Raw genomic sequence first — 57368 nt, forward strand, 5'->3', positions numbered from 1 at the left:
CCCCACGAATGCTGTAACTACTTCGAAAACGCCGGATATGCTTCCGTCAAAACCTGAAAGGCTCTAGATGGTGCGGCTCGCCGGGCCGAACTGATCGTTGCTGCCGGGCGAACGCGCCGCGCGGACACGAATACGATGAGTATGTTGATCAACCGGCTTGCCATTGCGCCGATGATGGACTGGGCATATAAGTCAATATAATCAGTTAGTTACGAGATGTCGTGTGCAAAAATCGCACACGAAAGTTCTGCTTCTCTTCTTTTTTCGTTCCCACGACGGAGCCGCCGACAGCCCTTTTCGGACGCCCTTCTGCCGACGATATTGATCGCTTCAATGCGGATGTTCGCCGGGATATCCGTGAACCTCATTGGCCGCCGCGGCGGCCAGTTTGCCTGGGGTTCTTGGAAGCTTATCGAACTTTCTGCCTCGCGCCACCACCCGAATTGCGGGCACTTGTGAAGGACGTTGGGACGAGCTAAGTCGGGTCCGGCAAGGGCGTGTGTTGCACTCCTAATTTCCGGCATGCTGGAAGATAACCGCGCTTCCATCCTTGCTAACCGCGAACACGTCGTAGCTGGCGTCAGGATCGCTGCCCATGCCCAGCGAGCCTTTCGGCATTCCGGGTACCGCAAGACCGGCGATCGCGGGTCGCTCCTTCAGCAGGCGCGCGATCGCATCAAGTGGCACGTGGCCTTCGACGTAGTAGCCCTCCACCAGCGCCGTATGGCAGCCCTGCAACTTGTCGGGGATGTCCAGCGATTTTTTCATTGGAGCAAGGTCATCGCTGTCATGCAGCGTTATCCCGTAGCCGGCTTGCCGCAGCGCCGCGGCCCACGCGCCACAGCAGCCGCACCAGGGATTCTTGTGCACGGCGACGGCAGGCTTCGTGGCAGCCCGGGCGCTGCCGGTAGCGACTGTTGCCAGCAACAGCAATAAGGTTCGTCTGTTCATCGCAACTACCTTTCTTACGGCCGGAGGTCGCAAGGTCGCCTCCGGCCCACATGCTACTTTATTTCAACGACGGTGATGCGCCCATTGACGCGGTCGGCCACGAACTCGATGGCCTGTCCCGGCTTGACCTTTTCGAGCATCGCGTCGTCGGCGACGACGAACACCATCGTCATGGCCGGCATATCAAGGTTTGCGAGCGGGTCGTGCTTGATCGTGATTTTCTTCTGCTTGGCGTCGACCTTGGTAACTTCGCCTTTGGTGTATTCGGCGGCGAAGGCATGGCCTGCTAGGCCCAGCATCAGGGCGGCGATTGTAACAACTGTCTTTTTCATGGGGAGTCTCCTTTACTTGGTGGCGACCTCGATGTCGCCTTTCATGCCGGCCTCGTAGTGGCCCGGGATCAGGCAGCCGAACGCAAAAGTCCCGGCCTTGGTGAAGGTCCAGACGATTTCCCCGCGCTTGCCCGGCGCAAGGCGGATCGCATTGGGATCGTCATGTTCCATCTCGGGGAACTTCTCCATGACTGCCTTGTGCTCGAGGATGGCCTCCATCTTGTCCATGACGAACTCGTGGTCGGTTTCGCCCTTGTTGTAGAACTTGAGGCGCAGTGTCTCCCCTTCCTTCGCGGTGAAGGATGCGGGCTGGAAGATCATCTTCCCGTCCGCCGTCTCCGACATGGAGATGTTGACGGTGCGTTTGGCCTTGCCGGCCTTGCCCGGCGCGCCGATCGCGAGCTCGTCATGCGAGTGGTTGCCGGTGCCGCCGGCAAGGGCGGGGGTGGCGGCGGCTATCATCAGAAGGCACAGGGCCGATTTCAGTTTCATGCAGTCTCTCCTGCTTTTCTTGGTCATGGTTTCATTCATCCCTTTGTCCCGTGCCCGACATGGCCGGCGGGCGGGACAACGGTCATTGCATCCTTGGCGGAAGCGGGCGCCGGGAGTGCGCCCGTCCATTCCCAGGCGACGGTGCCGGCGGGGTGCTCGTACCATCCCGGGTCTGCGTAATCGGTCGCTGACAGTCCCTCGCGGACCTTGACGACCGAGAACATGCCGCCCATCTCGATGGGACCGAACTGGCCCCAGCCCGTCATCATCGGGATGGTGTTGTCGGGGAGCGGCATTTCCATTTCGCCCATGTCGGCCATGCCGCGATTGCCCATGGCCATGTACTCGGGCTGAACACGCTTGATCTTCTCGGTGAGCTGGGTCTTGTCGACGCCGATAAACGTTGGGGCGTCGTGCCCCATGGCGTTCATCGTGTGATGCGACTTGTGGCAATGGACAGCCCAGTCGCCCGGATAGATGGCGTCGAACTCGTAGGCGCGCATGGCGCCGACAGGAATGTCGATCGACACTTCCGGCCAGCGCGCCTCCGGCCGCACCCACCCCCCATCCGTGCACGTCACTTCGAAGTCGTAGCCGTGCATGTGGATCGGGTGGTTGGTCATGGTGAGGTTGCCCACCCGCACCCTCACGCGGTCGCCCTTCGCCGCGACAAGATGGCTGATGCCCGGAAACACGCGGCTGTTCCAGCACCACATGTTGAAGTCGGTCATCTCCATAACGCGCGGCACATAGGAGCCGGGGTCGATGTCGTAGGCATTCAGCAAAAAAACGAAATCGCGGTCGACGCGGTGCAGGGCGGGGTCTTTCGGGTGGATGACGAAAAACCCCATCATCCCCATCGCCATCTGCGTCATTTCGTCAGCATGCGGGTGGTACATGAAGGTCCCGCTCTTCACGAGATCGAACTCGTAGACGAAGGTTTTGCCGGTCGGAATGCCGGGCTGGGTAAGGCCGGTCACCCCGTCCATGCCGCTTGGCAGGATCATGCCGTGCCAGTGGACGGTGGTGTGCTCGGGCAGCTTGTTGGTGACGAAGATGCGCACGCGATCCCCCTCGACGGCCTCGATGGTGGGTCCCGGCGACTGGCCGTTATAGCCCCACAGATAGGCAATCATGCCGGGCGCCATCTCGCGCTCGACGGGCTCCGCCACAAGGTGGAACTCCTTGACGTTGCCGTTCATCCGGTGCGGCAGTGTCCAGCCATTCAGCGTTACGACGGGCTGGTAGTCAGGCCCGCTCTTCGGGAAGAGCGGCGGCTGCATGTCAGGCGATTCCATAAGGGCGGCTTCGGGCAGCCCCATGGCGGAAGTCCTGGTCCAGGCGGCCGCGCCAGCCAGCAGCGCGCCGCCGCCCAGCAATTGTCGTCTTGTAACCATGGGATTGGTCCTTCTGGTTAGTGTCCAGCGCCGTCGCCGTCGGCGGCGGACGCGGTTACTGTTTCTGATGAAGCGGCGGCGCCGCCGCCGTGAACGGCGGTGCCGAGATTGACGTCGGCGATCCAGAAAGACTGACGGGCCTGCAGCGCCTGGATGTTGGCCTCGATGCGCGCGCGCGTATCGGCCAGCAGCTCGAAGGTATTGGTGATCATCCCGTTATAGGTGAGCACCGACTCCTCCTCGATCTTCTTGCGCAGGGGCACGACGCTGTTCCGGTAATGCCGCGCGATGTCGTAGGTTGAGCGGTAGGCATCAAAAGCGGAGCGCGCTTCCGACCGCACATTGACGGCTTTTTCAGCGAGCCGGTTTGCTGCCTGCATGTAGGCAAGCTCTGCCTTGCGCATACGCGGCTTGCCGGTGTCAAAGACCGGGATGACGAACTCGACCTCGATCCGGGGCGTGGCGACGTTCTTCGTCTCGCCGTCTTCTTCCTCCTCGCGCTCCACCTCAACGCCTGTCAGGAGCTCAAGGTCGGTCAGATAGCGGGTGGCCTCTGTCAACTTGTATTCACGGGCGAGCGCTTCCAGTTCCAGTCGCGCTATCTCAAGATCGACACGCTGCTGCAGCGCTTCGCGCTCGATCGGGCCCCTGCCATAAACGCCCTTCGGCAGGCCCGGAAGACGACCCGGGAGCTTGTAGGCGATATCCTGCCCCCAAAGGCCCATGAGCCGCGTCAGCTCCTCACGCGTCTGGCGCGCATCGAGCCGCGCCTGCGCCACCTGCCCGGCGAGCTCTGCGTTGAACACGAACTCCCGCGCCTGCCCTGTCTTGGAAAAAGCTCCTGTTTCGCCCAGCTTGCGGGCGAGCTCCGCTGCCGCATCCGCCGAGACCTGCGCCTGTCCCAGCAAGCCGACGGTCTCCTGCGCGGCGACCGCATTGACCCAGGCCCGCCGCGTATCGGCGGCCAGCCTCATGGTCTCTTCGGCCGCGCGCAGCTGAGCCTGCCGGAAACGGGCATCCGCGACGGCGACGCGCTTCTCCCGAGTCGTCAGCGCGAGAATATTGCTGACAACCGCGGCCTCCACCGTGCGCACCGCGTCGAGCGTCATGGCGCCGACCGACACGCGCGGATTGACGAGAAGGCGTTCCTGCCAGACGTCGGCCGCCGACAGGCCGATATCGGCATAGGCGGCCTGCAGGCCCTTGTTGTTGAGAAGCGCGACCTGAACCGCCATGTCGGGCCCGACCGGCCCTGACTTGACAAGGCGGCCGACCTGCTCGGCAAGGGCCTGAGCCTGCGCGTTGGACTGCACCCACACGGGGGTCTTGCCGGTGGCTGCACGGCTGCGCATGGCGACCGTGGTGAAACCCGATTGGGGGTCGCTGATGTCAACCGAGCCGGTGGTGGTGTCGCAGCCCGCCGTGAGCAGCGTCGCTGCGCAGGCTGAAAAAATGCGGAAAGGCAGCCTCACGATCCCGCTTCCTTGCCGGCCGGAGACAGATTGTCGTTGAGCCTGCGCCAGTTCTGTGGGTCGGTCGGCTCGCGATGAACGTAATTCACGACCGGATGATAGTGAGTATTTGTGATGCCGTAGGCGGGATCAGCCGGACTGAAGGCCGGGAGGGCGGCCTCGGGCGGCACGGCATTGCAACCCGCAAGGGCGAGCGACGCGCCGAGCGCCGCGCATACAGGAATGTTCATTGGGGAACCTGAAGCTGGAACGATGGGTCTGCGGCGGCGGCAAGAGCCGGAACGCCGGGCACACTCCGCCTGTGGGCGGACTCGTCAGCTGATGGTTCGGGGCGGTTTGATGACGGACGAAATCTGGCCGTCAGGCAGGGCGTGGGTAAAGTCGAACCGGAATCCGCCGGCTTCGGGCGCATGGATCAGTGGCGATGAGGCCGCCATCGCCTGGCTCATGACGCAATGCATCTCACAGCACAGATCTGTAGAGACCGGCTGGTGATGGTCGCTGCCGCCCTTATGCTCGTGCGCGCTTCCGGCGGAATGCTGCGCGGCATCATCATCAATGCCACTGACGTCGTGCCCGTGGCCGGCTGCAGCTGTCGCGACGCTCTCGCTTGCAGCCGCTGTGGCGGCGGCCGCCAGTCCCGGCTGCCAGATGGCAAGCAGAAGGAACATGCACGCGACGACAGCGCGCACAGCCTTTCTGCAGTGAATCATCGGGTATCCGATCATCGGGCATCTTTCGGCACGTGCAGGACGCAAAGTCAACACAAGACACAGCGCGCGCAAGTGCAGCGCACGATTTGGTAGGACAGGATTTGGGTTAAATGACGGCATCGTATGCCTGATCTTCTGCTTCTCATGATCGGCTCGCGACCCATAGATCCGCTGAGGTCATATGCGGATTTCTGATGGCAGAGGCGCATCTACGCTGAGTTAGTTCCCGCGTGTCACGCGAAGAACCTGTCCGCCGTCATCAGTTAGAAGCACTATCGAACCGTCACGCGCTACAGCCACATCGCGAATGCGGCCGGTGCCTTCCAGATAGCGAGCCTCGCCGGCGACGCGGCCAGCCGAGAGCGTAAGGCGTACAAGCGATCGACTGGACAGCCCACCGACGAGGATGCTTCCTCGCCATTCGGGGAACATGCTCCCATCGTAGAAGGCCATGCCGCTCGGCGCGATTACCGGATCCCAGTAGTAGATGGGCTGCTCCATGCCATCCCGGGCTGTGATCCCTTCGCCGATTGGCGCTCCGCTATAATTTTCCCCATAGGTAATGATGGGCCAGCCATAATTTTTTCCTGGCTCGGGACGGTTAAGTTCGTCGCCCCCACGCGGGCCGTGCTCGATCGTCCATAGCGCGCCATCGGGTCCAAGTGCCGCAGCCTGTACGTTCCTGTGTCCGAAGGACCAGATTTCCGGCAGGCCGCCTTCCAACTGGGGATTGCCAGGAGCCGCGCCTCCGTCCGGATTGATCCTGATGATCTTACCGAGATGCGTGCCGACGTCTTGGGCTAGCTGCCGCGGTCTGCGCTGTGATCTTTCACCGGTTGTAACAAACAAGGCACCGTCGCGGTCGAAGACGAGGCGCGATCCGAAATGGTTGTTCGATCGCCACGCCGGCTGCTGTTGAAAGACAACCCGCACGTCGCCCAGAGCCGCGCCATCGGCTGACAGAACACCGGTCGCGACGGCCGTCGCGTTACCCTCGGCGCCACGGGGCTGTGAGAAACTCCACCAAACCCGCCGAGACTCTTCGAAATCATCGCGAACGGCCACATCGAGGAGCCCGCCTTGGCCCCGCGCCACGACCTCAGGTACCCCCTGGATCGGCTCAGACACTGTCCCGTCGGACCGCACCAGGCGCATGCGTCCAGGGCGTTCCGTTACAAGCCATCCGCCATCCGGCAACTCCGCTATGCCCCAAGGGTTCTCAAGGCCTTCCGCGACCACAGTGCTTATCAACTGGATGCTGTCGTTGATTACCGGAGCGCGCGTTTGACCTGGGAACGCCGGCCGCTGATCTGCGGCGTTGGGCGGCGCCAGGTTGAAATCCTGCGCGCGGGCGTTCCCGGCCGCTGCGATGAAGATAGATGCAATCGCGGCACGAGAGGCGATAGACCAGCTTTGCCGGTGTCCGGATAGAGATTCCCGATTTATGCTTCGCATGAGATTATTCCTCTGCAGCTGTTGCTGGGCTGGGCGGTCATTTGGGAATCCTAAACGATCCGAGCCATTCGATAACACTTGCGATCGTCTGGCGTTCCCGATGGCAGTAGTGCTGCGCGATCGTCTCGACCCGGTGCTAACCGATTTGATCGTTTCATTTCGTCCGGCATTGCGGCGCCGTCTGGGAATTCGTTGAGAAGCCGTTGAAGACATTCCGGCGCGGTTGCAGCTAGCCCCGCTGTTGCCCAGGGCCGCCGTTTGGTCAGCTATGGTCGTTAATCAGCGGCGTAGTGCCTTTCGGTCGCCGATTTTTCCTCACCAACACAACCGTGCCGGCGTCGACCGTGATGAGGCCCAGCACCTGCACCGTGACCGGCCAAAATTCTCGTCGCATGGACGATTTAGCCCTCAAACCTCATCTTGTCGCCTGGCCTGGCCCTTGAGCGAATAGGGATAATTGGCCTTCGGAATGTGCAAAGTCACGCGATCTTCGATGCGCTTGCCACCGTGGCGATGATCGCCTCCTTGTAAGCGCAACAGCCGAGGCCCAGAAAGTTTTCGTTTCAGAAATGTCCACAGAAAGAGACAGCCCGGCGACGGCGGCCATACTGAACCAGCCGGTCCGTGGGCGCGTTTGCTTCAGCCAACCTGGCCAGCGCTTCTTCGACTTTTTGAGCCGACGCGTCTGTGCGCTTGATGTGCCGGACAACTTGCCGCCTTAGCTTCGCGAGCATTTCAGCGCGATATACGTCCCCGTATCTCGCAGTTTCAAGGTGGAGGGTCGCAAGCCTCATGGCGACGATTCCAATTAGTGGCAATAGAATTCGCGAATCCGACTTTCGTTCCGTTGTCCGACCTTTCGCTGTCTGGCTGATCCTACATATTGCTACACGGACGGACCGGCGGTTTCGGCTTGAACGGAAGAGGCTGGCGCCTGAGAGGAACGTCGGCAAGCGACGTTCGGATCGGCTTGACGGCACCAGTGGATTGAGTGGCGGCCACACGCCTAGTGAGCAGCGCCGCCGACATTTGGGCGAGCTTCGATTTTATACCCAAGGACTCCTCCCGAGAGACCTACTCCAGCAGGTCATTTCTACCACAGGTGGCGCCGCGCTCGCATTTAGATTTGCTAATTCAGGAACGATGGCAGCCGGGATCGACCCTCTTGGGCGGCACAGTCGCGACCAAAACGAATGAGCCGTTCGCGATCGAGAACCGCTATGTTGCACTTCCCCAGATGTCTTTGGAGCATATCGAGGGCTGCAGCCTTGGAGCGGCGAGGGGACTTGCCTACATCGCACATGTCGTCGATATGAAGGTCGATGAGTTCGCCGAAAGTTTTCAGGCGCGCTATACGGCACTTAGTCGGAGTCTCACCGCGATCGACTTGGCGCACGGTTTCGGTTGCCCAGCGCCATGCGTCGCCTCGGCGCAGGAAGGTCTCGCTGATCTAGCGACCTTTGCGACGGACTTGGACACGCCAGGAACCGGATGAGAGCTTTGTATAGGTGGCCATTTTTTCGTGTGCGCTCCGTGTGCACTGAGAGATCGAAACGTGGCGAAGAGGGTCGTATTCTGGCGTAAATTCGTGTGCACTCGGCAGGTTCTAACGATTTGATGTTAAAGAAAACATGCTGAAAAATCAAGACCATAGAGTAGCCATTGCACCCATGATGGACTGGACGGATCGGCATTGCCGGTTCTTCCACCGTCAGTTGACGCGTCGTGCGCTGCTCTACACCGAGATGGTGGTGGCCGACGCGATCATCCAGGGCGCCCGCGAGCGGCTGCTCGGCTTCGATGAGGCGGAGCACCCGGTGGCGCTGCAGCTCGGCGGCTCCGATGCCCAGAAGCTGGCCGAGGCGGCGCGCATCGGCGAGGCCTTCGGCTATGACGAGATCAACCTCAATGTCGGCTGCCCGTCGGATCGTGTCCAGTCCGGCACGTTCGGCGCCTGCCTGATGAAGACGCCTGTTCTGGTCGCCGACTGCGTCGCCGCGATGAAGGCTGCGGTGAAAATTCCTGTCACCGTCAAATGCCGCATCGGCGTCGACGAGCAGGACCCCGAGCCGGCGCTCGATACGCTGGCGGACGGCGTTTTGGCGGCCGGCGCCGACGCGCTGTGGGTGCATGCCCGCAAGGCGTGGCTGGAGGGGCTGAGCCCGAAGGAAAACCGTGACATCCCGCCGCTCGACTATGACAGGGTCTATCGGCTCAAGGCCAGAAAACCGAACGAATTCATCGGCATCAATGGCGGAATTCAATCATTGGACGCAGCACGTCTCCACCTCGACCATGTCGACGGCGTCATGCTAGGCCGCGCTGCCTACCACACGCCGGGTATCCTGACCGGAGCCGATGCCATGTTCTACGGCGGCGATGCGCCGGGCGCGTTCGACCATGCGGCGCTGATCGACGCGATGGCGACCTACGCTGCCCGCCATATCGAGAAGGGCGGACGGCTCGGCCATGTCACCCGCCACATGGTCGGCCTGTTTCACGGCCTGCCTGGCGCGCGCCGCTACCGGCAGATCCTGTCGACCGACGCGACGAGGCCGGGCGCTGGACCGGATGTGCTGAAGAAGGCCTTTGCCGCCGTCGATTTCAGCGGTGCTGCCGCGGAAGCAGCCTGACGGGTTTCAGTCCCTGAGGATCATCCGGTCGCCGCGCACGTCGAAGCCCGACAGCGAACCGATGAAGTTCATGCCGAGCAGGCTCTGGCCGAGCATGCCGGGCGCCGCGATCATCACCGGCATGTCCTTGCGCACGATGCCGCCGATCGCCACTTCGTCGGTCTTCACGGCGGCAGCGCGTGCCATGCCGTTGGCGGTCGAGACCGGTATGGTGAAGTTGAGGGCGGCAGGGTTGAAGCCCGCGGCCTGAGCGTCTTCCGCCGTCAGCACGATGCTGGTCGCGCCGGTGTCGACGACGGCGCGGATCGGCGCGCCATTGATCATGATGCGGGCTTCGAAATGGCCATTGTCGGCCTTGTCCAGCGTCACCGTCGCGTGACCGTCTTCCACGCCCAGCGCCAGGGGGCTGCCGGGAACGAGACCGGCGGTCACCCGGCTGGCGATATCCTGCAACTCGTAGCGGTACTGATACCCGGCGACCAGCGCCAGCGCGATGACGGCCCAGGTGCCGAGATTGCGGGCCATGTCACCCAGTGGCCGGCCTGAGCGAATGAGGCTGGCGCCGATCAGCGCAGCGATCGCGCCAAGCCAGATCAGCCGGCTGAAATCAGAGTTTTCGACACCGAAAGTGCTGCCAGCCGAATCGTTGATCATCAGCAGGATCAGTCCCGCGCCGATCACGACCATCACTATCCAGAACAGTCGGCTCATTGGCTTTGCCATCTCACGAGAGCACGTCGCGCTCGCGCGCCATGCGCGTGCGGCGCGTTTCCCGGCGCGGCCGCCGCTCGACCGTTTCCAGCCTTGCCGGCAATTCGGCCATGACGCTGCGGCGCGTTTCCGGGGTCATGCCGATCCAGGCGCCAATCTCCTCGCGCGTGCGGCCACAGCCGAAACAGAAGCCGGTTTTCATATCGATCGAACAAACCAGGATGCACGGGGATTCGATGGCCGTCATGATATTCTCTTGCGTTACTTCCACATGGTGCAACGCTAGGGCCAATGCAAGCCCTCGGGAATGCGTCGCCAGCAGCCACGTTCGCGTCAACGTTGGCGGTTGTGCCGGCCGGGCAAGCCAGCTATGCCGCTGACCAACCTCCAGCAACGATCGCCACCGACATGACCAGCGCACTACCTTTCGACGATTTTCGCAACCTGCTGGCAAACCTGCCGCCGGCCGATGCGCAGGCCGAGGCGCGCGTGCGTGCGCTGTTTGCCAAGGCCGACAAGCCCAGAGGATCGCTTGGCCGCGTCGAGGACATCGCCGCCTGGCTCTCAGCCTGGAGTGGGCGCGCCCCGCCGGCGGTGAACCGGCCTTTGGTCGCGATCTTTGCCGGCAACCATGGCGTCACCCGTCACGGCATTTCGCCGCGGCCGGTGGCGGCTACCGCCAATGCCGTCGAGCTTTGCGCGGCCGGGGGTGCTGCGATCAACCAGGTCTGCATCGCCAATGATCTCGGCCTCAAGGTTTTCGACCTCGCGCTCCATATCCCGACCGAGGACATCACCGAAGACGCCGCACTCGACGAGCGCGGCTGCGCCGCCACCATGGCCTTCGGCATGGAGGCGATTGCCGGCGGCAGCGACCTGCTTTGCCTCGGCGATCTCGGCGTCGGCAATTCCACCGTCGCCGCCGCCCTGTGCGCCGCCCTGTTCGGCGACGGCGGCGCCGACTGGGTTGGAGCGGGATCGGGCGCCGATGCCGCGATGCTGGCGCGCAAGGCCGCGGTGGTCGACACGGCACTTGCTTTCCATGCCGACGCCTTGCGCGATCCTCTCGAGGCCTTGCGCCGGGTTGGCGGCCGCGAGTTCGCGGCAATAGCCGGCGCCATCCTGGCTGCCCGCATGCAGAAGATCCCGGTGCTGCTCGACGGCTTTGCAGCGACCGCCGCGGCGGCGGTGCTGTATGCCGCGAACGAGGCTGCGCTCGACCATTGTCTTCTTGCTGGCCTGTCATCGGAGACAGGGCACGCAAAGGCCGCCGAACGGCTAGGCCTTCGGCCGCTGTTCGACCTTGGCGTCAGCCACGGCGAAGGGGTAGGGGCCGCACTTGCCGCCGGTCTGGTCAAGGCCGCCGCACTCACCAGCTCGGGCATGGCGGCGGCTGTTCGTGGCTAGTGCAGGATTTAGCGCCTGCGCGCGGCAACCGCCTTGGTGGGCAGGGCCGGCAGTTCCTCCATCACCCGGCTGAGCGGGAAGATGGCGATCGCCTCTGTGCCTTCGCGCAGCTTGGAATGAAGTTCGAACTCGCCGCCATGCATGGCCAGCAGGCCCTGCACGATCGGCAGGCCAAGTCCGGTTCCCTGTTCGGCGCTCTTGATGGCGATCGAGCCCTGGCCGAAGGCGGACAGCACCACCGGAATCTCTTCTTCCGGTATGCCCGGGCCGTTGTCCTTGACCGAGATGTATTGCCCGCCGCCGGCCGTCCAGCCGACGCGCACGCGGACCTCGCCGCCGGATGCGGTGAACTTGATGGCGTTGGACAGAAGGTTGAGCGTGATCTGCCTCACCGCGCGCTCGTCGGCGAACAGCCGCGGCAAGGTGGTTTCGAAATCCTGGACGACGCGGATGTCTTTGTTGCGCGCCTTCAGTTCCATCATGTGGCAGCAATCCTCGACGACGCTGGGCAGCATCACCGGCTCCTCGCTGATCTGGTAGCGACCCGCCTCGATGCGAGAGAGGTCGAGGATCTCGTTGATCAGGTCGAGCAGATGCTGGCCAGACTCGTGCACGTCATGAGCGTAGTCGCGGTAGGTCGGGTTGCTCATCGGTCCGAGCACCTCGTTGGCCATCACCTCGGAAAAGCCGAGAATGGCGTTGAGCGGGGTCCGGAGCTCATGGCTCATCGAGGCAAGAAAGCGCGACTTGGCCAGATTGGCATCCTCGGCCCGCCGCCGCGCTTCGTCCGACATCGATTTCGCCGTCTCGACCTCGGCGATCAACGCGTCCTTTTCGGACCGGAACGACAACAGCATCAGCGACGAACGGTTGAGATTGCGCGCGACATAGATGAAGAAGGGCAGGGCTGCGACCAGCAGAGCGGCCATGATCAGCTCGATCGGCATCCAGAACCGTGCGCCGGAATAGGCATAGACCGCCACCGGAACGGCAAAGGTCGCCAGCAGGGCGCCGCCCAGCGACGAGGCCATGACGGAAGTCGCCGCCATCGCAACCAGCAGCACCATCGCCTTGACTATCTGGAACTGGTCGATCTGGCAGGTTGCGCAACCGAGCCAGGCGAACCAGGCCCAGCCGAGGCCGCACAGCGAGTGGCCGATCAGGAAATCCCTTTGCGTTCGCGACGGGTCGAGTTCGGAAGCTTCGGTGCGTTCGACGCGCCGCGCCATGAATGAAACGACGGTGTAGCAGATGAGCATGAACAGCGCCCAGACGGCGATCTGCTTGTCCATTCCGGCAAGCAGGCCTACTGCCGCGATCGCCAGCACAAGCAGCGGAATGGCGATCACTCCACTCATCATCGAGCGAGCGTGCAGCTTCAGGAGTTCGCGGTCGAAGTCGAGATTGCCGGCCTGCTGCGAGAGACGGTCACGCGTCCTGCGCACCGCGCGCGCCACATCGCTGTTGCGATGCGGTTTCCTGCGGTCCACAATGAATTTGTCCGCTGTGTTCGAGCGTAGCAAAGGCATGATAACTTCGATTTATGCGCGCAGCGATTTCAATTCGTTAAGCTACGTTCGAATGATTAAGAGTCTGTTTGCCATATGAGCCGTTCGTGGTCGCCGAGGCCGCGTCGGCGCTATGCTCCGCCGCCGCCGCGAAGCCTGTGGCGCAGGCTGCTGGACTACGGACTGACGGTCATCCTCCTTGGCTTGCTGATCCTGCTTGCGGCGCGCCTCGACCGGTTCGAGACCCGCAAGGCCGAAGGTGCGGCCATCGTCAACGATGGCGATTCGATCACGCTCGGCAGCGAGCGCATCCGCATGCGCGGCATCGACGCCCCGGAATACCATCAGGTCTGCCGCAAGGATGGCGCCGACTACCCTTGCGGCAAGCTCGCGCGCCAGTCGCTGGTGCGGCTGATCGGCGGCCGGCCCGTCTCCTGCAGTGGCTGGCAGCGCGATCGCTACGGCCGGCTGCTTGGCGACTGCAAGGCCGGCAGCACGGATCTCAACCGCGCCCAGGTCGAGGCCGGTTGGGCGGTCGCCTTTGGCGATTTCGAGACCGAGGAGGCCGGCGCCCGCGCCGGCAGTCCGGCATCTGGGCCGGCAGCTTCGACGAACCGCAGGACTGGCGCGACACCCACGGCCACGATCTGGTCGAAAGCAAGCACGGCACGCTCGCCTCGATCGGCGACGCCATGCGTGAGTTTTTCCGCATCCGGTGATGGCGAACAGCTGTATGAACCCTATAGTTTGTCAGGACAAATCGGGAGGGATGGGATGAAACTGTTCGACGGCGGCCGCGCGCCCAATCCGCGGCGGGTCCGCGTTTTCCTCGCCGAGAAAGAGATCGAGGTTCCCTTGGTGCCCGTCGATATGGGCGCGCTTGGGCACAAACAGGAGCCGGTCAGCTCACGCAACCCGCTGCGGCGCCTGCCTGTGCTCGAACTCGACGACGGCACCATCATCACCGAATCCGTTGCCATCTGCCGCTATTTCGAGGAGCTGCATCCAGAGCCCGCTCTGTTCGGGCGCGGCGCGCTCGGCAAGGCCAGGGTCGAGATGTGGCAACGGCGCATGGAGTTCAATCTGCTCAGTTGCGTAGCGCAGGCTTTTCGCCACATCCACCCGGCGATGAAGGAATGGGAGATCCCGCAAATCCCCGAATGGGGCGAGGCCAACAAACCGAAAGCGATCGAATTCCTGAAACTGCTCGACGGCGAACTGGCACAACGGGAGTTCGCCGCCGGCGACGCTTACTCGATCGCCGACATCACCGGCCTGATCGCCATCGACTTCATGAAGCCGGCACGCATCAAGGTGCCGGAAGAGTACACCAACGTGCTGCGCTGGCATCAGGCGATCTCCAGCCGGCCAAGTGCTGCCGCCTGAGGATGAGCGCAGAACTGGACAGCTTCACGGCCAAGGTCCGCGCCTGCCGCATCTGCGTCGAGCACCCGCTCGGCCGGCCGCTGCCGCACGAGCCGCGCCCGGTGCTGCGGCCGTCGTCGAGCGCCCGCATCCTGCTTGCCAGCCAGGCGCCGGGCACCAAGGTGCACATCACAGGCATGCCCTTCACCGACGCCTCCGGCGACCGGCTGCGCAGTTGGCTCGGCGTCACCAGCGAGGAGTTCTACGACACGGAAAAATTCGCCATCGTGCCGATGGGCTTCTGCTTTCCCGGCCAGGACGCCAAGGGCGCGGACCTGCCGCCGCGCCGCGAATGCGCGCCGGCATGGCGCGCGCCGCTGATGGCGCTGATGCCGCGCGTCGATCTCGTCCTGACGATCGGCATCTACGCGCAATCCTGGCACATGGGCGCCACGCGCCGTTCCTCGCTGACCGAAACGGTGAAGGACTGGCGCGCCATATGGGATGGCCCGGGCGGCCCAAAAGTGCTGCCGCTGCCGCATCCGTCCTGGCGCAACTCCGGCTGGCTGAAGCGGAATCCATGGTTCGAAATGGATTTGCTGCCGTTCCTGAGGTCGGAAATCCGCTATCGCCTTGTTTAGCCATCTTGCAAGAAATCACTCGCTTTTGCGGCGGTTGGGAGAATTTCGTTCTTGTGAAAGCCCCGAATAAAAGGGAATATAGCCAAACTATTCCTCTGGGAGCATCCAATGGACCGCCTTGACAGAAAAATCCTTCGCCTCCTGCAGGAGGACGCGACGCTCGCGGTTGCCGATGTCGCCAAGAAAGTCGGCCTGTCGACGACGCCGTGCTGGCGGCGCATCCAGAAGCTCGAGGAAGAGGGCGTCATCAAGCGGCGCGTCGCCATCCTCGACCACGAGAAAGTCAATGTGCGCGTCACCGTCTTCGTGTCGATCCGCACCAATTCGCACAGCCACGAATGGCTGCGGCGCTTCTCCGAGGTCATCCAGGAATTTCCGGAAGTGGTCGAGTTCTACCGCATGAGCGGCGATGTCGACTATCTGCTGCGCGTCGTCGTGCCCGACATCGCCGCCTACGACGCCTTCTACAAGCGGCTGATCGCCAAGATCGAGATCCGCGACGTGTCGTCGTCCTTCGCCATGGAGCAGATCAAGTACACGACCGAAATCCCGCTCGACTACATGGTGTTGGACAAGGAATCGGGCGCCAACGCTGCTTGAGGCTCAATTCGTTACTTCTTATTTTTGTTGAGAAAACTCCAGGGCGAGTTGACCGGCAGCGTGACCGTGTCTGGCACGCTGTCAACGCTTGCCACCTCCGCCTTGCGCACGGTGTAGCCCGACTGGATGACACTGACGCCGTCGAGGATAAAAAGCTGGCTCTTCTCCATGCCCGGCTGCAGCGTGCCGGTGACGGAAACCGGCTGATAGGCTTCCGACATTTTGTAAGGATGCGCCGGCGTGACCAGCACGATCTGGTTCGGCGGCGGCGTCGGCATGTGGCTGCAGGCGCCGGTCCACGGCACCAGCAGGAACTGGTAGACGAGGTCACCCTCGCGATCGACCGGGAGTGCATAGCCAGCTAATTGAACGGTCTTGTCCTGCAAATTGACCGACAGCGTTTCGCCATGGTCGGGCAATTTTGCCGCAATCATCGGCAGGCCGGCGTCTTCGGCGATCGCTTGCGTCGCCGGACGCAGGTCCTTCCAGAATATGTGCGCGGTTTCAGGGGACGCGTTTACCGAAGCAATGGGCAGGAGCAGCACGATTGCCAGAGCCACGGTCGATGTTAGGCAAATGCGCATTGGCTGCTTCCCTTTGACATCAAGTAAAGCCGCCGTCGTCGGTAGCGTCAACGCTCCAGCCGCATCACATGTCTGCGAGAGCCCGCCATGCCGGTCTCGTGGAAGCCGCGGGCGACGAACATGTCGCGAAAGCCCATGAATCGGTAGCTCGGCGATGCCTCGTCGACCGGATAGGCCTCGATCGTGTCCGCACCTCTGGCAAAGGCGTGATCGATGGCCGCGTCGAGCAATGCCGAGGCAAAACCGTCGCCGCGCAGCGCCCTCGGCACGTAGAAGCAGACGATCGACCAGACGCCGGTCTCGCTGTCGTCCTGCTGTTGCGAGAGCTTGCGATAGGTCTCGCGCGGCGCGACCGAGCACCAGCCGACGGTCTTGCCTTCGAGTTCGGCGAGAATGCCGACCGGCGTGCCGGCCTCGATGAGCGCCATCATCGCCCGCTTCATCTCATCGTTCTGGACATGCTCGCGGCTGCGCAGATGGCGCCAGGCCGTGCACCAGCAATATTTCGGTCCGCCCGGCGCTTCGAACAGGTTCTCGAAATCCGCGCGCGTTTCCTTCGTCACCTCGATGAACCGCAGTTTGGCGAGATCAGGCTTGACTTCAGCCTTTCCTGGCAGCGATCCGCTCGAGCGTCTTGGCATTGCTCAATTCCCTCACTGCGTCCTTGCCGATCCAGCGCGCCGTTTTGTCGGTTGACTGCGCCAGCCGTTCAGCGACGGCAAAGGCAGCTCCGTGCATCTCCATCGATCGCTTGCCGATCGAACGAAGCGCCCAGTTCACAGCCTTCTTCACGAAGTTGCGGCCGTCGGTGGCATGCGCTTCGATGACCGGCAGGAAGCCGAGGAACGTCGCTGCTGGCTCTTGCTTCCGGTGGACGACTGACCAGGCCATCATGGCAAAGGCCGTGCGTCGAACGAACTCCCGTTCGTCGGCCGCGAACTCGTCGATCAGCTCCCTCCAGGACTCCGTGTCGACAAAGAGATCGGAGACGCCGTCGACGATATCCCACGAATCGAAAGACGCCGCCCATTGCCTCGCATCCGCGGCTGAGAACCGCTTCGGGTCGGCAGTGACGGAAGCGATGAACTGCGCCTCCATGATACCGGTCTGCCATAGTTCGAAGGCGCGTTCATGGTTGCGCTTGATTTTCCTGGCAATTTGCCGCTGCACGCCATGCGGAATGCCGAGCGCACGTTCGATCTTGATGCCGTAGCGCAGCATGCCACGGCGATTTTCCTCCGACCCGATCGAGCGCAGATGCGCGACGATTTCGTCGGCACTGGATTGGGGCGAAAGCTCGGCCACCGCGATATCCTACTTCTCCAGGCGCGCCAGCAGCGAGGACGTATCCCAGCGCCGGCCGCCCATCGCCTGCACATCCTTGTAGAACTGGTCGACAAGCGCCGTCACCGGCAGCTTGGCGCCATTTCGATCGGCCTCGGTGAGGCAGATGCCGAGATCCTTGCGCATCCAGTCCACGGCGAAGCCGAAATCATATTTGCCGGCATTCATGGTCTTGTGCCGGTTCTCCATCTGCCATGAGCCGGCGGCGCCCTTGGAGATCACCTCGATGACCTTCTCGATGTCGAGCCCGGCCTTCTTGCCGAAATGGATACCCTCGGCCAGGCCCTGCACCAGCCCGGCAATGGTGATCTGGTTGATCATCTTGGTGAGCTGGCCGGCACCTGCCGGCCCCATCAGCCCGACCATGCGGGCGAAGGCATCGATGACGGGCTTGGCCTTGTCGAAGGCTGCCTGCTCGCCGCCGACCATGACGGTCAGCACGCCGTTCTCGGCGCCGGCCTGGCCGCCGGAGACCGGCGCGTCGAGGAAAGAGAAGCCAAGTGCGCTCGCCTTCTCGGCCAGTTCGCGCGCGACCTCGGCCGACGCGGTGGTGTTGTCGATATAGACCGCGCCTTTCTTCATCGCCTTGAAGGCGCCGTCGGCACCAATCGTCACCGAACGCAAATCGTCGTCATTGCCGACGCAGGAGAAGACGAAATCCTTGCCCTCGGCCGCCTCAGTCGGCGTCGCGGCAAAACGGCCACCATGCTGGCTAACCCATTGCTCAGCCTTCGCCGTGGTGCGGTTGTAGACGGTGACGTCGTGGCCGCCCTTGTTCCTGAGGTGCCCGGCCATCGGGTAACCCATGACGCCAAGACCGAGAAATGCCACCGATGCCATAGGCCTACCTTCCAGCGGAAACGAGAATTTGCCGTGGAACGTCTAGGCCTTGCGGCGGATTCGTCAAGATGCCGACGCCGGCCGTGTCTTGGGCCTGAATCCAGAAACGCGTCAGCGCTTGAGGTGGATGGTGATACGGCGTTCGATCCATTCGATGCCATGACGCAATATCTCGACGATCACCAGATAGACGATGGCGACCCAGATATAGGCCTGGATATCGAAGGTGCGGGAATAGGCAAGCTTTGCCATGCCCATCAGATCGTAGACGGTGATGATGGCGACGATCGCGGACGCCTTGATCATCAGGATTAGCTCGTTGCCATAGGGCCGCAGGGCGACGATCAGCGCTTGCGGCAGGATGATCTTCCACAACGTCTGCAATTTGTGCAGGCCGAGCGAAGCAGCGCCCTCCCACTGGCCTTTCGGCACGCTTTCTATTGCACCGCGCAATATCTCTGCCTGGTACGCGGCTGTGTTGAGCGCGAAAGCAAATACGCCACAGTTGAACGCCTCACGGAAAAAGCCCCACAGCCCAACCATTTCGAGCTGTGGCTTGAACGAGCCGACCCCGTAGTAAACCAGAAAGGTCTGCACGAGCAGGGGCGTTCCACGGAAGAAATAGACATAACAATAGGCAAGACCGGACAGAATCCGGTTCTTCGACATGCGCGCATAGGCGACCGGAAGCGACAGGATGGCGCCCAGAGTGATCGAAATGCCAACCAGCGAAAGTGTGACACCCAAGCCTTGCAGGTAGCTGGGTGCATATTTGGCGAAAAGCTCACTATTCCAGGCAACGACGAGGTAGGAGACCAAACCGACGCCGAACGCTATCCACAAACAAACGAGCGCGTAGCCAATAATTCGTCGACGCGGCCAGCCCTGCGCTCGTGGCGGCGGCCGTTCGACTACGGTCGCTGTGGCGCTCATCGTTGTGCCTCCCGCCGGCCAAGCGAGCGCAAAATGGCGCTGGTAGCAAAGGACGACAGGACGGCCAAGCCAAGAAAGACCAAGGCCGCCACACCGTAAAACAGGAAGGAGTGTTTGGTGACCTTTGCCGCCACGTTAGCGGCACGAAGCGTTTCAGCCAGCCCAACGACAGATACCAGGGACGTGTCTTTAAGCAGGCTGAGCCAGCAATTTTCGAGACCCGGAAATGCGATGCGGATCAGCTGCGGCAAAATCACTTTGCGCATCGTTTGCCAATTCGAAAGGCCGATGGCATAGCCACCTTCATATTGGCCCTTAGGTATAGCGCGGAAAGCCGAGAGGAAAACCTCGCTGGCGTAGGACGAAAATATAAGGGCAAGCACAATCATGCCGGCCACGAAGCCGTTAACATCGATCGTGGAGTCTGGGTATATCAATCTGATCAGATATTGCAGCACCAGCGGCGCGCCGAAGAAAAACAGAAAAAGCGTCACCAGCTCCGGCAACCCACGGAAGATCGTCGTGTAGATGTTGGCGGCCAAGCGCAGCGAGGGTTCTTCCGACTGCTTGGCAAACGCGACAAAGAAACCAACCGTCAAACCGATCGGAAGCGTGGCCAGCGCAAGAAGCACCGTGACAAGTGCGCCAAAGGCGATGTCGTCGAGCCAACCATCGGGCCCCCAACTGAGAAGCGTCCATACGCTCTGCTGCATCCGCCTGCCTGTCCCCACCTTCTTTTCTGAAAAACGTGCAAACACCCCTGGTGCGCGGCATCCTTATGAGAACGGCGGGAAATTCCCGCCGTTCTTGCCGTCAAATGCTGTGGATCAGGAATCGCCGCCGTAGACGTCGAACTTGAAGTACTTGTCGTTGATTTCCTTGTATTTTCCATTGGCGCGAATGGCGTCGATCGCGGCGTTGAACTGGTTGACCAGGTCGGTCTCGCCCTTGCGTACCGCAATGCCCGCGCCCGGACCGTGGATTTCAACGACCGGCTTGATCGCACCGACCAGCTTGCAGCAGGCGCCGTCAGGCGAATCCAGCCACTGCTGCAGCACGACGATGTCGTCATTGGCGGCATCGAGGCGGCCATTGGCGAGATCGAGCTGGTATTCCTGCGCGGTCGGATAGGGCTTGACCGTGCTGTCGGTGTAGATCTTGCTCGAATAGTTGAAATGCGTGGTCGCAGCCTGCACGCCGATCGTCTTGCCGGCCAGGTCTTCTTTGGTCACGCCCTTGATGTCGCTGTCCTTGGGCGCCACGATCGCCGGTGGCGTGTTGTAGTATTTGTGGGTGAAGTCGACCTTTTCGGCGCGCTCCGGCGTGATCGACATCGACGCGACGATGGCGTCGAACTTGCCTGCCTGCAGCGCCGGAATGATGCCGTCCCAATCCTGGGCGACGAAGGTGCACTTCACCTTCATTTCGTCGCAGAGAGCCTTGGCGATGTCGATGTCGAAGCCGACGAGCTGCCCGTCGGAAGTCAGGTTGTTGAATGGCGGATAGGCGCCCTCCGTGCCGATCTTCAGGGTTTTTTCCTGAGCCTGGGCGACGCCCAAGGTCAGCAGCGCAGCCGATGCGGCGAGCGCGATACGCAATGCAATTCGCATGATGGTCCTCTCATATTGTCCCGGCCGCTGTTCCATGCGGCTCTGAGGGCGGTGCTTTTTGACCGCCCGCTGGCGGCGATACTCCCACTCTTTTCCCGAAAAAAGCAACTGCAAAACAGTGGCCTCGGGGATTTGCATTCCCGGCCAAAGATGACGCAAGGTTAGAGCCTGGAAACACGATCGTCGGCGGCTGAATGATGTTTTGCGGACCCGCTCAGCGCTTCAGACCTGAGACGCCTTCGACGAAGTCAGCTATCGATTTCACGTCGTCGAGATCGAACACCGGCAGACCTTCTCCATCGGCCGCGAAGTCGGCGGCGATGGCGACGATGTTGGGATCGCTGGCTGCCAGCGGCGTGCGGTCCTTGGCCTCCAGCCGCCGCGTCTCGATCTTCTTGTGCGCCTCGCGTTTGTAGCCCTCGACCAGCACGATATCGGACGGCGCCAGCCGCGACAGGATGGCGTCCAGCGTCGGCTCGTCTTCGCCGCGCAATTCGTGCATTAGCGCCCAGCGTCGGCCGGACACGATCGCGACCTCGGTTGCGCCTGCCTGGCGGTGGCGAAAGGAGTCGGCGCCCTCCTTGTCGATGTCGAAATCATGATGGGCGTGCTTCACCGTCGACACGCTCCAGCCGCGCCGCACCAGCTCGGCGACCAGCTTTTCGGTCAGGGTGGTCTTGCCGGAATTCTTCCAGCCTGTGATGCCGAAGACGCGTCTCATGGTTTGATGCTCTGCAACAGACGCTCGGCCGCCGCAAGATCATCGGGCGTGTTGATGTTGAAGAACGGATCGATCTCGTGTTCGCCGGAACTCCACATCGGAAACTCGACCTCGACAAAGCCATGCCGTTCGATGAAGGCGGAAACCCGTCGATTGTCCTCATCGACAAGGAACCGGCGCAAGGCGTCATGCAGGCCAAGCGGCCAGAGCGCGAATGTCGGATGCCGTTTGCCGCCCGAACTGGCAACGGCGATGGCCCCGGGCTGTTCGGCTGCTGCCGAAGCAAGCCGTTCGACCAAGTCCTCGGGAAGGAACGGCGTATCGCCGGCGGCGGTGACCACCCCGCTACAAGCCATGGATGCCCATTCCAGGCCGGTCAGGATCCCGGCAAGCGGTCCCGCATAACCTTCCACCGTATCGGCAAGCACCGGCAGCCCGAACCTGGCAAAGCGCATCGGATCGCCATTGGCGCTCAACGCCATCGGTCCGACCTGCGGAGCAAGGCGGGCGATCACATGGTCGAGCAGCCTGCGACCACCCAGCACAAGCAGCGTCTTGTCGCCGCCGCCCATGCGCCGCGATTGGCCGCCGGCCAGAATGATCCCTGCAATGTCCCGGTCCATGGTCCGCCGTCTTCTCTTCAGCCCGAAAATCGCGGGGTCTCGGGACGATCTATATGCCGTCCGGCGCCATGTCAGGTCCAGCGCTTTCGGCGGCGGTTTGCCGCTTGCCGACGACCCGTTCGCGGTAGAGCGCATAGAGGCCGGAGCCGACGATAGTCGACGCGCCGGCGATCATCGGCAGGTCGGGGATGTCACCGAAGACGACCAGGCCGAGCAAAATCGCCCAGAGCAGGGCGGTGTAGCGAAACGGCGCGATGAAGGCGATGTCGCCCGAGCGCATCGCCATGATGATGAACTGGTAGCCGATGAGCACCAGCACAGCCGCCAACGCCAGCAGCGCCGTGGCTTCGCCGTTCATCGGCGTCCAGCCGCCCATCGGCGAAAGCAGTGCCGCGCCCAGCACCGTCATGGCCAGCGCCGTGGCGGTCGAGACAAGCAAGGTCGGGATTGCCTGCGGGACGCGCTTGGTAGCAAGGTCGCGCACCGCGCAGCAGGCGACACTCGCCAGCGCCAGCAGCGAATAGACGCTGAACCCTTCGAAGCCCGGCCGCACGATGATCAGCACGCCGGCAAAACCGACGGCAATCGCCAGCCAACGCCGCCAGCCGACGCCTTCGTTGAACACAAGTGCTGCCCCCATCGTCACCGCCAGCGGCAGTGCCTGCAGCACGGCCGAGACATTGGCGATCGGCAAGTGGGCGAGAGCAAGCAGGAACGACACCGTGGCGCCCGCCTCGCCGGCGACGCGCAGAGCCACCATCGGCTGCAGCATCGAGGCAGGCCGGGCCAGCGCGCCACGCTGCCAGGCAAGCAGGCCGACGAACAGCGATGCGAAGGCGCCGCGGATCAGCATGACCTGCGCCATGTTCATCGATTCCGAGGAGAATTTGGTGATTGCGTCGTTGAGGGTGAAACCGACCATGGCCACCACCATGAACAGCGCGCCGCGAAGATTTGGCGAAAGAGGCAAGGGCGGTCACCGGTGTGCTTTGCGTCAGCCTGTATCAGCCCGCCGCAAAACAGCAACGTCAAAGGAATGGGCCACGGCTTTCCATTGTGGCCCATTCCGCAGAGGATCGGTGGAGCCTTACTTCTTGGGCGTCAGCACTTCGGTGCCGTTGCCGTCCTTGCCGGCGATCGTCCACAGGCCGTGCAGAGAGCCATCCTTCTCCACCTTGTAGACGACAAGGCCAATTTCCTTGCCCATCGCGTTAGCCGGCGGAAAAGGCATTGTCGTTGCGCATGCAGATGCCGTCCGAGGACGAGCCGCCGGTTTCCCAATGGATGGTGCAGGTCGTCTCGCTGGTCAGCGTGATGGTTGCCTCGCCGCCATAGGACGAGCCGTCGAAATTGGTGCCGGCGACAGTATAGGTGCCGCCGATCGACTGCGCCGTTGCCGGCACCGCCGCGAGGCCGAGCAATGCAAGAGAAATGATAAGTTTGCGCATGTTGTATTCCCCCTGTGAGTGAAGAACCACTCCGGGCAAAGGCTTAGGCCGGAACATCGAGTCGGTAAATCCGATGCAACTTGGCGGACAGGGATTATTTCGTGGTGTGGCGCAAAATGCTCACGGCCCCTTGAGGCTGCCCGCAATAGCGCCCACCAGCGGATCGTATTTAGACTTCAGGGCTGGCGGATAATCGATCCAGACGGTGCGGATGACGCCGTCTTTTCCAAACAGACGGCGCTCGTAGAAAATGGCCTCGCCCTTGATGCCCGACAGCACCGCCCAGTCCTTGCCGGTCTTGCTGTAGGTAATCTTGTAGCTCGGCTCCTTGCTCGCTTTCTCAGCGGCGACAAAGCTCTTCGGCGTGTCGTCATCGATATTGAGGATGCCCGAACAGATCAGGCTGGCGCCGTCGACGCTGAGCCATTGCTGCCCGTCGCCATTCTCCGGCTCGGGCTGGGGCAAGGTGAATATCTCGTCGGGAAAGGTGCAGACGGTGCCGAAGCGCGCGTTGACGTAGGTGAATGGAGCCGCGGTCGCTGCGGTTGCAGCGATCGTCACGAACGACGCAAGGGCGATGAGATGAAAGCTCTTCACGGTGCCTCCCACGGCCTGTAGCCGGAGGCGATCTTGCACCAATCCCGAGAAAAAATCAGCCGCCGGTGACGCTCATATGCCTGGACACCGAGGGGCGGCTGGTGCGGCGGTCGATGATGAAATCATGGCCCTTCGGCTTGCGGCCGATGGCTTCGTCTATGGCAACGGAAACGAGATCGTTGCCTTCGGACGCACGCAGCGGCGCGCGCAGGTCGGCGGCATCTTCCTGTCCCAGGCACATATAGAGCGTGCCGGTGCAGGTCAGCCGGACGCGGTTGCAGCTTTCGCAGAAATTATGCGTCATCGGCGTGATGAAGCCGAGCCTGCCGCCAGTCTCGGCGACATGCACATAGCGCGCCGGACCGCCGGTCTTGTAGGGGATGTCGGTCAGCGTGAACTGCCGCTCGAGCGAGGCGCGCAGCAGCGACAGCGGCAGATACTGGTCGGTGCGGTCGGCGTCGATCTCGCCCATCGGCATGGTTTCGATGACCGTCAGGTCCATGCCACGACCATGCGCCCAGCGCATCATGTCAGGCAGTTCGGCGTCGTTGAAATCCTTCAGCGCCACCGCGTTGAGCTTGACCTTCAGCCCCGCAGCCTGCGCCGCGTCGATGCCTTCCATGACCTTGCCGAGATGGCCCCAACGGGTGATCTGGTGGAACTTGTCGGCGTCGAGCGTGTCCAGCGAGACGTTGATGCGCCTGACCCCGCAATCGGCGAGCTCCTGGGCGAAGCGCGACAGCTGCGAACCGTTGGTGGTCAGCGTCAGTTCTTCCAGCGCGCCGCTGTCGAGGTGGCGCGAAAGCTGGCGCACCAGATGCATGATATTCTTGCGCACCAGCGGCTCGCCGCCGGTGAGGCGCAGTTTCCGCACGCCTTTCTCGATGAAGACGGTGCAGAGCCGATCGAGCTCTTCCAGCGACAACAGATCCTTCTTGGGCAGGAAGGTCATGTCCTCGGCCATGCAATAGGTACAGCGGAAATCGCAACGGTCGGTGACCGACACGCGCAAATAGCTGATCGTGCGACCGAATGGGTCGATCATGTCCATGTTCAAGCGCTTCCGTGGCCGTGAGCGGCGTCGTTATATACGGCTATGTGATACGATCCGGTCCAGCATTCAAGATAGCCGGTCTTGATCTTTGGTAACATTCCCTCACCGACATTGCGTGTCGGCTGGCCTGCAACGGCCTTTTCGCGTGTGGCGAAGCAGCGTAGGGAAGGGCGGACGCAACGCAGGAACGATCAGCATGACGGCGCCGAAGGAACTCCGGGTCTCGAAGGACCGCAAGCTGCTCACCGTCACCTTCCCGGATCACCGGCCGTTCGAACTGCCGGCGGAATTGCTGCGCGTAGCCTCGCCCTCGGCCGAAGTGCAGGGCCATTCGCCGGATCAGCGGGTGACCGTTCCCGGCAAGCGCAACGTCGCCATCCTCAAGATCGAGCCGGTCGGCAATTATGCCGTGCGCATCACCTTCGACGATTTCCACGACACCGGCATCTTCACCTGGAATTATCTGCACACGCTCGGTCACGAGAAGGAGGCGCGCTGGAACGCCTATCTCGCGGAGCTTCAGGAAAAGGGGCTGAGCCGCGACCGTTAGTTCGTCCTGGCCGCATCTGTCGGCTTGGCCAGGGCAGCCAGGATCTCGCTGGTGTCGTAGTAGAAGGGCGTGCCTTCAAACAGCCGGCCATCCCTGAAGCGCAGGACTTCGGCAAAAGGCTGCCTGATCGTCACGCCATTGGCTCGCGACGTCAGCGAAAGCGTGCAGCTCATGAAGACGATGTCATCGTTTTGTGCCGCCTGCAGGTTCTCGACCGCAACATTGCTCCAGCTTTCCTGCATCCTGTGGAAAAGCGCGGCGATGCCTTCAAGGCCGCTCCAATCGCCGGAATAGGGCAGTGATTGCGGTTCATGCACTACGACGTCGCTGTGGAAGGCGCCGGTCAGCATCTCGATGCTGCCGGAGCCCGATTGCAGGAAGCGCATTTCGACGTCGAACATGTTTTCCAGAAGTTCCATGGCGGTGCTTTGCCGCTCAAGTGCTTTGTCCATTTCGATCTCCGTGTCCGTTTTGTACGGTCGACACGGTTTGCGCCTGAAATTATTGCATCGACACCCGTTTCCTGATTGTCAGGCTGCGGCGCGTCGCGAAGATGTCACGCAGTTGGAGTAACGCCGGCAAAGTTTCGGAGACGGGAAAAATGTCTGAGGTCACATCGGTTGAGCAACTCGAAGCGCTCTATGGCCTGCCCGGCGAAGCGTCGGTGGTCAAGGAGCTCGATCATGTCATCCCCGAATATGCCGCCTTCATCGAAGCCTCGCCCTTTGTCGCTCTGGCGACCAGCGGACCGGAGGGGCTGGACTGCTCGCCGCGCGGCGATCTCGCCGGTTTCGTGCGCATCCATGACCCGAAGACGCTGATGATGCCGGACCGGCGCGGCAACAACCGTGCCGACTCGCTGAAGAACATAATCCGCGATCCGCGCGTCGGCCTGCTGTTCCTGGTGCCGGGCTCCGGCACGACGCTGCGTGTCAACGGCCGCGCCCACATCACCACCGATGCAGCACTTTGTGCCTCGTTCAGCGTCGACGGCAAGCCGGCGCGCTCGGTCACCGTCATCGATATCGATTCGGTCTATTTCCAGTGCGCCCGCGCCATCGTCCGATCGGACCTGTGGAACCCGGCAAGGCATGTCGACCCGAAGTCGCTGCCGACGCCCGGACAGATCCTCGAAATCACCAGCCGCAAGAACATCGACGGCGAGACCTACGACAAGGAATGGCCTGAGCGGGCAAAGAAGACGATGTGGTGAACGGCTTCAAGGCCAATCGCGCCCGTCACGCGTCTTTAAGCACCTCGTAGATCTTGCGCATCTGCTCGCCGATCATGTCGCACTGATCCGGCGTCGACTGGCTCATCGCCTTCTCGATCAGCGCCATATGGATCTTCAGCGCCTGCATCAGCAGGGCCTCGCCGTCATTGGTCAGCGTCAGCCGCAGCACCCGCTTGTCCTTCTCGTCGCCTTCGCGACGCAGAAGGCCGCGCGTTTCGAGCTGCGGCAACAGCATGGTGATGTTGGAACGGCCGACCAAGAGCTTGCGGGCAAGATCGTGCTGCGACATGCCGGGATGGCGATAGAGGTTCATCAGCACATCGAGCTGCGCCGGCTTGAGATCCAGCGGCGCCAGCTTCACCGCCAGCGTGCGCTCCAGCACATGGCAGGCGCGTGCCACCGCGACCCAGTTGCGAAAACGCGGGTTGTCCCAGGGCAGGTCTTGCTTAATGTTCATGTTTGAACTATTATGTTCATGCTTGAACGAATGGATGGATCGCCACTATGGCATCATTTGGATTGAAGGTCATCCGGGGTGTGTTCGGCGCCGCCGAGCATGTGGCGCCGCGTCTCAGCGGCCGGGCCGCGTTCGAGTTGTTCTGCCGTACGCCCAATATCAAAGCCCTCAGCGATGGCGAGCGCCGCGCCATCGACCGCGCGGCAGCCTTCATGACTGAGGCGCGCCATCACCGGCTGAAGACCAGGACGGGGTGCGTCATGGCGCATGAATTCCGGCCCGAGCCGGGCAGGGCGGCCCAAGGCACCGTGCTTGTCATCCACGGCTGGCGCTCACGCACGGAATATATGCGCGCGCTGATCGAAGGCTATCGCGGCGCCGGCTACAGGGTCGTCTCGCTCGACCTGCCGGGCCACGGCCAGTCGCAAGGCCGCCGCCTGAACATGGTCAACGCGGTCGACGCTGCAAGGGTGGTAGGCGAATGGTTCGGGCCGTTCGCGGTAATCGTCGGCCATTCCTTCGGCGGTGCCGTCGCTGCCAACGCCGTCGCCGGTTCCGTCAAGGGCATCCAGCCGGTGGCGGCCGATCGGCTGGTGCTGATCGCGGCGCCGAGCTCGCTGCCGGCGATCTTCGACGACTTCAGCCGCATGCTCAATGTCGGTCCGCGCTCGCAGACTGCCATGGCCGACCAGGTCAAGAAACTATCCGGCCGGCCGCTCGCCGAATTCACCGGCGACCGCCAGCTTGCCGAGGCGCCGGTGCCGACGCTGGTCATCCATGCACCCGACGACCGCGAGGTTTCCGCCGATCATGCCAGGCGCTATGCCGGCGCCGGCGATCATGTCAGGCTTCATTGGGCCGAGGGCCTTGGCCACCGTCGCATCCTCGCCGACAAGGGCGTGGTCGAGCACGCCGTCGGCTTCGTTGCCGGCCAGCGCGAGCCGGCAGCTCTGCACTAAGCTCCATTTCTTTTCTGCCCCGGGCTCGACCGGAAGATGGCGACTCCCCGATTCGGCAAGGCCGAGGAGATCGCCGGCATGGTCGCCTGGCTGGCCGCGCCCGAGGGCCGATTCGTCACCGGCGCCGCGCTGACCATCGATGGAGGCGCCAACGCCTGACGCAACCCGGTTTCAACCGGCCGGAGCAGAAACGAATTCGCTCCGGCCGTCACAAACTTGTGAAACCGTTCTGCAACAGACGCTTCGAAATTTATGGAAGCTTAACGAAATCGGTATGAATCGGTATAGTCGCGCCTTACATCCGCCATGCGGTTGGCAAGATCGTCTAGCGGCGCGGAACGGGAGCCGGTTGCAACCGGAGCGGGTGATCCATGAATATCTTCGGAAACAGAGCCGCCGTATTGCCGCTTGCGGTCGCGGCCACGCTGGCCATTGCCGTACCGCAGGCCAGCGCGCAGGGTCTGTTCGACATGCTTTTCGGCGGCGGTGTCCGCCATAACCCGCAAGGCGAGTTCCCGCCGCCACCCAAATACAAGCCGAAGCCAAACTCCGGTACCGGTGGCGGTGGCGGCACCAGGATCAGCAGCCCGTCCTATTATACCTACAAGGCCGACCGGCTGGTGCGTGTCGACTTCACCGCACTGATGCCGAAACCGCAGCCCGCGGCACCGCAGGACGCCGCTTTCGTGCCGTCCGTCACCGGCAATGCCTTCGCCGATGCGATTGCCGGTCTCAGCGATTATGAGCTCGATGCCGAACCGGATATCGCCAAGGCGCTGATCGCCTATTACTCGGCCAATCCGGATTTCATCTGGGTCAGCGGAACCGCTCCCAACAGCCGCGCGCAGGATGCGGTGCGGGTGCTTGGCGAGGCCGCGAGCTACGGCCTGACGCCGGCCGATTATACGGTCGACGTTCCGGCCACCGCCACGTCGTCTGCTACCCCCAACGAGCGCCTGAAAGAACTCGTCCGCTTCGAGATGTCGCTGTCGGCCCGCGTGCTGCGCTACGCCCATGACGCCCAGAGCGGCCGCGTCGACCCCAACCGCATGACCGGCTACTATGATTTTCCGCCGAAGCCGCTCGACATGGAAGGCGTGCTGAAAACGCTGGCGCACACGCAGGAAGTGCGCACCTATCTCGAATCGCGGCATCCGCAAAACCCTGAATACCAAGCACTGCGGGTCGAGCTGGAAGCGCTCCAGGCCAGCGAAGAGAACGAGATCGTCGTCGATCCCAAGCTCTTGCTGAAACCCGGCGAAACCAGTCCCGAACTGCCCAAGCTGTTGACGCTGATCGCGCGCAATCTCGACGACGAGATGGGCGGCGACTATGGCGAGGTGCTGGCGAGACTCGGCAAGAGCGAGATCTATGACCCCGAGCTGGTGCCGGTCATCAAGGCGGTGCAGAAGCGGGCCGGCATGAAAGGCGACGGCGTCATCGGCCCGCGTACGGTCGCCTCGCTGGCCGGCACGTCCAAGGCCGACAAGATCGGGAAGGTGGAGGTAGCACTCGAGGAACTGCGCTGGCTGCCTTCCGACCTCGGCAGTCCACGCGTGTTCATCAACCAGCCGGCCTTCACCGCAAGCTATGTCGACAATGGCGAGGTGAAGCTGAAGACCCGCGTGGTCATCGGCCGGACGACCAACCAGACCGCCTTCTTCTACAAGGAGATCAAGCAGGTCGATTTCCATCCCTACTGGGGCGTGCCGCAGTCGATCATCGTCAACGAGATGCTGCCAAGGCTGCGCAGCGATCCGGGCTATCTCGACCGCGCCGGCTACGAAGTCACGGATTCGCGCGGCAAGCGCGTCCCGTCATCGGCGGTCAATTGGGGTGGCTACGGCGCCAACATCCCCTACAGCGTGCGCCAGCTGCCAAGCGAGGCCAACGCGCTGGGCGAGCTGAAGATACTGTTCCCCAACAAGCACGCCATCTACATGCATGATACGCCGCAGAAGTCCTTCTTCGAGCGCGACATGCGCGCGCTCAGCCACGGCTGCGTCCGGCTGCAGGATCCGCGCGGCATGGCGGCGGCGGTTCTCGGCACCTCGGTCGACTATGTCGTCGAGAAGCTGAAGCACGGGCATTCGACCGAGAATGTGACGCGGACCATTCCGGTCTATGTCGCCTATTTCACCGCCTGGCCCGACATGTCCGGCAATGTCGAATATTTCGGCGACATCTACGACCGCGACACAAGGCTGATGCAGGCGCTCGACGCGACCGAGGCGGTTCGCTCGCCGGCGAGCTGAAGCCCCAAAGCCCGGCCGGAGGGTGCGCGACGCAGGTTAGGCTCGCTCGAAGAGCGGCCGCTGGAAACCGGCCTCGCGGCCGGCAATCAGCCAATAGACCAGGCCGGCCACGACACCCGCCGTGCCGATGATACCCATATCGGCCCAGCGCTCCGGATTTTCCGATGCGCCCGGCCAGATCAGGGCGAATCCCGCGACCGCCGCGATGGCGCCGAACATCATGTGCAGCAGGGCATTGCGCAGCGAGAAGAACTCGGCGATCAGGGCAAAGACAAGCGTCTGCATCCCGGTCAATATGATCGTCAGGAAATAGATGAACATGCCGAGCGGCGGCACCAGCAGTGCCGCGATCGGGCTAACGCCCACGACGCTGAAATACTCGGGCGCGTTGGGCAGCGAACTCAGCATGGCGTAGATCGCCACCACCGCGAACAGCCCCACCAGAACCGCCACCAGATAGCCGGCGAGCATCATCAGGACGCGCTTCGATACGTGCTTTACCACTGCCATGCACCCCCGTGCCCGCAATTATAGAGCCGCAGTCAGCCATCAAAGATGTGCCGGCGCAAGAGCATATGGCGCCGTGCCATAGGTCTGCAGCGCGTTGGCGATCCTATTTAGTCTCGCCGGTCACGGGATCGTAGGAGATTTCGACTTTCGCCTTGTCGCTCGTATAGTAGGTGATGGTATAGACGCCGCTATCCCAGTCCACCTCCTTCACATAGTGGAAGTCGTTGCGCTGTTCGACCTTGGCGATGATCTCCGACAGCTTCTTGGCATTGGGCGGGGGCAGTGGTTTTTCGTCGGCCGCGAAAGCCGATCCACTCACGAGAAGAACCGCCAGGCTGGTCGCCAGAACAACGATGCGCATGAGTGCCCTCATTTCATGTTGGCGTGATGTGCGTTGGAAACTCGCTTCCAGGCCGGTTTGTTCCGGTGCGCCAAAGGTAGGATCGGATCGTTGCACCACCATTGTTTGCAATTGCGATCCGGGATCATCAAAAAACCGTTCCCAGTCGCTGCAGCTGCGATCTACGAATGCCATTGAATTTCAATGCGTAAGGACAAATGCCCTATCCGAGATCTCAGATAGCCAGCAGCTAACCATGGCGGAGCCGCGCTCTGCGATACATTAGCTGATCGTGGTGGAGCTTTTGCCGTGACCCTGCTAGACTTCCTGCCATGACAGGGCGGTATCTGCGCGCCGGCCTGTCTGAATCTTCATTCAGCAACGCGGCGAAGCGCCCAAGAGCGGGCAATCGCCTGTGTTGGACAGGACCAGAAGGGACCGGGGGGCTCCATTATGGCTGAACGGAACTACACCCGTCAGCTGGCGACAATCATTTCCATCGATGCCGTTGGATTTTCACGGCTGATGGGTATCGACGACGAGTTGGCCGTCGCCGCCTTCGAGGAACGGCGCGACATCATCGCCGATAGCTGTGGGGCGTTTGGTGGCCGCACCTTCGGCGATGCCGGCGACAGCGTCATGGCCGAATTCGGCAGTCCGATCGAAGCCTTGCGTGCGGCCTTCGATTTCCAGGGCCGGATCGTGACGCTCAATGCATCGGCAGCGCAAGACATGCGCATGCCCTTTCGTGCCGGCATCAACACCGGCGACGTCATCGTGCGCGAAGGCCGCCTTTATGGCGACGACGTCAACATCGCCGCCAGACTGCAGGAACTCGCTCCGCATGACGGTCTCGCCATCTCCGAGACAACCTGGCACCATGTGAAGGACAAGACCCCGGCTGAATTCACCGACCTTGGCGAATTCATGCTGAAGAACATCGCGCTGCCGGTGCGCGTCCTGATCGCCGGCCGCGGCGGCAACGGCTCCGCGCCCATGGCCCCGCTGGCCTCCATGTCGCTGCCACTTGGGCAGCAGAAACTCGCCCCCAAGGGCCCGCCGGCAATCGCCGTGTTGCCGTTTGCCGGCGACGGCGGCGAGCACGACGTCGGCTACATGGCGGACGGCATTGCCGAGGACATCATCTACGGCCTGTCCAACACCAGATGGCTTTCGGTGATCGCCAAGAGCTCCAGCTTCCAGTTCCGCGACGACAGCCTGGGAACGCGGGTGATCGGCAACGCGCTCGGCGCGCGCTACATCGTCAGCGGTACACTGACGCGCAATGGCGGGCAAATCCGCCTCAACACGTCGCTTGCCGACACCTCGAACGGGCGCCTGGTGTGGTCGCAGCGCTTCGATCGCGACCTCGTCGACATCTTCAACCTGCGCGACCAGATCGGCAGCGAGATCGTCTCCATTCTCGACAAGGAGGTCGACCGGGCCGAGCAGGCGCGCACCTTCCAGGTGCCCTGGGAAAGCCTGGAGACCTGGCAATTGGTGCGGCGTGGCCGCTGGCACATGAACCGGCGCACCCGCGGCGACACCGAAATCGCGCTGGATTTCTTCGAAAAGGCCTATCGGGAAGACCCGAATTCGAGCGCCGTGCTGAATGAGCTCGCATGGTGGTATTTCTGGCGGGCGTGGCTGCGTTTCGGCGACAGTGACGATCTGGAGAAGGTCAAGCAATATGCTCGCAAGGCATTGCTCATGGACAGCCTGGACGCACGTCCGCACGCCCATCTCGGCGCGATCGACATCATGAGGGGAGAGCCGCGGGCCGCGGTCGAACATCTGCGGGAGGCGATCCATATCAATCCGAGCTTTGCCTTCGCAAGCTCGGCGATGGGCAGCGCCCGCCTGCTGCTCGGCGATGCCGCCGGCGCGATACCGTTCTTTCTCGACGCCGAGCGATTGAGCCCCTTCGATCTCTACAGGTTCCACAATCTGGGGGAACTGGCGGTCGCCTACAGTTTCGTCGAGGACTGGCAGGCCGCCATCGCCACCGCGGATCGCTCGCTCAACCTGTCGCCTGGCTACTTCTACGCCAGGTTCCTCAAGATCGGTGCCTTGATGCGCAGCGGCCGCACGGAAGAAGCCCGGCGGGAGCTGGCCATTTTCACGACAAGGCACCCGGATTTCTCCGACCAACGGGTGCGCTGGATACCTTTCGTCGACAAGGCGGCGAATGAATTCCTCATCGGCAATTTCGAAGCGGCCAGGTCGGGCAAATGATCTGGCCGCTGACAAGTGGTAGAACAAGGGTGACTGTGAAGAACTTAACATACGCGGAACCAAAGCAAACCTAGGCCATGGGGTTAGCCGGTATCGCAATGACGTGGACAGCCGGGGGGCTTGAACGCGCATGATCAAGATCAAGTATTTCGCCGCCATTCTCGCCGCCCAGCAAAGCCAGCGTCCGGTGTCGGAAATGCCGCCCTTCGACCTCGGGCGGCTCCGCTCCAAAGGCGGCCTGGCATCTCGCATAGGCGGTTATCTGTTCAGCGATCCGCGCTGGATACTGGCGCTGCTGCGCCGCTTCTGGCCCAATCTCGCATTCGGCAATTACCTGCTGGTGACCAGGAATGCCGACGTTCGCGACATCCTTGAGCGCGGCGACGAATTCGAGACACCCTACGGTCCGGAGATGGCCGAACTGGCGCGGGGATCGAACTTCATCCTCGGTATGCAGGACGGCGCCGCCTACCGGCAGATGAAATCGTCGGTGCTCAGCGCCTTCCCGCCGGCGGAGGTCGAGGCCATGGTCCGGCCGATCGCCGCGCGTCATTCCAAGGACATCATGGCCCGGGCCAACCCCGGCTTTGACGCCATCTCCGGGCTGATGAAGATCGTTCCGGTGCGCATCTGCCGCGACTATTTCGGTCTCGAGATCGACGACGAATCCGAATTCGCCGACTGGTCGATCGCATTGAGCGCGCTGTTCTTTTCCGATCCGACGGCAAGCCCCACCACGCGCCAGCTTGCCGTGGTCGCGGGCGATCGGCTGATCAAGGTCATCGACCGCTCCATCGACGCGATCAGGGAGAGGGGAGGAAAGGACGAGCGGCCGCTGCCCAGGCTCGTCGCCCTTCTCGATCAAGGCCGCCTGTCGAAGCCCGATCTCCATTCGGTCATGCTCGGCATGATCGCCGGCTTTGTCCCGACCAACGTGCTGGCCGGCAGCAACTGCCTCGACGTCATCCTGTCCCGGCCGGACGCGCGGCGGGCGGTCGATGCGGCGCTGGCCGACGACGATACCGGCAAGCTTGACCGGGCGATCATGGAGGCCATGCGCTTCAAGCCGATCTGGGTCGGTCCCTGGCGCTATACCTCGCGTGACGCGACCATCGGCAGAGGCACGCCGCGCGAGCGCCTGGTGAAGGCGGGAACGGTGGTGATGCCGGCCACGCTGTCGGCGATGTTCGACCCCGAGGCCGTGCAAAACCCGAACGACTTCGACACCTCGCGCCCGCTTCGCGATTACATGGTGTTCGGCCACGGCATCCATTTGTGCATCGGCGCCGAAATCGCCAGGATTCAGATCGGCGAAAGCATTCGCGCCCTGTTCCAAAAGGACAGGCTGCGCCGGGCGCCCGGCAAGGCCGGGCGGATGACGAACCTCGGCGCCTATCCGGAAAGCCTCAAGGTCGATTTCGACCGGCCGGCGCTGTGCCGCACGATCGACCATTCGATGGTGACGGTGGTCTGCCCGATCACACGGGGCGCATCGCCGGATGCCATTCGCGAAAGGGTCGCGGCATTAGGCAATCCGGCCACGCAGGCAGTCGGCCAGGAACTCGACATTACCGGCACCATTCATTTCACCAGCCTGGCCGTTGCCGGCACCGGCGAGACAGATGAGGCGTCAGGCCTTGAGAAAAGTGCCCTCGTTCTCGAAATCTCCGGCGACGGCAGCGCCGATAAGGTGATCGATGCCCTGGCGCAGGCCATTGGCCACCAGTTGCGGCCGATTTTCAAGGATTTCTGCGACCTGCCCGAAGGCAGCGCGCTGAACGACTTCCTGCGCAAGCATAACGTCGTGATATCGCCATCATTCGGCAGCGCTGCCGGTCTGGTGTTTTCGGGCACGCCCGGACATTCGGTCCAACGCATCCTGGCCGAAGCCGACCTCGCCGACGCGATACGCGACATCGTCGAACGTCCGCGTACCGGCAATGGCGACGCCGCCGCGGTGCTTGCCGAGGCGCGTCAGCATGTCCGGTCGCTCGGAAGGTTCAGCTGGGCGTTCGAGCGAGCCGACAGTCTGCTCGAGAGATCGCCCGGCAGGTGGCGGTACGCCTTCACCTCGACGCTTTTCGCGCCAGCTGTGCTTGTGAGCGTCCTCGCAGTCTGGATGGTCTGCGCGTGGCTGACCTATGTGACTGTGTTCGACCATTCGGCCGGGATCACCTTCCGCAACATTTTGATCGCAGGCATCTCGCTGCTGTTGAGCGCGCTTGGGATTCTTTCATCGGCCGTGCTGTTGCTGGGGCTCTGCTTCCTGGCGTTGCGGCGGATCGAGGACAAAGATCGGCCGGAAAATTCATCGATCGGAATATCTGCCTTGAACGAGATACTCGCCAAGGAGGACCACGCGGCGCAGAACCATCTGACCGCGATCTCGACGATGAAGGCCGGTATCTTGCGGAGGCTAGCGCTCAGGTTATCCTTCTACCTGATCTCGATAGCTGCGCAGAAGGTGTTCAAGCCAGGCTTTCTCAACACCATCAACACCATCCATTTCGCCCGCTGGGTGCTGCTGCCGGGCTCCAACACACTGATGTTCTTCTCCAACTACGGCGGCAGCTGGGAAAGCTATCTCGAAGACTTCATTGCCAAGGCATCCGCCGGGCTGACCGGCGTGTGGAGCAACACCGTGGGCTATCCTCGCACACGCTGGCTATTCCTCGACGGCGCGCGCGACGGCGATCGCTTCAAGCGCTGGGCGCGGCGCCAGCAGGTGCCGACCCTGTTCTGGTACTCCGCCTATCCCGATCTCAACACCACGCGTATCCGGATCAATTCCCGGATCAGGCGCGGCATTGCTTCCGCCGTCGGCAACGAGGCGCGCGACTGGCTGAGCCTGTTCGGTTCGCTGCCGCGTCCGGCGACCGAAAGAACCACCGTTCAAAAGACCACCTCGCTGCTGACCAACATCAACTCAGCCTTTCCGGCGCCTCTCGAGCAGCAACTGGAAACCGGCGAGATCCAGTCCATCTTCTTCGGCCCGTTCGGCCCGCTTGGCTATGCGCATATGATTGCAATCGGAGTGCCGGACAAATTGCCGGCGTCCAAACGCCGGGCCTGGCTCGATTTCGTCATCGAACAGACGAGTTTCGGCGAAGGCAGGCCCGCCGAGCGAGCCATGACGGTGGCCTTTGGTCCCGGCGGTCTGCGGCAGCTTGGGCTCGACGCGGGCATCGACGACGATCCGCTGGACACATTCCCGATTGCCTTTCGCCATGGCATGGGCAATCCCGAGCGTGGGCGCATCCTGGACGACCGAGGGCGCGAAGCACCCGACGAATGGGAGTGGGGGTCGTTTAAGAAGCCCGTGGACGTGGTCATCGTCTGCTATGCGGAAAAACCGGAAAAGTTGGCGACCGAGATCGCCGTCGTGAAACGAAAGACGACCGGCGCGGGGATGAAGGTCGTTGCTGAACTGCCGCTCGCCGTAAAGCGAGACCCGACCAACACGAACACGAACACGAACACGAACACGAAATCGTCGAATACGGCAAAACCTGACGGCAAGTCGGAACGCGGGCCTGCTTTTGAGCATTTCGGCTTCGCTGATGGGATTTCGCAGCCGATCGTGCGGGGCACGACGCGCGCCAGCAGGGGCGCCGCGCCCATGCATCTAGTCGCGCCCGGCGAGTTCCTGTTCGGCTACCGCGACGAGCACGGCTTCTATCCGGCCTCGCCCTCGGTAAGCGCCGCGCGCGATCGGAGCGGAATCCTGTCGCAGGTGCGTCGTAGTCGGCCGATTCCGGGCCTGCCTCCACCCCCGCGGGATTTCGGCCGCAACGGCTCATTCCTGGTCGTTCGCCAGTTCGAGCAGCATGTCGACATTTTCAACGACTATTGCAGAAGGGCGGCGGCGCGGGTTGCGACCGAAACCGGCAATCAGTCTGCGACGTCGGAGTGGGTTGCCGCCAAGATGCTCGGCCGCTGGCAGAACGGCAGTTCGCTGGTGCGCAATCCCGATCATCCGGGACGCGTAGTCGACAACAATTTCGCCATCGGCGCCGAGGATCCACAAGGGCATCGCTGCCCGCTCGGTGCCCACATACGCCGTTCCAACCCGCGCGACTCGCTTGGTGAGGACCGCGAGACGGAGATCAATATCGGCAAGCGCCACCGCATCCTGCGCGTCGGGCGCACCTATGAGAAGCAGGACAGTGAGAGTGGAAAGGCCGAAAAGGGGCTGCTCTTCATGTGCCTGAACGCCGACATCGAGCGCCAGTACGAATTCATCCAGCAGACCTGGGTTTCGTCGACTTCCTTTCAGGGCCTGGTTGGCGAAAAGGATCCGACGATTGGTGCGCGCGACCAAGGCGGGCGCTTCACCATCCCGTCATGGGAGAAGGTCACGATCCTCGGGGAAATCCCGCAATTCGTCACAACAAAGGGCGGGGGCTACTTCTTCATGCCAAGCCGATCGTCGCTGCGCTACCTGAAATCGCGGCTTTGATTCGGCCCGGAATCGCTCAGTCGTCGTCCTGCGATTGGGCGATATGGTTGAGCGCCTTGCTGTCGGTTATGCGCAGGCCGCCACGCTTGATGGCGATGATCTGCCGGTTGCGCCAGTCGTTCAGCGTCTTGTTGACGGACTCGCGCGTCGCGCCGAGGAACTCGCCGAGCTCCGATTGCGAGATCGGAATCCAGCCTGCTCCGTCGGCCATGACGCCGGCGAGAAACACCAGGCGCTTGGCCAGCCTGGCCTCGATGCCAAAGAAGGCCTGGTCCCCAAGCTCGCCGCTGACCCAGCGCAGCCGTGCGCACAACAGCTCGATCATGGCGCGCGCCAGAGACGAGTTTTTCTCAATTCGATCAAAGAGTTGCGTCCGGCTGAGCGAGACCAGCTCGCAAGCCGTGAGACAGATGGCGGTTGCCGTGCGCGGGCGCCCGTCAAGCGCGCCGATCTCTCCGACCAGGCTGCGCTGGAGCTCGATGTTGGCCACCAGCTTCTGGCCGCCGGGCGAGTAGATCGAAATCTCCACCGTGCCGCTCATCACGCCGTAGATGCGGTCGGCGGCATCTTCCTGGACGAACAGGTGCTGGCCGGCTGCGTAGCGTTCCAGCTTGCAGCCGCTGAACAGCAGGTCGAACTGGCTCGGGTCGATCCGTGCGAGGCGCGGCAGATCGTTCCTGTCGTTCGCGCTGGCGAAAGCCATATCGATTTTCCAATTGCCCCAACTGCTAAAGTTTACGGCAAGAGAGCACATCATCAAAGCCCGACGTTCATGCAAGGTCGCAGCCGAAGCACGGAAGGCCGTCTGCACGCGCGGCGGGAGGTGGCCGGGAGCGCGCAGACGGCAGCCGTGCAAATGACTAGGTGCTCAAAAAACCCGCCTTGGAGCGGCTGCCTTTTTCGAAGTGTGGGAAACCCGGTTCGAAGCAGCCGGCCGAAGTGGAACCCCTGACCACATTCGTGCGGAAGCTGCCGGGCATCTGTGAAGTCCGTCACAGAGATGCCTGTGGAATGGCGCGATTGTCCGGCAACCGGCAGTATTTCAACGACAAGCAATCACGCGCGGCAAAACACTTCCTCATGAAACATAAGCCGGCGTAGCTTCAGTTGTTTGGCGGCTTTTCAACCTACCCTTGCCAGGACCTGACAGTCGAGACTACGATTTCTACTTCAACCGATTGGGAAAGCGGAGCATGCCATGGCGACGGCAGCGGGACTCCTGATCAAGGTACGCGGCGACGGTGCCGGTTTTGCCGCGGGCAGCCGGTCATTGCGCCTCGGGGCGGTCGACGTCGAGCCAATCCTGCGCGTGCCACCGGGCGCTTCGGGCGGCAATCTCGGCGCCGCTGCCGATCCAGGCGCGACCTGGCTCAGGCTGAGCGCCAAGGCCAGCTCGGGAAATCCCTGGAACGATGCCCATGCCCTTGTCGGCCAAGGCCAGGCATTCGCGGCGGCAGGCGGCCCTGAAGTCCTGGCCGTGGAGCCCGACATCGTCCAGCACTGGGACTACAGGGACGCCAATGGCGACCGTGGCATGGCAGCGAGCGCCAGTCCGGTCTGCACCTTCGACGACCAGGACCCGTCAGGCGGGCAGGCCACCAAGCCGGGCGTGGTCGCCTGGAATGCCGGAGCGGCCTTCAGCCAGTTCGCCACCGCCCGCGCCAAGGTGGGCGCCAAGCAGGCCAAGATCACCATCGCCCATCTCGATACCGGCTTCGATCCGGGGCATCGCACCTTGCCCGCCGGATTGCTCGCCGCGCAGCAGCGCAATTTCGTCAATGACGGCGCCGGCCCGAACGACGCCACCGATCATGCTCCGCCAGGCGGCTTCGCCAGCAATCGCGGCCACGGCACCGGCACGCTCAGCCTGCTCGCCGGCAACAAGCTCGACGGCACCTCGCCGAATTGGCCGGGCTTCAAGGATTTCGTCGGCGCCGCCCCGCTGGCAAACATCATCCCGGTGCGCATCGCCGACTGGGTGGTGCGGCTCACCACCGGCACCATGGTGCAAGGCATCGACTATGCCCACGCGAAAGGCGCGCAGGTGCTGTCGATGAGCATGGGCGGGCTCACCTCGCAAGCGCTGGTCGACGCGGTCAACCTTGCCTATGACAACGGCGTCGTGATGGTCACCGCCGCCGGCAACAACTTCACGATCACGCCGCGAAGCATCGTCTTTCCGGCCCGCTACAACCGCGTTCTGGCGGCGTGCGGCGTGATGGCCGACGGCCGCGCCTATTCCGGCCTGAGCTTCGGCACCATGCAGGGCAATTACGGGCCGCAATCGAAGATGAAGACGGCGCTTGGCGCCTATACGCCGAACGTGCCTTGGGCGGAGATCGACTGCGCCAAGATCGTCGACATGGATGGCAGCGGCACATCGGCGGCGACGCCGCAGATCGCCGCCGCAGCGGCGCTCTGGCTGGCCGAGCACTGGAACGTCGTGAAGAATTACTCGCAAGCCTGGATGCGCATCGAAGCGGTCCGCTTCGCGCTGTTTTCAGCGGCGTCGAAGACCACGGCCAAGATGGGGGCGGCGGAGACGTTGGAAAAGATCGGCCAGGGCGTGATCCGGGCGGATGCCGCACTCTCCATCATGCCGCCGGCGGAGAACAAGCTCCGCAAATTGCCGCCTGCCGAATATTCCTGGGCCTGGCTCGATTTCATCACCGGTGGCGGCAACTCCGTGGCCGCGATGTCGCCCGCCGACATCATGCATCGAAAAATGCTGGCGCTGGAACTGACCCAGATGGCGCAGCGCGTCGCGTCGGTCGATCAGGCGATCGCCGATCCGGATGTCGACCCCAGCAAGATCTCGGCCGCCGCGCGCAACCGCTATCTGGAAGCCGCGCTCGACGACGGCAATCCTTCCGGGCCGCTGCGGACCTTTCTCGAAGGCGCGCTGGGACGGCCGGGCGCCAGCCCACCTGCGCCGGCGGCGACGAAACCGGTGACGCAGATCAAGCGCAAGCCGCGCGCGCTGCCGCCGCCCAAGCGCCGCCTGCGCATCTACGCGCTCGATCCTTCCATCGCCAAGCAGCTGGATTCCGTGTCCGTCTTTCAGGCGACCCTTTCCGTTCCGTGGGACGACGAGCCATCGACGGCCAAGGCGTTGCTGCGCGGTCCGGTCGGCGAATATCTCGAGGTCATCGACATCGATCCGGCATCCAACCGCGTCCACGACCCGGTCGACCTCAACGACAAGATCCTGCTCGCTCAGGACGGTCTGCCGCCCTCGGAAGGCAATCCGCAATTCCACCAGCAGATGGTCTACGCCGTCGCCATGACCACGATCGGGCATTTCGAGCGCGCCCTGGGCCGCCGCGCTCTGTGGGCGCCGCACTATACAGGCAAGGTCGGCAGCCGTGGCAGCATGGCGATGAAGGCGCATGAAGTGCCGCGCCTGCGCATCTATCCGCACGCGCTGCGCACTGCGAACGCCTACTACAGCCCCGACAAGAAGGCGTTGCTGTTCGGCTATTTTCCGGCCGAGAGCAAGGACGGCGACGTCACCACGCCGGGCACGACGGTGTTTTCCTGCCTGTCGAGCGACATTGTCGCGCATGAGATGTCGCATGCGCTGCTCGACGGGTTGCACCGTCTTTTCGAAGAAGCATCCAACCCTGACGTGCCGGCCTTCCATGAGGCCTTTGCCGATATCGTGGCGCTATTCCAGCATTTCACCCTCAAGGAGCTGGTCAGCTTTGCGATCGCCAAGGCGAAGGGTGATGTGTCCGTTGCCACGCTTTTGTCCGGCATCGCCGCGCAGTTCGGCGAGGGCAGCGGCCGCGCCGGGCCACTGCGCGACTATGGTGGCCCCGGCATGGCCGCGCTCGACTACGCCAAGACCTTCGAGCCGCATGACCGGGGCTCGATCCTGGTCTTTGCCGTCTATCAGGCGTTCCTGGCGATCGCCGACCGCCGCACCGACGATCTTGTCCAGCTGGCGACCGGCGGCACCGGCGTGCTGCCGGCCGGCACCTTGCATCCCAGCCTGGTCGAGCGCCTGACCGACGAGACCGCCAAGATCGCCCGGCAAATGCTAACCATGTGTATTCGCGCGCTCGACTACTGCCCCGCCGTCGACATCACCTTCGGCGAATATTTGCGCGCCCTGATCACGGCCGACATCGATGCCTTCCCCGACGACCCGCTCCACTATCGCCTGGCTTTCATCGAATCCTTTCGCCGATGGAAGCTGCTGCCGCGCGACGTGCGCACCATTTCGGAGGAGACGCTTGCCTGGAGCGAGCCCGACGTTCCGTCACCTCCCTGGCTGCAGGGGCTGCTGGACGAGATCGACCTCGGCTGGAACCAGCAACTCGATCGCTCCGAGATCTTCGCCCTCAATGAGAAAAACCGCTATGCGATGTGGCAGGCGATGCACCGAACCTTTGCCGCTCATCCGACCCTTCACAAGGAGTTCGGACTTCTGCCCGACCTGCCGCGCTATCGCGACGACGGCACCCTTTTGGCCAAGGCAAAAAAGGGCGAGACCACCTTCAGCATCCTCGGCGTGCGTCCGACCCGACGTGTCGAACCCAACGGCTCGTTCCGCACCGAAGTGATAGCCGTCATCCAGCAGCGCATTCCGATCGATTTCGAAGGCAAGCCCATGCCGAACGGCGTGAAGGCGGGCGACGGCTTCATCTGGTTCCGCGGCGGAGCGACGCTCATCATCGACCCGCGTAAAGGCAAGGAAAGCATCCGCTATTCGATCATCAAGAACACCGGCAGTCTCGAACGGCGCAAGCGCCAGGCCGAGACCGCGACCGCGAACTACCTGTCGCCGCTGCGAGCGCTTTATTTCGGCAACGAGGTTTCCGAGCCCTTCGCCCTCCTGCATGCCAGCGATGGAGATGACGATCATGTCTAGGAAGCCGGCAACAAGAACCAGGCGGCAAGAAGCGACGGATGCGGCAGTGGCAAGGTCGATAAAGCCCGCCGTGACGGTCCGGCACTATTGCCAGGGCATCGGCGACTGCCACCTGCTGAGCTTTCCAACGCCCGACGGCTCACTGTTCCGCATGCTGATCGACTGCGGCGTTCATGTGTCGATCAAGGGTGGCCCGGCGCTGGTGGCGGACATAGTCGCCGACATCGAGAAGGCGACGGATGGCGGCAAGATCGACGTCCTCGTCGTCACCCATGAGCATTGGGACCATGTTTCGGGCTTCCTGACCTCGAAGGACCTGTTCGCGGGCTTTGATGTCAAAGAGGTATGGATGGCATGGACGGAAAACCCGGCCGACCAGCAGGCCGTCGAGCTCGACAAGTTCAAGGCCTCGGCCCTGACGGCGCTGCAAGGTGTGAGCCAGAGGCTCGATGCCGCCCGGGAGCCGACCGCTCATCTGGCAGGCATTCGTGACGGGCTGCAGTCGGTGCTCGGCTTCCAGTTCGGCGCCGCCGGCGAAAGAGTGCGCTCGGCGCGAGACGCAGCGGCCAGCCTTTCGAAGGCCAGGCCGACCTATCTCGAACCAGGCAAGCCGCCGCTCTCGATCAAGGTCTTGCCCAATCTGCACATCTACGTGCTTGGTCCGCCTCGCGACAAGGCAGCACTTCGGCTCGAGGAGAAGGCGGGCGAAATGTTTCCGCTTGCCAGCGGCGGTCCGTTCGCTCGGGCGCTTGCCGCGGGGCTGAAGATGAACGACGGAACCGGCGATGCAGACTATATCGACGAGCTCAGCCCATTCGAGCGCCACGTCGGCACGGAACTGTCGGCGGCGCTGAACGGCGACAAGGGCAGTGATCCCAGGATCGATATCGGCGCCTTTGTCCGCGAGCACTATGCGGGGCCGGTCTCCCATCCGGCGCCAACGGAGGACCCCGACCAGTCGTGGCGCCGCATCGACGCCGACTGGATGGGGATTGCCGCCGACCTTGCCTTGCAGCTCGATCGCGGCGTCAACAACACCAGCCTGGTCCTCGCGTTCGAGTTCACCGACAGCAACAACGTGTTCCTGTTCCCGGGCGACGCCCAGATCGGTAACTGGCTGAGCTGGAAGGATTTGAAATGGCAATTGGAGCAGGCGACGGTGACGACAGCCGACCTCATGGCGCGCACGGTCTATCTGAAGGTCGCCCATCACGGCAGCCAGAACGCCATGCCGCAAAAGCAGGGCATCGACCTTTTGACCAACGCCGATCTTTCGGCCTTCATCCCGACCAGCCAGGATGACGCCAAGAAGGTCCGCTGGCACGAAATGCCCTACGACGCCATCCTGACCGCGCTAGCCGCCAAAACCGACGGCCGCGTCATCCGCTCCGACGACAAGTGGCTGGCCGACAAGAACGGCAAGCCGGCCTTCGCCACGCCGTCCGGATCGATCCGTGCGGTGCGACACGCGCCACGCGATGAGGCTCGCGGGGAGGGTGGGCTGTGGGTGGAGGTTGATTTGGCGTGAGATGCGCCAAGCGAAGCGATTATCTCATCTCTTGAGCGATTTTACGCGAACATACATGCCAACATTATGCCGCGAGAATACTTAATGCGAATTGACTTGCTTCCTTGATTGTTAATCGGAGTTGCTTCAGTCTAAAATACAGTTTTCTACTTTGGCAATACCTTTTTGGAGGGGCGACTATGCCGATGAGCAGAGAGCAGCGTATCCGTCAATATCTCGACCTTGTCACAGGGGGCGAGGGGACTGAATCGGTCCTCGCCAATATGGAGACAATGGCCGGTGGGGGTCTGGAATCGCTTGCGCCATCGGATGGCGGCGCGTCGGAAGCCGCGTTTGAATCGGCGCGCGCCGGCATGGAGAATCTCGCCCGAGGGGCTGAGGTCGCGCCCGAGCAGCTTTCCGATCTGGAAGCCATTATCATCCCGGAGCTGCGGCCGGTCTATGACATCAAAGACGGCAGCTTCACCACATTGGCCTTCGACGGTCGAGCCACACCTGGCCATTCGCGGTGGACCAAGCTGACCAGCGAGGCCGCATTGAAGCAGCGGATCGAGTCCGCTCTGCCGGCGATCGGGCGCATCGAACTGTTGTGGAACACCAACATCCCTTATGGCGGCACCGGCTTCCTCGTCGGGCGCAACCTGCTGATGACCAACCGTCATGTGGCGCAAATCTTTGCCGAGGGTCTCGGTGACCGCAATGTGCAGTTCATCAACGGCCGCGCCGCCGGCATCGACTTCAGGCGCGACTCGGCGACAGGACACATCTTCGAGATCCTCAATGTCCGGATGATCCATCCTTATTGGGACATGGCAGTCCTCGAAGTCGAAGGCCTGCCCGACAACGTTACGCCGCTGTCGCTCGCCGTCGCCGACGCGCGCGATCTGCTGCGCCAGGAGATTGTCGCCATCGGCTATCCGGCGTTCGACAACCGCAACCCGGAGGATGTCCAAAGCGACATCATGCGCAGCCGCTTCCAGGTCAAGCGCCTGCAGCCAGGCATGTTGCAGGGCGCCTTCGAGACCGACAGTTTCGGCAAGATCCTCAATGCGGCGACGCATGACTGTTCGACGCTGGGCGGCAATTCCGGCTCGGCTCTGCTCAACCTCGCCACCGGCGAGGTCGTTGGACTGCATTTCGCCGGCCGCTATCTAGAACGCAACTATGCCGTGCCCACCGGCGCCCTTGCCAAGGACCAGCGCGTCGTCGACCTCGGCCTCAATTTCGACGGCGCCGCCAGCGGCGGCCCCAATGATTGGGGCGCCTGGTGGAACAAGGCCGACAGCGCAACGCCAGCTGAAGGGGTAAACCTGGTCGATGCCGGCGGCGTAACGCAGATTCCGGGCGTCGTTACCCAGGCGCCACCATGCGGCGGCGGGAACGCCGTCGTTTCGTCTGGCGGCAGCGTCACCTTCGAAGTGCCGTTGCGCATCACCGTCTCGCTCGGCGCCGCTCCTGCCCACGAGGCGATCTCCGAATCGGTCGGACTCGAAGCCGCCAAACCACCACCTCCTGGCGGCGCGTTCGTTCCCAAATCGATCGCCGACTATGACGGCTACGAGGGCTACGACGAGACGTTCCTCTCGGGCGGCACCAAGCTCGCGCCGGTCGTGGTGCCGATGCCCGACGCTGCCGACCCGTCCGTGCTGGCGCCGCTCAAGGCCGGCGGCACGCAGCTCGACTACCAGAATTTTTCGCTCAAGATGCACGCCAGGCGGCGGCTGGCTCTGTTTACCGCCTCCAACGTTACCGAGGAGACCCAGCTGCGCGAACCGGAAAAGGGCCGCAACTATTCGCGCGCCGGCCTGTTCAACGAGCGCTGGTTCCCGGATCTGAGGCTTGACGACAAGTACCAGATCCCCGACGTCTTCTATACCCAGGATCAGGGCGCCTTCGACAAGGGCCACATCGTCAGACGCGACGACGTGGCGTGGGGCAAGACCTTCGAGCTTCTGCTCAAAGGCAATGTCTGCTCCTTCCATGTCACCAACTGTTCGCCCCAGGTCGAAGGCTACAACCGCTCCGACAGCGGTGAGAAGAACTGGGGCGATCTCGAGAACCACGTTCTGTCCGAGGCGGCAAGCGAGCGGCTTTGCGTCTTCGCCGGGCCGATTCTCGCCGATGACGACCGCATATTCGCCGGCAAGGGCCCCAGGGGCACCAGTCTTCGCGCGCCCGTGCCGCGCCGCTTCTGGAAGGTCGTCGTTGCCCGCGTCAACGACGGGCTCGCCAGCTATGGCTTCGTCCTGGAACAGGATCTCACCGACACGGAGCTCGAATTTACGGTCTCCGAGGAATTCATCGGTGCCATGTACCCGCTGGCCGAAATCTCCGAGATGACCGGCGTCAGCTTCGACCAATCGCTGATCGACGCCGATCAGTATGACACGGTGCGCGGCACGGAGATCGCAATGCGGGCCGGGTCACGCAAGCGAAAGAAGAAGGGCTAGGGGCGTCCAATGACCGAGTGGACGCAACCAGAACTGACCAGCCTCAACCGGATCCTCGCCAATCTCTATCCGATGATCGGCGACGGCGTGCGCGTGGCCAAGGGGGTTGGGCTGTCGACGGCGCAAATCGCCTTTGACAACAAGGCGATCAACAACTGGTTTGCGATTGTGCAGCGCGCAAAACAGGAAACCAGGATCGAGGCTCTCGTGGCCTTTGCGCTTGATGAGAATCCTGGTGATGAGGCCTTGCTGCAGGCAAAGCAGCATGCTCCGCCGCCGCCGGTCGAAGGGCCTGCCACTGCCAATTGGGGCGGCGCGACGTCGAAAGGCCAGCTCGAAAAAATCCTCGGCGACAAGAGCACGCTGGTGCCGATCAGCTATCTTGAACTCGGCCTTGTACGGGCGAAATCGGTGGTGCGTGTCAAGCGTGCCGATGGCAGTTCCGGCACCGGCTTCATGACCGCCGGCGGGATCCTGATCACCAACAACCACGTGCTGCCCGACGCAGCTTCAGCGGCGACTTCTGTCGCCCAGTTCAACTATCAGCGGACCGTTGCCGGGCTCGACGCGCCGTTGGAGGAGTTCGGCCTCGACCCCGACGCGTTCTTTCGCACCTCCAAGGACAATGACTGGTCGGCCGTTCACATCAAGGGCAACGCCTCGAAATGGGGCGAACTGGAACTGAAACCTGTCGCCGTCAAGGTCGGCGACCATGTCAACATCATCCAGCACCCCGGCGGCGCGCAAAAGCAGATTTCATTCGTCGCCAATGTCGTGGCCTTCGTCGACGCCGGCCGCGTTCAGTATCTAACCGACACGCTGCCCGGCTCCTCCGGCTCGCCCGTCTTCGACACCGACTGGAACCTGGTCGCGCTGCACCACAGCGGCGGCTGGCTGACCGAGCCCAACGCGGCTACCAAGAGCACATATTATCGCAACGAGGGCATCGCGATCGACAGCATCATCCAGGGGCTGGCGGCCAAGCCCGTGTAGCAGTGGTGCACGTAGACCGATAGCGAATCTCGGGCTGTATCGAGATGCGCATCGGTTTGAGACAATGACATGCATCGCGTGCTCTTTTCAGACGCGACGCGTTTTTTAAAGCCATGCCGAAAAGCCAGGGAGTTTCTTCGATCCGCGCCTATTTCGACCTCAGGCTTCAACTGGCTGATCTTTACCCATTGCCTCCCGATTGGTTGCAGGTGACCAAGCAGGCTGGGATCATCGCGGGCGCGATCAACCTCCAGGGAGCGGCGCTTACAGTCTGGTTCAACATCCTCGACTATGCGTTGACCAACAAACTGTCGCAGGCGCTCATAGATACGATCGTGGTACAAAATCCGCAGTGCGCGACCCTGTGCAAGGCCTATCTGGACGAACTCGCCAAGGGCGAAAAACCGACGCCTGAATTGCCTGGCCTGACGACCGACGATCGGGTCAACACCGCGCTCGCAGGCTTCAACGCCGTCAACCAGCAGCCCAGGGACATTCAGGCGGCGCTCGCCGCCGGCACCGGGCTCGCGACGGTCACCGGCCAGATCGATGTCCTTGCGACTTACAAGAATCTGCACGACGGCCTGCAGAGCTTTCAATATGGCATCGGCAGCTTCCAGGCTCTCCTGATCGCCGCTCGCGACATGGGCACTTCCCTGGAGCAGGTCCGCGTCCTGCGCAAATTCCTCAACCAGTTGAGACTCTTCTGTGCATCGACCGGTGAGAAGGTCGCAGTTTTGCCCGCGGGGCCCGCGCTTCGCGATATCGAGCAGGCGTGGCTCGACGACCTCGGGCAGGCGGCGACGAAACTGCAGGGCGCAATCGTCAACAAATCCCCTGATGCCTACGATGCTCTGTTCGACGTGCGTACCGTGCTGCGCGTCGTGCCCTCGCGGCTCAACCAGCAGATTTTCGTCACGGCAAAGAACCTGCCATTCGGGCTTCTGGCCACCGGCCTCGACACGATAGCCGGCAAACTTCCGACCGACGATCCGGCCGTTCCCCCGATAAAGGCCGCGCATGACGCGATCATGGTGCTGTCCTCGACCATCTATGCGCGCGTCGTCGAGCACAAGCTCTGGCAGGACGTCGACAACAAACTGGCCAGTCTTGCCGACATGATCGAACCGGTGGAAAGCGCGCAAGGGGCCGCGGCGGACAAGTCGCTGCCTTTCCAGTTTTCGCCACTGTGGCGAAATCTGGAAACGAAGGTTCGTGTTCTTGCCGATCTCGACCCCAATGGAGCGTGGCGGACCACGCTCGCTGCCTACTCCACCGACGTCAACGACCAACTGTCGCGCGAAACCGTCGATACAGCCTTCATCCTTGCCTTCGAAGCCTACCGGGACGAGGCCCAGCAGCGCTTCGTCCAGGTCGACCTGGCGCTGAAAACCGAATGTGCCTCGATCGTCCGCGTCAGCACGCCTTTGCACAAGATCATTGAGGAGCTAGGGCCATGATCGAGGAACCAGCGACAGGCGCCGAAACCGCAGCCTCGACTGATTCGGATTTTGACTCGTTGAGCGACATCCGGATCGCGCATCTCGAACTGATGCGGATCGCCAGCAGCAGCGAATCCGTCGATCCCACGATGAGGCGCAGCGATCAGGTCAGCGCCGGGACGACGGATGCCAATACCGACAACGCAGTCCCTGATGCACAAACCATCCGTGGATTCCTCGCCAGGGCGAGGCGTGCCGGCCGCACCATTGCGCGGGAGTCCGACCGTCGCGCGGCGCAGCGCATCCTAGACTATTGGTCCGCCGAACTGGTCACGCGGCCCGGCATCACCTCCGCCGATGTCAGCCCGACACGTCTTGCGGCTTTCGCAGGCGGCCTCGAAACTGCCGAACCGGTCGCCGTCGCGGTCGACTACGAATCCGCATCGCGTGAAATCACCGATCCGGGATCGGTCGCCATCGCCGTTCCCGAATCGGCCACCGTCACAACCGAAGACAGTGCGGAATCCGGCGACGGCTTCGCATCCGATGATGAGCTGAATTCGGACGAACTGACCGAACGCTTTCGCATCCGCGTTGCCGCGCAGGCCCGGCAATGGAAAAACACCGGCTATCCCGGCTATCTCCTGCGCGGCGAGGCATTGAAGGAGGCGTCGGAACTTCCGCAAGGCCCCGACATTGCCGAGTTCGTCGAGGCGAGCGCCAAGGCCGAGACGGACAGCCAGAAGCAGCGCGACCGCAGCAAGAACCTGCTGATCGCGCTGTTCGCCATCCTGGCTGCAATCCTCGCTGCAACGACCTATTTCGCTTTTAACCAGAGGAATGACGCTTTTGCCGCGCGCGAACAGGCCGTGGCGACGGCGAGCCAGATCGCGGCGCTCAACAAAGACCTTACCGTCGCCATTGAAAGGGAGAAAAACGCGCGCGCGCAGGTCGAGGATGCGCTTAACGTTGCCCTGAAGAAGGCGGAGGACGCCGCGAATACGCAACGCGCGCAGCAGGCCACCCAGGCCACCTTACAATCCGCAATCGTGTCTATCGTCAAACAGCTCCGCTCTGGCGGCATGTCCCTGGACGAATTGACGCCGGACTTGCAGCAGTCGGTCCTTGTCGAGCTGGCCGGCCAGGTCAAAAGCGGCGAGGTCGCGCTCGCCCAGTTGCCGGCGCTGTTGCAGACCGCACTTGAACCGCTGCTCGGCAAACTTACCGACAAACAGCCCAACATTCTTACGGGATACAAGGTCGATTTTATCGAGGCCAAGATCGCCTTGCCCAGGCTAACCGGAGATTTGGCAAGCGACGCCTCGGCGACGCCGCTGGACTACATCAACTACTCGCTGGTCATGGGTCGAAGTCACCGCATGGCCATCTATTCAGCGGTCAACCTCGCGCGATCGCAAAGGATGACCCTGCAGGCCACCGGCGGCAGACTGAGGTATGATGTCCGCCTGCCGCGCGACGCACAACCGGATCGCAGCTGGTACCTTAGCCCGGACCGGCTCTGGCTGCCGGCGCGATTGGCGAACGCCAGCGACATCGCCTGGGGCCCCGAGTTCGCCGGCGATCCGGCAACGGCGGCGCTCAAACTGGCCCAGTATGCCTATGTCCTGCCCAACACGATGCCGCAGGCGCGCGCTTTCTACGGCAATATGTGGGCGCCACTCGAAAACTGGGTGCGCACGCAGCACAACCCGCTGGCCAACCGGGTGACCATCTTCAGCGGCCCAATCTTCCGTCCCGTCGACCAACCGGTCAACGGCGTGCCAGTCCCCTATGCCTATTGGAAGCTCGCAGTATCTTCCGTGCCGGCTGCCGTGAAGGGAGAGGTGAGCGAGCCGGAATTCGTCGTCGATGCGTTCCTCATTCCGGGCGACGCTACGGGCGAATTCAGCCCAGAGCAGTATCGGCTCCCGGTTGCCGAGCTCGAAAAGCGCACAGGCCTGAATTTTGGCTATCTCATCGAATGGACGGATTCCGTGAAGAATCCCGGCCCGAATGGAACCCTGGCCGACGAGCTGGCGGGGCGTGTCAAGCTGCTCGACAGCGCAAGCGATGCGCTGCGCAGTGAACTGATTGCCGTCCTCGGCAATCCGGATCTCCCGGTGCCCGAACGGCGCAAGGTCGTGGCGGCGCTTGTCGAGATGGCCGGTCTCCGAAGCATGACCGGACTTACGCCTGCGGGGCGCCTTAACGTGCTTGAGGCTTTGCTCGGGGTTCCACCTGAATTGTGGGAGCGCCCGGACTGGCTGCCCTTGTTCGCCGACGCGCGCCGAGCGATTGCCGATCTCTTGCTTTCGGTGGCCGACGGCCAAACGATCATCGGCGATCAGGATCACGACGCGCTCATCGCTTTGAAGGACCGGCTGCGTATCCAGCCCAGCACGCAGACGGTCTACGTCCAGTTTGCAGGGATGGCGCGCGAGGACGCCGAGGCGCTTTCCGCCAAAATGCGCGCCTTGGACTGGGGCATCCCGAAACCGGGCGAGGAACGGACCAGCGCTGCCGCCGGCATGAACGAGGTTCGCTACAATCCCGATAGCAACACCGACCGCCGCGCCGCGGAACTTCTGGCCGCCGACCTCACTGCCGCCGGCCGGCCGGCGATCGCCCGAGCGGCACGAGTCAGTGTCAACACTCTGGAGATCTGGGTCAGTGTATAGCTGGCGGCTAAGGTCGCACTTCCACGAACACTATGCGGGGTCGGTCTCCCATCCGGCGAAGCCCGCCGCCCTGCTTCTGAAGCCAATAGTTTGCGATCTAAGGCCACACCTGCGCGGGTAAGAACGCACAGGCGTGTGCCATCGTAGGCTGCCACGGGCACCAGCCCCGCCGGGGTTGTCGGTGGCGGGGGTGGGGTTGGTTTTGGGGCCGCCTCCAAGACCCAAATCGCTCCGAAAGACGGAGTTCGACCCCAACAGTGACCTTCATTGTCCGCGTTGCGAATGGCAGCAATGCGCCTCATGTCGGCCGTAGAGATCAGGTTTGCCACTTCCTGACAGCAGACATCACCGGCGACCACGCGGGAGTCGTAGTTGCGCCAATTGGGTATGTTCAGCAGAGCTAAGCGCGAGTCGCGACACGCAGGCAGGTTGATACATCCGGTTCGCGTGAAAGCACGGAACGATTTGCCTCGCCCGCTCTTTCTCCCAAAGCCAATTCGGGCAAAGGAGCATTATGATGAAAACGTTGGCCGATATTTTCGAGCATACCCTTCAGGACATGTATTATGCCGAGAACGCGATTATCAAGGCTTTGCCCAAAGTGGCCGGGGCCGCGAAGGACGCCAAGCTGAAGAAAGCTGCGGAAGACCATCTCGAGGATACGAAGGGGCAGATCAGGAAGCTGGAGCAGGTATTCAAGTCGATAGGCAGGAAGGCCTCTGGCGAGAAGTGCGACGCTATCGAGGGCCTTATCAAGGAAGCCAATGGACTGATGGAAGAAGCGTCAGGAACTGCCCTCGATTCGGGACTGCTGGCGGCCTGTCAGGCAGTCGAGCACTACGAAATTTCTCGGTACGGCTCTCTGCGGGAATGGGCAAAGGACCTCGGGCATGACGAGGCGCACAAGCTGCTCAGCGAGATCCTTGACCAGGAGAAAGCCACCAACAACAAGCTGACGAACCTCGCAGTCACGTCGATCAACAGGACACATTGATCACCCACCTCAAGTGGTGGCATCGCCCTCGGTTGGGGCCCGAGGGGCTTTGTCATGATCGTAGACGCCGGCTCCGCATGTTCCTCTAACAGCCTGACAGCACTCCCGTCTGCCTATGTCCCTGAGACCCACTGATCCGCGGCACTGATAGCTCCCACAACAAACGCCAACGACTGCGGCCATTCACGGATATTTGTACGCTACTTTCGTTTCAAGTATCAGTTAGAGCTGATGGAGCCGTTGACTCGCCCGCGCAGTCCAATCAGCTTTCAGGGCCAATGGAGGGGTGCGTGGCGCGGCTGCTGATCCTTGAGGACGAACGCGTTCTGGCGCGGCATATTCAGAAGAGGCCCTTAAGCGTCTTTTGCAATGAATTTCTATTTATAAGATTCGTCTCTGTTTCCAGAAAACCATCGACGATGAGGAAGCTATAGGAATTTCACTTGGCTTCGGTCTGCTTGGTTGGCACCCCGATGACGCTGGACCTTGCCCACGCCCCTATCTCCCCGATGGGAGAATGCTTTCAACTCGAGGAAGAGTCCAGATATAGCCGGCCGAATGGACGCACCGCGGTTACGTTCGATCCAGGTTGCTCTTGCCCACCCAGCGATTTCGCAAACTTGGACGCCCGATCGATCTGGAACGCAGCCTCCCGAAGGTGCGTTCATGGGGGAAAACCGGCCTTTCTGAAGCCTGACGTGAAAAGCTCGAGGGCGACTTGGTCGGCGAACGGGAGACGTGAAATCAGCCGGACAGTCAGGTCGTGTTTCCTCGTCAGTGCTTCCTCGACTTCAGCGCGCGCCTTCTGCGTCTCGCCCAAATGGGCGTACGCCGCTGCGAGGAAGGCATGAATGAAGAATTGGTCGCCGGCCTTCTGATACGAACCGACGGCTTCCGAGTACTTTCCAAGCAGGAAGAGGGAGCTGCCCTTCACCTCCCAGAACCATGTCGGAGGCAGCGGGTCGCGCAGGAGCGCAGTTTCGAGCACGTTCAGCGCCGTCTCGGCCCGTCCGCCGTAGTTGAGCCAGCTTGCGTAGTCTCCCGCTATGTTCACGTCTAGCGGGTTCAACGAGCGCGCTCGCTCGAAATGCACTCCTGCATCGCTGTGCTGGCGCATATGCGTAAGCACCAGCCCCATGCTCTGGTGACAGACGCCATCGCTCCTGTCGAGAGCGAGCGCCGTTCGTGCCGAGTCCCAGGCCTTCTGTAGCGTCCGCGGATCGTTGTCGTACCAAAATCTGCCGACGAGGGCCTGCGCGAGGAAGGCGTGGCCTTGAGCGAACGTCGAATCGAGCTCGACACACCGGACGAATAGGGGCTCGGACTTGTCCAGTTCATACCGGTAGAAGTGCGCGCGCCCCTGCAGGTAGTAGTCGTATGCATCCCAATCGGCCGGCGGCTTGCGTCTGGTCCGGCTCGCCGAATCGGCCTCCGCTTGGCCTTCGACCATCGAGGCGATAAGAGCCGCAACCTCGTCTTGCAATGCGAAGATGTCGTCGAGGGCCCGGTCGTACCGTTGGGCCCACAGGTGGGTGCCGGTGGCGGCGTCAATCAATTGTGTGGTGATCCGAATGCGATCACCGAGCTTTCGTATGCTGCCTTCGACGAGGTAGCGAACTCCGAGTTCGCGATGGACTTCGGCAATGTCCAATGCCGAATGGCGAAACTGAAAAGATGAATTGCGCGCGATGACGAGGAGGGAGCGGAACCTGGCCAGCTCCGTAATTATATCCTCGGTTATGCCGTCGCTGAGATACTGCTGGTCCTGATCGCCGCTCAAGTTGGCAAAAGGCAGCACCGCAATCGACGGCTTGCCGGATAGGGATATCGGTCTGCGGGATGCGCTCGCCACCGGCTCGACAATCCCGGTGAAGCGGTAGCCGACGCGAGGCACCGTGGCGATCCACTCGCCGCCGTTGTCAGCCGGACCGAGTGCCTTTCTTAGTGTCGCGATTTGGACGGTAAGGTTGCCTTCCTCAACGGCGGTGCCCGGCCACGCAGCGTCCATCAGCTCGGCCTTGGTCAGGATCTCACCGGGCCGTGCCGTAAGCGCAGCAAGCAGCGTCAGCCCACGATGCCCAACAGCGATCGGGATCTGCTCTTTAAGGAGCGTCCCGATGTCGGGATCGAGTACGAACGGACCAAAAGCGCGAGTCCCCTGCATGTGGGCATACTAGACGTTTCGGAAGTTTTCGGAACGTTTCGGCACCGCATAATTCCCGGGCCGCTCAATCAGGCCCCAAGGCCTGCCAGGAGCAGGCAGGCGCCCATGCCCAGCGCGCGCCCGGTCGATTTTGCCCGGTGGGGCCGGGTAGGGGAATCACAGTTGAATCTCGTTCTACTGTGGCAGAAATACGACTGCACGTTCCGGCGCGCTCTGCTACGAAAGGGTAGGTTACAGGGGGATTGTCATGAAGAAACTGCTTCTTGGTTTGTCGTTGTCTCTGCTGGCGTCTTCGGCGTTTGCTGCCGATGTCCAGGAAGTCGTCGATGTTGCGCCGGTTTTCAGCTGGACAGGCGGATATATCGGCCTTCAGGCAGGCTATGCTTGGGGTGATGGCAACATAGACCAAATCGGTGGTCCGGGCTTTGTCGAGACAGACCCTGACGGGTTCCTTGGAGGTGTTTACGCCGGTTACAACTATCAGATGTCGAGCAACATCGTGATTGGTGCGGAACTGGACTTCGTGTATGCGGGTGTTGATGGCAGCGGCCAAATATTCACCGCTCCTGGTGTCCCATTTCCGGGCGCCATCGCCACCGAAGAACTCAATTGGAGTGGGGCGGCAAGACTTCGCCTAGGATATGCCGTTGATCGCTTTCTCCCTTATATCGCCGGCGGCGTTGCATTTGGCGACATCGACATAAGCAGTAATACCGGTGCACCATCGTTCGGAGATACGTTCACAGGATGGACGATTGGCGTGGGCTTGGATTACGCCATGACCGACAATCTGCTGCTGCGCGCCGAGTATCGCTATACTGACTTCGGTTCAGAATCGTTTGCTGTTCCGGCCAATGCGGATGTTGATCTGAAGACCAACGAAGTTCGCTTCGGCATCGCCTACAAATTCTAGTCCTCTCAAGTCCCAATAGAGAGCCTGTCGCAAAACCGCGACGGGCTTTTTCTTTGCGCAACGCAATGGGTCAAGCCAGACATCGGGCCGAAGCCAAGTGGGACGTCGGTAGGGTCTTTTAGGTCCGGCGGGCATCGGCGCGTTGCTCCTGTGCGCTCTTACAGATCTCATCCAATTTGTCGCGGACCCGATCATTGTCAAACAGTAGCTTGGCGCGAGGGAAGCCTCTCCTGCGAAGCTCCGATTCGATGGCTTGCCACCCTTCATAGTCGCCAGATTCGGCAAGTCTCCCGGCCTCGCGCCACATACGCACGTCACGCTCGCCGGACATGCCTTTTCTCCAGTGCTTTCCGCGGGGGCGCTTTCGCCGGCACCGTTACGCATCGGAAATCCCCGCGAATTCGAATTTGATTCAAATATCGCAGAGCCGTTTCCGTTCCGTTAGCCATTGCTAAAAAGACGCCGGAACATTCGCGCGTTTTCTCTGTTCTGTTCGCCGGAGGAAACCAACGATGACCGACGGCAAAGCCAAATGACCAAGCTGTCCGAACTCGGGCCGCCGAATCTCGGCAGGCCTCACGGCAGCGAGCCTGCCGCCGAGGTGCATCATTTCTACGTCTGCCCGAACTGCGGGCAACTCATCGACCGACGCGACCTACGGCAGGTGATCTGGCATCAAAATCCCCAGCATGAGCGGTTGGAGTTCGATTCATAACCACCGCGCCCCCCAGCCCCGGCCGCCGGGCCACCGGACTGGCTGGCCGCAATGGGCCGCAGGCGCGGATCCTTAATATCACTACGCCCTTTTCGACCTGCCTCTAAGCCTATTGGCTGGTTCGCGATCGATGCAGCGAATGCTAGGATAATCTGCTGTAATTGGGAGGCTTGATGACATGTCGA

53 protein-coding genes and 3 pseudogenes (1 of these 56 running past the window's edge) are annotated in these 57368 nt (G+C 62.4%); 25 read left to right on the plus strand and 31 right to left on the minus strand.

The window, feature by feature from the left end; translation table 11 throughout:
• Positions 1-510 precede the first annotated feature (510 nt).
• The 8 genes from DH08_RS20580 to DH08_RS20615 form a co-directional block, all read right to left on the minus strand.
• Complete coding sequence (locus DH08_RS20580) at positions 511-951, minus strand: DUF411 domain-containing protein (protein WP_192181064.1); 441 nt, start codon at positions 949-951, stop codon at positions 511-513.
• Positions 952-1004: 53 nt separating this feature from the next.
• Positions 1005-1283, minus strand: coding sequence for a copper-binding protein (locus DH08_RS20585; protein WP_006206314.1), 279 nt, complete (start codon positions 1281-1283; stop codon positions 1005-1007).
• Between the two features lie 12 nt (positions 1284-1295).
• Positions 1296-1769, minus strand: a complete 474-nt coding sequence (locus DH08_RS20590) for a cupredoxin domain-containing protein (RefSeq protein WP_428338844.1) — start codon at positions 1767-1769, stop codon at positions 1296-1298.
• Positions 1770-1810: 41 nt separating this feature from the next.
• Positions 1811-3172, minus strand: coding sequence for a multicopper oxidase family protein (locus DH08_RS20595; RefSeq protein WP_192181066.1), 1362 nt, complete (start codon positions 3170-3172; stop codon positions 1811-1813).
• A gap of 17 nt (positions 3173-3189) precedes the next feature.
• On the minus strand, positions 3190-4647 hold the full coding sequence (locus DH08_RS20600) for a TolC family protein (protein ID WP_428338846.1): 1458 nt from the start codon (positions 4645-4647) through the stop codon (positions 3190-3192).
• Complete coding sequence (locus DH08_RS20605; RefSeq protein ID WP_192181068.1) at positions 4641-4874, minus strand: hypothetical protein; 234 nt, start codon at positions 4872-4874, stop codon at positions 4641-4643. Before DH08_RS20605 ends, DH08_RS20600 begins: the two co-directional genes overlap by 7 nt.
• 84 nt (positions 4875-4958) lie before the next feature.
• The gene (locus DH08_RS20610; protein WP_192181069.1) at positions 4959-5372 is read right to left on the minus strand and encodes a hypothetical protein; all 414 of its coding nucleotides are present in this window, start codon (positions 5370-5372) and stop codon (positions 4959-4961) included.
• Between the two features lie 204 nt (positions 5373-5576).
• A complete protein-coding gene (locus DH08_RS20615; RefSeq protein WP_192181070.1) occupies positions 5577-6812 on the minus strand; it encodes a PQQ-dependent sugar dehydrogenase in 1236 nt (411 codons plus the stop codon).
• Positions 6813-7977: 1165 nt separating this feature from the next.
• On the opposite strand from DH08_RS20615, the gene DH08_RS20620 reads away from it, so the two are divergent.
• Both DH08_RS20620 and dusA read left to right on the plus strand, forming a co-directional pair.
• Entirely contained in the window at positions 7978-8307 is a 330-nt protein-coding gene (locus tag DH08_RS20620) for a hypothetical protein (RefSeq protein WP_192181071.1), read from the plus strand.
• Between the two features lie 136 nt (positions 8308-8443).
• Entirely contained in the window at positions 8444-9445 is a 1002-nt protein-coding gene (gene dusA, locus DH08_RS20625; RefSeq protein WP_192181072.1) for a tRNA dihydrouridine(20/20a) synthase DusA, read from the plus strand.
• A gap of 6 nt (positions 9446-9451) precedes the next feature.
• On the opposite strand, the gene DH08_RS20630 is transcribed toward dusA, so the two are convergent.
• Together DH08_RS20630 and DH08_RS20635 are read right to left on the minus strand one after the other, a co-directional pair.
• Positions 9452-10156 carry a TIGR02281 family clan AA aspartic protease gene (locus DH08_RS20630; protein WP_192181073.1) on the minus strand — a complete coding sequence of 235 codons (705 nt, stop codon included), beginning with the start codon at positions 10154-10156 and terminating at the stop codon, positions 9452-9454.
• 13 nt (positions 10157-10169) lie between these two features.
• Positions 10170-10403, minus strand: coding sequence for a DUF1289 domain-containing protein (locus DH08_RS20635; RefSeq protein WP_006205202.1), 234 nt, complete (start codon positions 10401-10403; stop codon positions 10170-10172).
• Positions 10404-10564: 161 nt separating this feature from the next.
• Here DH08_RS20635 and DH08_RS20640 point away from each other — a divergent pair, with 161 nt between their 5' ends.
• Entirely contained in the window at positions 10565-11563 is a 999-nt protein-coding gene (locus DH08_RS20640; RefSeq protein WP_192181074.1) for a nicotinate-nucleotide--dimethylbenzimidazole phosphoribosyltransferase, read from the plus strand.
• A gap of 8 nt (positions 11564-11571) precedes the next feature.
• On the opposite strand, the gene DH08_RS20645 is transcribed toward DH08_RS20640, so the two are convergent.
• Positions 11572-13092 carry a sensor histidine kinase gene (locus DH08_RS20645; RefSeq protein ID WP_192181075.1) on the minus strand — a complete coding sequence of 507 codons (1521 nt, stop codon included), beginning with the start codon at positions 13090-13092 and terminating at the stop codon, positions 11572-11574.
• 75 nt (positions 13093-13167) lie between these two features.
• Here DH08_RS20645 and DH08_RS37195 point away from each other — a divergent pair.
• The 4 genes and pseudogenes from DH08_RS37195 to DH08_RS20665 all read left to right on the plus strand — a co-directional run bounded on the left by DH08_RS37195 (position 13168) and on the right by DH08_RS20665 (position 15677).
• Positions 13168-13790 (plus strand): annotated as a pseudogene (locus tag DH08_RS37195) (thermonuclease family protein).
• Between the two features lie 55 nt (positions 13791-13845).
• The gene (locus DH08_RS20655; protein ID WP_192181076.1) at positions 13846-14457 is read left to right on the plus strand and encodes a glutathione S-transferase; all 612 of its coding nucleotides are present in this window, start codon (positions 13846-13848) and stop codon (positions 14455-14457) included.
• A gap of 2 nt (positions 14458-14459) precedes the next feature.
• The gene (locus DH08_RS20660; RefSeq protein ID WP_192181077.1) at positions 14460-15077 is read left to right on the plus strand and encodes a uracil-DNA glycosylase family protein; all 618 of its coding nucleotides are present in this window, start codon (positions 14460-14462) and stop codon (positions 15075-15077) included.
• Positions 15078-15185: 108 nt separating this feature from the next.
• Positions 15186-15677 carry an Lrp/AsnC family transcriptional regulator gene (locus DH08_RS20665; protein WP_006205209.1) on the plus strand — a complete coding sequence of 164 codons (492 nt, stop codon included), beginning with the start codon at positions 15186-15188 and terminating at the stop codon, positions 15675-15677.
• A gap of 11 nt (positions 15678-15688) precedes the next feature.
• Here DH08_RS20665 and DH08_RS20670 read toward each other — a convergent pair whose 3' ends face one another.
• The 13 genes and pseudogenes from DH08_RS20670 to moaA form a co-directional block, all read right to left on the minus strand.
• Entirely contained in the window at positions 15689-16261 is a 573-nt protein-coding gene (locus DH08_RS20670; protein ID WP_192181078.1) for a DUF3299 domain-containing protein, read from the minus strand.
• A 47-nt stretch (positions 16262-16308) separates the two neighbouring features.
• Positions 16309-16902, minus strand: coding sequence for a GNAT family N-acetyltransferase (locus DH08_RS20675; RefSeq protein ID WP_192181079.1), 594 nt, complete (start codon positions 16900-16902; stop codon positions 16309-16311).
• A complete protein-coding gene (locus DH08_RS20680) occupies positions 16862-17566 on the minus strand; it encodes a DNA alkylation repair protein (RefSeq protein ID WP_192181080.1) in 705 nt (234 codons plus the stop codon). The genes DH08_RS20675 and DH08_RS20680 overlap by 41 nt, the downstream gene beginning before the upstream one ends.
• Before the next feature lie 9 nt (positions 17567-17575).
• Positions 17576-18445: an NAD(P)-dependent oxidoreductase gene (locus DH08_RS20685; RefSeq protein ID WP_192181081.1), complete on the minus strand. Its 870-nt coding sequence runs from the start codon at positions 18443-18445 to the stop codon at positions 17576-17578.
• Positions 18446-18556: 111 nt separating this feature from the next.
• A complete protein-coding gene (locus tag DH08_RS20690; RefSeq protein ID WP_192181082.1) occupies positions 18557-19378 on the minus strand; it encodes an ABC transporter permease in 822 nt (273 codons plus the stop codon).
• A complete protein-coding gene (locus DH08_RS20695) occupies positions 19375-20091 on the minus strand; it encodes an ABC transporter permease (RefSeq protein WP_192181212.1) in 717 nt (238 codons plus the stop codon). Before DH08_RS20695 ends, DH08_RS20690 begins: the two co-directional genes overlap by 4 nt.
• A gap of 114 nt (positions 20092-20205) precedes the next feature.
• Positions 20206-20988 (minus strand): ABC transporter substrate-binding protein, encoded by a 783-nt coding sequence (locus DH08_RS20700; protein ID WP_192181083.1) that lies wholly within the window; start codon positions 20986-20988, stop codon positions 20206-20208.
• Positions 20989-21202: 214 nt separating this feature from the next.
• Complete coding sequence (gene mobB, locus DH08_RS20705; RefSeq protein WP_192181084.1) at positions 21203-21709, minus strand: molybdopterin-guanine dinucleotide biosynthesis protein B; 507 nt, start codon at positions 21707-21709, stop codon at positions 21203-21205.
• The gene (gene mobA / locus DH08_RS20710) at positions 21706-22332 is read right to left on the minus strand and encodes a molybdenum cofactor guanylyltransferase MobA (protein WP_192181085.1); all 627 of its coding nucleotides are present in this window, start codon (positions 22330-22332) and stop codon (positions 21706-21708) included. The genes mobB and mobA overlap by 4 nt, the downstream gene beginning before the upstream one ends.
• 49 nt (positions 22333-22381) lie before the next feature.
• The gene (locus DH08_RS20715) at positions 22382-23302 is read right to left on the minus strand and encodes a DMT family transporter (protein ID WP_192181086.1); all 921 of its coding nucleotides are present in this window, start codon (positions 23300-23302) and stop codon (positions 22382-22384) included.
• 117 nt (positions 23303-23419) lie between these two features.
• Positions 23420-23780 (minus strand): annotated as a pseudogene (locus DH08_RS20720) (hypothetical protein).
• 120 nt (positions 23781-23900) lie between these two features.
• Positions 23901-24377 (minus strand): hypothetical protein, encoded by a 477-nt coding sequence (locus DH08_RS20725; RefSeq protein ID WP_192181087.1) that lies wholly within the window; start codon positions 24375-24377, stop codon positions 23901-23903.
• A 55-nt stretch (positions 24378-24432) separates the two neighbouring features.
• Positions 24433-25428 (minus strand): GTP 3',8-cyclase MoaA, encoded by a 996-nt coding sequence (gene moaA / locus DH08_RS20730; RefSeq protein ID WP_192181088.1) that lies wholly within the window; start codon positions 25426-25428, stop codon positions 24433-24435.
• A 199-nt stretch (positions 25429-25627) separates the two neighbouring features.
• Here moaA and DH08_RS20735 point away from each other — a divergent pair, with 199 nt between their 5' ends.
• Positions 25628-25981, plus strand: a complete 354-nt coding sequence (locus DH08_RS20735; RefSeq protein WP_192181089.1) for a gamma-butyrobetaine hydroxylase family protein — start codon at positions 25628-25630, stop codon at positions 25979-25981.
• On the opposite strand, the gene DH08_RS20740 is transcribed toward DH08_RS20735, so the two are convergent.
• Positions 25978-26433: a nuclear transport factor 2 family protein gene (locus tag DH08_RS20740; protein ID WP_192181090.1), complete on the minus strand. Its 456-nt coding sequence runs from the start codon at positions 26431-26433 to the stop codon at positions 25978-25980. The genes DH08_RS20735 and DH08_RS20740 overlap by 4 nt on opposite strands.
• A gap of 149 nt (positions 26434-26582) precedes the next feature.
• On the opposite strand from DH08_RS20740, the gene DH08_RS20745 reads away from it, so the two are divergent.
• Positions 26583-27194, plus strand: coding sequence for a pyridoxamine 5'-phosphate oxidase family protein (locus DH08_RS20745; RefSeq protein ID WP_192181091.1), 612 nt, complete (start codon positions 26583-26585; stop codon positions 27192-27194).
• A gap of 25 nt (positions 27195-27219) precedes the next feature.
• On the opposite strand, the gene DH08_RS20750 is transcribed toward DH08_RS20745, so the two are convergent.
• Positions 27220-27672 carry a MarR family winged helix-turn-helix transcriptional regulator gene (locus tag DH08_RS20750; protein ID WP_192181092.1) on the minus strand — a complete coding sequence of 151 codons (453 nt, stop codon included), beginning with the start codon at positions 27670-27672 and terminating at the stop codon, positions 27220-27222.
• 47 nt (positions 27673-27719) lie between these two features.
• Here DH08_RS20750 and DH08_RS20755 point away from each other — a divergent pair, with 47 nt between their 5' ends.
• From DH08_RS20755 to DH08_RS20765, 3 genes and pseudogenes are all read left to right on the plus strand, one after another.
• A complete protein-coding gene (locus DH08_RS20755) occupies positions 27720-28631 on the plus strand; it encodes an alpha/beta hydrolase (RefSeq protein WP_192181093.1) in 912 nt (303 codons plus the stop codon).
• 36 nt (positions 28632-28667) lie between these two features.
• Positions 28668-28790: pseudogene (locus tag DH08_RS20760) on the plus strand (SDR family oxidoreductase); the annotation flags it as partial.
• A gap of 212 nt (positions 28791-29002) precedes the next feature.
• Entirely contained in the window at positions 29003-30886 is a 1884-nt protein-coding gene (locus DH08_RS20765; RefSeq protein WP_192181094.1) for a L,D-transpeptidase family protein, read from the plus strand.
• Positions 30887-30922: 36 nt separating this feature from the next.
• On the opposite strand, the gene DH08_RS20770 is transcribed toward DH08_RS20765, so the two are convergent.
• The gene (locus DH08_RS20770; protein WP_192181095.1) at positions 30923-31396 is read right to left on the minus strand and encodes a hypothetical protein; all 474 of its coding nucleotides are present in this window, start codon (positions 31394-31396) and stop codon (positions 30923-30925) included.
• Positions 31397-31499: 103 nt separating this feature from the next.
• Positions 31500-31757 carry a PepSY domain-containing protein gene (locus tag DH08_RS20775; protein WP_192181213.1) on the minus strand — a complete coding sequence of 86 codons (258 nt, stop codon included), beginning with the start codon at positions 31755-31757 and terminating at the stop codon, positions 31500-31502.
• Positions 31758-32189: 432 nt separating this feature from the next.
• On the opposite strand from DH08_RS20775, the gene DH08_RS20780 reads away from it, so the two are divergent.
• On the plus strand, positions 32190-33971 hold the full coding sequence (locus DH08_RS20780) for an adenylate/guanylate cyclase domain-containing protein (protein WP_192181096.1): 1782 nt from the start codon (positions 32190-32192) through the stop codon (positions 33969-33971).
• Positions 33972-34101: 130 nt separating this feature from the next.
• Positions 34102-38430, plus strand: coding sequence for a cytochrome P450 (locus DH08_RS20785; protein WP_192181097.1), 4329 nt, complete (start codon positions 34102-34104; stop codon positions 38428-38430).
• 16 nt (positions 38431-38446) lie between these two features.
• On the opposite strand, the gene DH08_RS20790 is transcribed toward DH08_RS20785, so the two are convergent.
• On the minus strand, positions 38447-39133 hold the full coding sequence (locus DH08_RS20790) for a Crp/Fnr family transcriptional regulator (RefSeq protein ID WP_192181098.1): 687 nt from the start codon (positions 39131-39133) through the stop codon (positions 38447-38449).
• Positions 39134-39294: 161 nt separating this feature from the next.
• Here DH08_RS20790 and DH08_RS20795 point away from each other — a divergent pair, with 161 nt between their 5' ends.
• From DH08_RS20795 to DH08_RS20830, 8 genes are all read left to right on the plus strand, one after another.
• Positions 39295-39531, plus strand: a complete 237-nt coding sequence (locus DH08_RS20795; protein ID WP_192181099.1) for a hypothetical protein — start codon at positions 39295-39297, stop codon at positions 39529-39531.
• Positions 39532-39628: 97 nt separating this feature from the next.
• Positions 39629-43306, plus strand: a complete 3678-nt coding sequence (locus tag DH08_RS20800; protein ID WP_192181100.1) for a S8 family serine peptidase — start codon at positions 39629-39631, stop codon at positions 43304-43306.
• A gap of 46 nt (positions 43307-43352) precedes the next feature.
• Positions 43353-44834: a ComEC/Rec2 family competence protein gene (locus DH08_RS20805; protein ID WP_192181101.1), complete on the plus strand. Its 1482-nt coding sequence runs from the start codon at positions 43353-43355 to the stop codon at positions 44832-44834.
• A 179-nt stretch (positions 44835-45013) separates the two neighbouring features.
• Positions 45014-47284 (plus strand): DNA/RNA non-specific endonuclease, encoded by a 2271-nt coding sequence (locus DH08_RS20810; RefSeq protein WP_192181102.1) that lies wholly within the window; start codon positions 45014-45016, stop codon positions 47282-47284.
• A 9-nt stretch (positions 47285-47293) separates the two neighbouring features.
• Positions 47294-48277, plus strand: a complete 984-nt coding sequence (locus tag DH08_RS20815; protein ID WP_192181103.1) for a trypsin-like peptidase domain-containing protein — start codon at positions 47294-47296, stop codon at positions 48275-48277.
• 209 nt (positions 48278-48486) lie between these two features.
• Positions 48487-49737, plus strand: coding sequence for a hypothetical protein (locus DH08_RS20820; protein ID WP_192181104.1), 1251 nt, complete (start codon positions 48487-48489; stop codon positions 49735-49737).
• Complete coding sequence (locus DH08_RS20825) at positions 49734-52397, plus strand: DNA/RNA non-specific endonuclease (protein WP_192181105.1); 2664 nt, start codon at positions 49734-49736, stop codon at positions 52395-52397. The genes DH08_RS20820 and DH08_RS20825 overlap by 4 nt, the downstream gene beginning before the upstream one ends.
• 517 nt (positions 52398-52914) lie before the next feature.
• Complete coding sequence (locus DH08_RS20830; RefSeq protein WP_192181106.1) at positions 52915-53391, plus strand: YciE/YciF ferroxidase family protein; 477 nt, start codon at positions 52915-52917, stop codon at positions 53389-53391.
• Between the two features lie 664 nt (positions 53392-54055).
• Here DH08_RS20830 and DH08_RS20835 read toward each other — a convergent pair.
• A complete protein-coding gene (locus tag DH08_RS20835; RefSeq protein ID WP_192181107.1) occupies positions 54056-55555 on the minus strand; it encodes a winged helix-turn-helix domain-containing tetratricopeptide repeat protein in 1500 nt (499 codons plus the stop codon).
• A gap of 247 nt (positions 55556-55802) precedes the next feature.
• Here DH08_RS20835 and DH08_RS20840 point away from each other — a divergent pair, with 247 nt between their 5' ends.
• Complete coding sequence (locus tag DH08_RS20840; protein WP_210328816.1) at positions 55803-56468, plus strand: outer membrane protein; 666 nt, start codon at positions 55803-55805, stop codon at positions 56466-56468.
• A 118-nt stretch (positions 56469-56586) separates the two neighbouring features.
• Here DH08_RS20840 and DH08_RS20845 read toward each other — a convergent pair whose 3' ends face one another.
• Entirely contained in the window at positions 56587-56799 is a 213-nt protein-coding gene (locus DH08_RS20845; protein ID WP_192181108.1) for a hypothetical protein, read from the minus strand.
• A gap of 201 nt (positions 56800-57000) precedes the next feature.
• On the opposite strand from DH08_RS20845, the gene DH08_RS20850 reads away from it, so the two are divergent.
• Entirely contained in the window at positions 57001-57183 is a 183-nt protein-coding gene (locus DH08_RS20850) for a hypothetical protein (protein ID WP_192181109.1), read from the plus strand.
• A 178-nt stretch (positions 57184-57361) separates the two neighbouring features.
• Positions 57362-57368, plus strand: the 5' portion of a protein-coding gene (locus DH08_RS20855) for a hypothetical protein (RefSeq protein ID WP_192181222.1). Its footprint extends 248 nt past the window's final position; only the first 7 of its 255 coding nucleotides appear in the window; the start codon lies at positions 57362-57364; its stop codon lies beyond the right edge, outside the window.

The sequence above is a fragment of the Mesorhizobium amorphae genome (assembly GCF_014843845.1).
Classification (GTDB): domain Bacteria; phylum Pseudomonadota; class Alphaproteobacteria; order Rhizobiales; family Rhizobiaceae; genus Mesorhizobium; species Mesorhizobium amorphae_A.

What these genes read in the sequence shown, in the direction of transcription:
- DH08_RS20675 (WP_192181079.1), bottom strand. Translation starts at nt 16,902, where the DNA reads ATGCCAAGACGCTCGAGCGGATCGCTGCCAGGAAAGGCTGAAGTCAAG.
- DH08_RS20765 (WP_192181094.1), top strand. Translation starts at nt 29,003, where the DNA reads ATGAATATCTTCGGAAACAGAGCCGCCGTATTGCCGCTTGCGGTCGCG.
- DH08_RS20700 (WP_192181083.1), bottom strand. Translation starts at nt 20,988, where the DNA reads ATGCGAATTGCATTGCGTATCGCGCTCGCCGCATCGGCTGCGCTGCTG.
- DH08_RS20840 (WP_210328816.1), top strand. Translation starts at nt 55,803, where the DNA reads ATGAAGAAACTGCTTCTTGGTTTGTCGTTGTCTCTGCTGGCGTCTTCG.
- DH08_RS20630 (WP_192181073.1), bottom strand. Translation starts at nt 10,156, where the DNA reads ATGAGCCGACTGTTCTGGATAGTGATGGTCGTGATCGGCGCGGGACTG.
- moaA (WP_192181088.1), bottom strand. Translation starts at nt 25,428, where the DNA reads ATGGACATGATCGACCCATTCGGTCGCACGATCAGCTATTTGCGCGTG.
- DH08_RS20815 (WP_192181103.1), top strand. Translation starts at nt 47,294, where the DNA reads ATGACCGAGTGGACGCAACCAGAACTGACCAGCCTCAACCGGATCCTC.
- DH08_RS20825 (WP_192181105.1), top strand. Translation starts at nt 49,734, where the DNA reads ATGATCGAGGAACCAGCGACAGGCGCCGAAACCGCAGCCTCGACTGAT.
- DH08_RS20645 (WP_192181075.1), bottom strand. Translation starts at nt 13,092, where the DNA reads ATGCCTTTGCTACGCTCGAACACAGCGGACAAATTCATTGTGGACCGC.
- DH08_RS20750 (WP_192181092.1), bottom strand. Translation starts at nt 27,672, where the DNA reads ATGAACATTAAGCAAGACCTGCCCTGGGACAACCCGCGTTTTCGCAAC.
- DH08_RS20615 (WP_192181070.1), bottom strand. Translation starts at nt 6,812, where the DNA reads ATGCGAAGCATAAATCGGGAATCTCTATCCGGACACCGGCAAAGCTGG.
- DH08_RS20770 (WP_192181095.1), bottom strand. Translation starts at nt 31,396, where the DNA reads ATGGCAGTGGTAAAGCACGTATCGAAGCGCGTCCTGATGATGCTCGCC.
- DH08_RS20595 (WP_192181066.1), bottom strand. Translation starts at nt 3,172, where the DNA reads ATGGTTACAAGACGACAATTGCTGGGCGGCGGCGCGCTGCTGGCTGGC.
- DH08_RS20635 (WP_006205202.1), bottom strand. Translation starts at nt 10,403, where the DNA reads ATGACGGCCATCGAATCCCCGTGCATCCTGGTTTGTTCGATCGATATG.
- DH08_RS20755 (WP_192181093.1), top strand. Translation starts at nt 27,720, where the DNA reads ATGGCATCATTTGGATTGAAGGTCATCCGGGGTGTGTTCGGCGCCGCC.
- DH08_RS20835 (WP_192181107.1), bottom strand. Translation starts at nt 55,555, where the DNA reads ATGCAGGGGACTCGCGCTTTTGGTCCGTTCGTACTCGATCCCGACATC.
- DH08_RS20780 (WP_192181096.1), top strand. Translation starts at nt 32,190, where the DNA reads ATGGCTGAACGGAACTACACCCGTCAGCTGGCGACAATCATTTCCATC.
- DH08_RS20670 (WP_192181078.1), bottom strand. Translation starts at nt 16,261, where the DNA reads ATGCGCATTTGCCTAACATCGACCGTGGCTCTGGCAATCGTGCTGCTC.
- DH08_RS20695 (WP_192181212.1), bottom strand. Translation starts at nt 20,091, where the DNA reads ATGCAGCAGAGCGTATGGACGCTTCTCAGTTGGGGGCCCGATGGTTGG.
- DH08_RS20845 (WP_192181108.1), bottom strand. Translation starts at nt 56,799, where the DNA reads ATGTCCGGCGAGCGTGACGTGCGTATGTGGCGCGAGGCCGGGAGACTT.
- mobB (WP_192181084.1), bottom strand. Translation starts at nt 21,709, where the DNA reads ATGAGACGCGTCTTCGGCATCACAGGCTGGAAGAATTCCGGCAAGACC.
- DH08_RS20745 (WP_192181091.1), top strand. Translation starts at nt 26,583, where the DNA reads ATGTCTGAGGTCACATCGGTTGAGCAACTCGAAGCGCTCTATGGCCTG.
- DH08_RS20830 (WP_192181106.1), top strand. Translation starts at nt 52,915, where the DNA reads ATGAAAACGTTGGCCGATATTTTCGAGCATACCCTTCAGGACATGTAT.
- DH08_RS20740 (WP_192181090.1), bottom strand. Translation starts at nt 26,433, where the DNA reads ATGGACAAAGCACTTGAGCGGCAAAGCACCGCCATGGAACTTCTGGAA.
- DH08_RS20800 (WP_192181100.1), top strand. Translation starts at nt 39,629, where the DNA reads ATGGCGACGGCAGCGGGACTCCTGATCAAGGTACGCGGCGACGGTGCC.
- DH08_RS20690 (WP_192181082.1), bottom strand. Translation starts at nt 19,378, where the DNA reads ATGAGCGCCACAGCGACCGTAGTCGAACGGCCGCCGCCACGAGCGCAG.
- DH08_RS20785 (WP_192181097.1), top strand. Translation starts at nt 34,102, where the DNA reads ATGATCAAGATCAAGTATTTCGCCGCCATTCTCGCCGCCCAGCAAAGC.
- DH08_RS20660 (WP_192181077.1), top strand. Translation starts at nt 14,460, where the DNA reads ATGAGCGCAGAACTGGACAGCTTCACGGCCAAGGTCCGCGCCTGCCGC.
- DH08_RS20790 (WP_192181098.1), bottom strand. Translation starts at nt 39,133, where the DNA reads ATGGCTTTCGCCAGCGCGAACGACAGGAACGATCTGCCGCGCCTCGCA.
- DH08_RS20655 (WP_192181076.1), top strand. Translation starts at nt 13,846, where the DNA reads ATGAAACTGTTCGACGGCGGCCGCGCGCCCAATCCGCGGCGGGTCCGC.
- DH08_RS20605 (WP_192181068.1), bottom strand. Translation starts at nt 4,874, where the DNA reads ATGAACATTCCTGTATGCGCGGCGCTCGGCGCGTCGCTCGCCCTTGCG.
- DH08_RS20610 (WP_192181069.1), bottom strand. Translation starts at nt 5,372, where the DNA reads ATGATCGGATACCCGATGATTCACTGCAGAAAGGCTGTGCGCGCTGTC.
- DH08_RS20580 (WP_192181064.1), bottom strand. Translation starts at nt 951, where the DNA reads ATGAACAGACGAACCTTATTGCTGTTGCTGGCAACAGTCGCTACCGGC.
- DH08_RS20775 (WP_192181213.1), bottom strand. Translation starts at nt 31,757, where the DNA reads ATGCGCATCGTTGTTCTGGCGACCAGCCTGGCGGTTCTTCTCGTGAGT.
- DH08_RS20685 (WP_192181081.1), bottom strand. Translation starts at nt 18,445, where the DNA reads ATGGCATCGGTGGCATTTCTCGGTCTTGGCGTCATGGGTTACCCGATG.
- DH08_RS20640 (WP_192181074.1), top strand. Translation starts at nt 10,565, where the DNA reads ATGACCAGCGCACTACCTTTCGACGATTTTCGCAACCTGCTGGCAAAC.
- mobA (WP_192181085.1), bottom strand. Translation starts at nt 22,332, where the DNA reads ATGGACCGGGACATTGCAGGGATCATTCTGGCCGGCGGCCAATCGCGG.
- dusA (WP_192181072.1), top strand. Translation starts at nt 8,444, where the DNA reads ATGCTGAAAAATCAAGACCATAGAGTAGCCATTGCACCCATGATGGAC.
- DH08_RS20735 (WP_192181089.1), top strand. Translation starts at nt 25,628, where the DNA reads ATGACGGCGCCGAAGGAACTCCGGGTCTCGAAGGACCGCAAGCTGCTC.
- DH08_RS20810 (WP_192181102.1), top strand. Translation starts at nt 45,014, where the DNA reads ATGCCGATGAGCAGAGAGCAGCGTATCCGTCAATATCTCGACCTTGTC.
- DH08_RS20665 (WP_006205209.1), top strand. Translation starts at nt 15,186, where the DNA reads ATGGACCGCCTTGACAGAAAAATCCTTCGCCTCCTGCAGGAGGACGCG.
- DH08_RS20850 (WP_192181109.1), top strand. Translation starts at nt 57,001, where the DNA reads ATGACCAAGCTGTCCGAACTCGGGCCGCCGAATCTCGGCAGGCCTCAC.
- DH08_RS20585 (WP_006206314.1), bottom strand. Translation starts at nt 1,283, where the DNA reads ATGAAAAAGACAGTTGTTACAATCGCCGCCCTGATGCTGGGCCTAGCA.